52 protein-coding genes (2 of these 52 cut by a window edge) are annotated in these 57,671 nt (G+C 59.5%); 11 read left to right on the top strand and 41 right to left on the bottom strand.

Annotation, left to right across the window (positions count from 1 at the left end):
• From clpB to rluD, 3 genes are all read right to left on the bottom strand, one after another.
• Positions 1–106, bottom strand: the beginning of a protein-coding gene (gene clpB / locus JL474_RS21210) for an ATP-dependent chaperone ClpB (protein WP_203143980.1). Its footprint begins 2,477 nt before the window's first position; only the first 106 of its 2,583 coding nucleotides appear in the window; the start codon lies at positions 104–106; its stop codon lies beyond the left edge, outside the window.
• A gap of 177 nt (positions 107–283) precedes the next feature.
• Positions 284–1,027, bottom strand: coding sequence for a peptidoglycan editing factor PgeF (gene pgeF, locus JL474_RS21205; protein ID WP_203143979.1), 744 nt, complete (start codon positions 1,025–1,027; stop codon positions 284–286).
• Positions 1,024–1,995 carry a 23S rRNA pseudouridine(1911/1915/1917) synthase RluD gene (rluD, locus tag JL474_RS21200; protein ID WP_203143977.1) on the bottom strand — a complete coding sequence of 324 codons (972 nt, stop codon included), beginning with the start codon at positions 1,993–1,995 and terminating at the stop codon, positions 1,024–1,026. The genes pgeF and rluD overlap by 4 nt, the downstream gene beginning before the upstream one ends.
• A 99-nt stretch (positions 1,996–2,094) precedes the next feature.
• On the opposite strand from rluD, the gene JL474_RS21195 reads away from it, so the two are divergent.
• Positions 2,095–2,925 carry an outer membrane protein assembly factor BamD gene (locus tag JL474_RS21195; RefSeq protein ID WP_123634218.1) on the top strand — a complete coding sequence of 277 codons (831 nt, stop codon included), beginning with the start codon at positions 2,095–2,097 and terminating at the stop codon, positions 2,923–2,925.
• A 25-nt stretch (positions 2,926–2,950) separates the two neighbouring features.
• On the opposite strand, the gene JL474_RS21190 is transcribed toward JL474_RS21195, so the two are convergent.
• Positions 2,951–4,606, bottom strand: coding sequence for an NAD+ synthase (locus tag JL474_RS21190; RefSeq protein ID WP_203143975.1), 1,656 nt, complete (start codon positions 4,604–4,606; stop codon positions 2,951–2,953).
• Between the two features lie 94 nt (positions 4,607–4,700).
• On the opposite strand from JL474_RS21190, the gene JL474_RS21185 reads away from it, so the two are divergent.
• The 3 genes from JL474_RS21185 (at position 4,701) to JL474_RS21175 (ending at position 8,464) form a co-directional block, all read left to right on the top strand.
• Positions 4,701–6,335 (top strand): sensor histidine kinase, encoded by a 1,635-nt coding sequence (locus JL474_RS21185; protein ID WP_203143973.1) that lies wholly within the window; start codon positions 4,701–4,703, stop codon positions 6,333–6,335.
• 58 nt (positions 6,336–6,393) lie between these two features.
• On the top strand, positions 6,394–7,773 hold the full coding sequence (locus JL474_RS21180; protein ID WP_203143971.1) for a sigma-54-dependent transcriptional regulator: 1,380 nt from the start codon (positions 6,394–6,396) through the stop codon (positions 7,771–7,773).
• A gap of 133 nt (positions 7,774–7,906) precedes the next feature.
• A complete protein-coding gene (locus JL474_RS21175; RefSeq protein WP_203143998.1) occupies positions 7,907–8,464 on the top strand; it encodes a GspH/FimT family pseudopilin in 558 nt (185 codons plus the stop codon).
• Between the two features lie 143 nt (positions 8,465–8,607).
• Here the strand turns inward: JL474_RS21175 and JL474_RS21170 are convergent, their stop codons facing one another.
• The 12 genes from JL474_RS21170 to murJ all read right to left on the bottom strand — a co-directional run bounded on the left by JL474_RS21170 (position 8,608) and on the right by murJ (position 22,785).
• Positions 8,608–9,021 carry a type IV pilin protein gene (locus JL474_RS21170; protein ID WP_203143969.1) on the bottom strand — a complete coding sequence of 138 codons (414 nt, stop codon included), beginning with the start codon at positions 9,019–9,021 and terminating at the stop codon, positions 8,608–8,610.
• A gap of 114 nt (positions 9,022–9,135) precedes the next feature.
• Positions 9,136–12,585 carry a pilus assembly protein gene (locus tag JL474_RS21165; protein ID WP_203143967.1) on the bottom strand — a complete coding sequence of 1,150 codons (3,450 nt, stop codon included), beginning with the start codon at positions 12,583–12,585 and terminating at the stop codon, positions 9,136–9,138.
• Complete coding sequence (locus JL474_RS21160; RefSeq protein WP_203143965.1) at positions 12,585–13,127, bottom strand: pilus assembly PilX family protein; 543 nt, start codon at positions 13,125–13,127, stop codon at positions 12,585–12,587. The genes JL474_RS21165 and JL474_RS21160 overlap by 1 nt, the downstream gene beginning before the upstream one ends.
• A 1-nt stretch (position 13,128) precedes the next feature.
• Positions 13,129–14,193, bottom strand: a complete 1,065-nt coding sequence (locus JL474_RS21155) for a PilW family protein (protein ID WP_203143963.1) — start codon at positions 14,191–14,193, stop codon at positions 13,129–13,131.
• A gap of 8 nt (positions 14,194–14,201) precedes the next feature.
• A complete protein-coding gene (pilV, locus tag JL474_RS21150; RefSeq protein ID WP_203143961.1) occupies positions 14,202–14,615 on the bottom strand; it encodes a type IV pilus modification protein PilV in 414 nt (137 codons plus the stop codon).
• Between the two features lie 9 nt (positions 14,616–14,624).
• Positions 14,625–15,095 carry a GspH/FimT family pseudopilin gene (locus JL474_RS21145; protein WP_203143959.1) on the bottom strand — a complete coding sequence of 157 codons (471 nt, stop codon included), beginning with the start codon at positions 15,093–15,095 and terminating at the stop codon, positions 14,625–14,627.
• Positions 15,096–15,331: 236 nt separating this feature from the next.
• Positions 15,332–16,285: a 4-hydroxy-3-methylbut-2-enyl diphosphate reductase gene (gene ispH, locus JL474_RS21140; RefSeq protein ID WP_203143958.1), complete on the bottom strand. Its 954-nt coding sequence runs from the start codon at positions 16,283–16,285 to the stop codon at positions 15,332–15,334.
• A gap of 20 nt (positions 16,286–16,305) precedes the next feature.
• Positions 16,306–16,758, bottom strand: coding sequence for an FKBP-type peptidyl-prolyl cis-trans isomerase (fkpB, locus tag JL474_RS21135; RefSeq protein ID WP_203143956.1), 453 nt, complete (start codon positions 16,756–16,758; stop codon positions 16,306–16,308).
• A gap of 2 nt (positions 16,759–16,760) precedes the next feature.
• The gene (gene lspA / locus JL474_RS21130) at positions 16,761–17,279 is read right to left on the bottom strand and encodes a signal peptidase II (protein ID WP_203143996.1); all 519 of its coding nucleotides are present in this window, start codon (positions 17,277–17,279) and stop codon (positions 16,761–16,763) included.
• A 2-nt stretch (positions 17,280–17,281) separates the two neighbouring features.
• Positions 17,282–20,101 carry an isoleucine--tRNA ligase gene (ileS, locus tag JL474_RS21125; RefSeq protein ID WP_203143954.1) on the bottom strand — a complete coding sequence of 940 codons (2,820 nt, stop codon included), beginning with the start codon at positions 20,099–20,101 and terminating at the stop codon, positions 17,282–17,284.
• Between the two features lie 54 nt (positions 20,102–20,155).
• The gene (gene ribF, locus JL474_RS21120; protein ID WP_203143951.1) at positions 20,156–21,106 is read right to left on the bottom strand and encodes a bifunctional riboflavin kinase/FAD synthetase; all 951 of its coding nucleotides are present in this window, start codon (positions 21,104–21,106) and stop codon (positions 20,156–20,158) included.
• Positions 21,107–21,204: 98 nt separating this feature from the next.
• Entirely contained in the window at positions 21,205–22,785 is a 1,581-nt protein-coding gene (gene murJ, locus JL474_RS21115; protein WP_203143949.1) for a murein biosynthesis integral membrane protein MurJ, read from the bottom strand.
• Between the two features lie 240 nt (positions 22,786–23,025).
• Here murJ and rpsT point away from each other — a divergent pair, with 240 nt between their 5' ends.
• The gene (rpsT, locus tag JL474_RS21110) at positions 23,026–23,295 is read left to right on the top strand and encodes a 30S ribosomal protein S20 (RefSeq protein ID WP_123634204.1); all 270 of its coding nucleotides are present in this window, start codon (positions 23,026–23,028) and stop codon (positions 23,293–23,295) included.
• A 76-nt stretch (positions 23,296–23,371) separates the two neighbouring features.
• On the opposite strand, the gene proB is transcribed toward rpsT, so the two are convergent.
• From proB to rplU, 4 genes are all read right to left on the bottom strand, one after another.
• A complete protein-coding gene (gene proB / locus JL474_RS21105; protein WP_203143947.1) occupies positions 23,372–24,496 on the bottom strand; it encodes a glutamate 5-kinase in 1,125 nt (374 codons plus the stop codon).
• An 80-nt stretch (positions 24,497–24,576) separates the two neighbouring features.
• Positions 24,577–25,767, bottom strand: coding sequence for an Obg family GTPase CgtA (gene cgtA / locus JL474_RS21100; protein ID WP_203143944.1), 1,191 nt, complete (start codon positions 25,765–25,767; stop codon positions 24,577–24,579).
• A 138-nt stretch (positions 25,768–25,905) separates the two neighbouring features.
• Positions 25,906–26,166 carry a 50S ribosomal protein L27 gene (rpmA, locus tag JL474_RS21095; RefSeq protein ID WP_123634201.1) on the bottom strand — a complete coding sequence of 87 codons (261 nt, stop codon included), beginning with the start codon at positions 26,164–26,166 and terminating at the stop codon, positions 25,906–25,908.
• A gap of 31 nt (positions 26,167–26,197) precedes the next feature.
• Positions 26,198–26,509: a 50S ribosomal protein L21 gene (gene rplU / locus JL474_RS21090; RefSeq protein ID WP_123634200.1), complete on the bottom strand. Its 312-nt coding sequence runs from the start codon at positions 26,507–26,509 to the stop codon at positions 26,198–26,200.
• Positions 26,510–26,828: 319 nt separating this feature from the next.
• On the opposite strand from rplU, the gene ispB reads away from it, so the two are divergent.
• The gene (gene ispB / locus JL474_RS21085; RefSeq protein WP_203143942.1) at positions 26,829–27,797 is read left to right on the top strand and encodes an octaprenyl diphosphate synthase; all 969 of its coding nucleotides are present in this window, start codon (positions 26,829–26,831) and stop codon (positions 27,795–27,797) included.
• Here the strand turns inward: ispB and JL474_RS21080 are convergent, their stop codons facing one another.
• Complete coding sequence (locus tag JL474_RS21080; protein WP_203143940.1) at positions 27,798–28,799, bottom strand: glutathione S-transferase family protein; 1,002 nt, start codon at positions 28,797–28,799, stop codon at positions 27,798–27,800. It lies immediately after the preceding gene.
• A 136-nt stretch (positions 28,800–28,935) separates the two neighbouring features.
• On the opposite strand from JL474_RS21080, the gene JL474_RS21075 reads away from it, so the two are divergent.
• Positions 28,936–29,877, top strand: coding sequence for a LysR family transcriptional regulator (locus JL474_RS21075; protein WP_203143938.1), 942 nt, complete (start codon positions 28,936–28,938; stop codon positions 29,875–29,877).
• 127 nt (positions 29,878–30,004) lie between these two features.
• The gene (locus JL474_RS21070; protein ID WP_203143937.1) at positions 30,005–31,543 is read left to right on the top strand and encodes a WS/DGAT/MGAT family O-acyltransferase; all 1,539 of its coding nucleotides are present in this window, start codon (positions 30,005–30,007) and stop codon (positions 31,541–31,543) included.
• Positions 31,544–31,628: 85 nt separating this feature from the next.
• On the opposite strand, the gene JL474_RS21065 is transcribed toward JL474_RS21070, so the two are convergent.
• Positions 31,629–32,309 carry a DUF2057 family protein gene (locus tag JL474_RS21065; protein WP_203143935.1) on the bottom strand — a complete coding sequence of 227 codons (681 nt, stop codon included), beginning with the start codon at positions 32,307–32,309 and terminating at the stop codon, positions 31,629–31,631.
• A 290-nt stretch (positions 32,310–32,599) separates the two neighbouring features.
• On the opposite strand from JL474_RS21065, the gene JL474_RS21060 reads away from it, so the two are divergent.
• Positions 32,600–32,797, top strand: a complete 198-nt coding sequence (locus tag JL474_RS21060; RefSeq protein ID WP_123634194.1) for a DUF6316 family protein — start codon at positions 32,600–32,602, stop codon at positions 32,795–32,797.
• Between the two features lie 15 nt (positions 32,798–32,812).
• Here JL474_RS21060 and JL474_RS21055 read toward each other — a convergent pair whose 3' ends face one another.
• From JL474_RS21055 to glyA, 8 genes are all read right to left on the bottom strand, one after another.
• Positions 32,813–33,340 carry a phosphatidylglycerophosphatase A family protein gene (locus tag JL474_RS21055; RefSeq protein WP_123634193.1) on the bottom strand — a complete coding sequence of 176 codons (528 nt, stop codon included), beginning with the start codon at positions 33,338–33,340 and terminating at the stop codon, positions 32,813–32,815.
• Positions 33,333–34,292, bottom strand: a complete 960-nt coding sequence (gene thiL, locus JL474_RS21050) for a thiamine-phosphate kinase (protein WP_203143933.1) — start codon at positions 34,290–34,292, stop codon at positions 33,333–33,335. The genes JL474_RS21055 and thiL overlap by 8 nt, the downstream gene beginning before the upstream one ends.
• Before the next feature lie 25 nt (positions 34,293–34,317).
• The gene (gene nusB, locus JL474_RS21045) at positions 34,318–34,794 is read right to left on the bottom strand and encodes a transcription antitermination factor NusB (protein WP_203143931.1); all 477 of its coding nucleotides are present in this window, start codon (positions 34,792–34,794) and stop codon (positions 34,318–34,320) included.
• The gene (gene ribH, locus JL474_RS21040) at positions 34,794–35,270 is read right to left on the bottom strand and encodes a 6,7-dimethyl-8-ribityllumazine synthase (protein ID WP_123634191.1); all 477 of its coding nucleotides are present in this window, start codon (positions 35,268–35,270) and stop codon (positions 34,794–34,796) included. Before ribH ends, nusB begins: the two co-directional genes overlap by 1 nt.
• Before the next feature lie 45 nt (positions 35,271–35,315).
• Entirely contained in the window at positions 35,316–36,428 is a 1,113-nt protein-coding gene (gene ribBA, locus JL474_RS21035) for a bifunctional 3,4-dihydroxy-2-butanone-4-phosphate synthase/GTP cyclohydrolase II (protein ID WP_123634190.1), read from the bottom strand.
• A gap of 64 nt (positions 36,429–36,492) precedes the next feature.
• Complete coding sequence (ribD, locus tag JL474_RS21030) at positions 36,493–37,596, bottom strand: bifunctional diaminohydroxyphosphoribosylaminopyrimidine deaminase/5-amino-6-(5-phosphoribosylamino)uracil reductase RibD (RefSeq protein ID WP_203143994.1); 1,104 nt, start codon at positions 37,594–37,596, stop codon at positions 36,493–36,495.
• 51 nt (positions 37,597–37,647) lie between these two features.
• Complete coding sequence (nrdR, locus tag JL474_RS21025) at positions 37,648–38,166, bottom strand: transcriptional regulator NrdR (RefSeq protein WP_123634189.1); 519 nt, start codon at positions 38,164–38,166, stop codon at positions 37,648–37,650.
• 57 nt (positions 38,167–38,223) lie between these two features.
• Entirely contained in the window at positions 38,224–39,480 is a 1,257-nt protein-coding gene (gene glyA, locus JL474_RS21020) for a serine hydroxymethyltransferase (RefSeq protein ID WP_203143929.1), read from the bottom strand.
• 253 nt (positions 39,481–39,733) lie between these two features.
• Between glyA and ettA the strand changes: the two genes are divergently transcribed.
• Together ettA and radA are read left to right on the top strand one after the other, a co-directional pair.
• Positions 39,734–41,395, top strand: a complete 1,662-nt coding sequence (gene ettA / locus JL474_RS21015) for an energy-dependent translational throttle protein EttA (RefSeq protein WP_123634187.1) — start codon at positions 39,734–39,736, stop codon at positions 41,393–41,395.
• 64 nt (positions 41,396–41,459) lie between these two features.
• Positions 41,460–42,845 (top strand): DNA repair protein RadA, encoded by a 1,386-nt coding sequence (gene radA, locus JL474_RS21010; RefSeq protein ID WP_203143927.1) that lies wholly within the window; start codon positions 41,460–41,462, stop codon positions 42,843–42,845.
• 13 nt (positions 42,846–42,858) lie between these two features.
• Here the strand turns inward: radA and JL474_RS21005 are convergent, their stop codons facing one another.
• From JL474_RS21005 to JL474_RS20955, 11 genes are all read right to left on the bottom strand, one after another.
• Entirely contained in the window at positions 42,859–43,230 is a 372-nt protein-coding gene (locus JL474_RS21005; protein WP_203143925.1) for a PilZ domain-containing protein, read from the bottom strand.
• A gap of 131 nt (positions 43,231–43,361) precedes the next feature.
• Complete coding sequence (gene hemE, locus JL474_RS21000; RefSeq protein ID WP_203143922.1) at positions 43,362–44,432, bottom strand: uroporphyrinogen decarboxylase; 1,071 nt, start codon at positions 44,430–44,432, stop codon at positions 43,362–43,364.
• Positions 44,433–44,481: 49 nt separating this feature from the next.
• Entirely contained in the window at positions 44,482–45,900 is a 1,419-nt protein-coding gene (locus JL474_RS20995; RefSeq protein WP_123634183.1) for an FAD-dependent oxidoreductase, read from the bottom strand.
• Positions 45,901–45,970: 70 nt separating this feature from the next.
• The gene (gene gltB, locus JL474_RS20990; RefSeq protein ID WP_203143920.1) at positions 45,971–50,419 is read right to left on the bottom strand and encodes a glutamate synthase large subunit; all 4,449 of its coding nucleotides are present in this window, start codon (positions 50,417–50,419) and stop codon (positions 45,971–45,973) included.
• A 277-nt stretch (positions 50,420–50,696) separates the two neighbouring features.
• Positions 50,697–52,385 (bottom strand): AAA family ATPase, encoded by a 1,689-nt coding sequence (locus JL474_RS20985; protein WP_203143916.1) that lies wholly within the window; start codon positions 52,383–52,385, stop codon positions 50,697–50,699.
• Between the two features lie 30 nt (positions 52,386–52,415).
• Positions 52,416–53,504 carry a 3-dehydroquinate synthase gene (aroB, locus tag JL474_RS20980; RefSeq protein ID WP_203143913.1) on the bottom strand — a complete coding sequence of 363 codons (1,089 nt, stop codon included), beginning with the start codon at positions 53,502–53,504 and terminating at the stop codon, positions 52,416–52,418.
• The gene (gene aroK / locus JL474_RS20975) at positions 53,497–54,063 is read right to left on the bottom strand and encodes a shikimate kinase AroK (RefSeq protein WP_203143910.1); all 567 of its coding nucleotides are present in this window, start codon (positions 54,061–54,063) and stop codon (positions 53,497–53,499) included. The genes aroB and aroK overlap by 8 nt, the downstream gene beginning before the upstream one ends.
• A 129-nt stretch (positions 54,064–54,192) precedes the next feature.
• Positions 54,193–56,250, bottom strand: a complete 2,058-nt coding sequence (gene pilQ, locus JL474_RS20970; RefSeq protein ID WP_236012421.1) for a type IV pilus secretin PilQ — start codon at positions 56,248–56,250, stop codon at positions 54,193–54,195.
• 65 nt (positions 56,251–56,315) lie between these two features.
• Positions 56,316–56,864, bottom strand: a complete 549-nt coding sequence (locus JL474_RS20965) for a pilus assembly protein PilP (protein ID WP_203143904.1) — start codon at positions 56,862–56,864, stop codon at positions 56,316–56,318.
• Positions 56,865–56,866: 2 nt separating this feature from the next.
• Entirely contained in the window at positions 56,867–57,481 is a 615-nt protein-coding gene (locus JL474_RS20960) for a type IV pilus inner membrane component PilO (RefSeq protein WP_203143902.1), read from the bottom strand.
• A protein-coding gene (locus JL474_RS20955) for a PilN domain-containing protein (protein WP_203143900.1) crosses the window boundary here: on the bottom strand, positions 57,478–57,671 show its 3' end. 376 nt of this gene lie beyond the right edge of the window; the window shows 194 of its 570 coding nt (coding positions 377–570); the start codon falls outside the window, past its right edge; its stop codon occupies positions 57,478–57,480. The genes JL474_RS20960 and JL474_RS20955 overlap by 4 nt, the downstream gene beginning before the upstream one ends.

The following is a 57,671-nucleotide window of genomic DNA, read 5'->3' as shown; positions in this document are numbered from 1 at the left end:
GCATCAGATGGAGTGGCTCGATAAAGTTGTTGTCCTTACCCACCGCAATGGACTGCGCTTCGGCCAGTGCGGTCTGGAGTCGACTGGTCAGTTTGTCGATTCGCATGTTGTTTCCTCGATTCCGGATAGAAAACGCCGCTGTGGGAGACGTTCAATCCGTCTCTGGCGTTGTGATCTGTTTTAAATGTAGGGGCGTCGGAGGGGACTTCAAGCGGTCGTGAGGGAAATCAAGTAGACGATTGCGCTGGATCAAATTTACCGCAGGTGCCTGACCACTCTGGCGTCATACACGCCAGATCAAGCTGGCCATTCGACCGGTCTGGCCATCGCGCCGGTAGGAGTAAAAGCGTTCACGATCACGGAACGTGCAGAAGCCGCCGCCATGGATTCGTGCAGCCTGGATGCCGGCCTGACACAGCCGGAGGCGAGCCAGCGTGTAGAGATCGGCGAGGTAATGACCGGGCCGATCGGGAGAGTTGCGAAAGGCAGACGCCGCGTTGGCATCGTGCTCCACGAAAGCCTGAAAAACCTCGCCACCCACTTCAAAAGCATCCGGACCGATGGCCGGGCCAAGCCAGACACTCACTTCATCGACGCTCCGGAACGTGGACAGCGTCGTCTCCAGCACACCCGAGGCCAGGCCACGCCAACCGGCATGAGCCGCCGCGACCTGAGAGCCGTCGTCGGCGCAGAACAGGACCGGCAGGCAGTCCGCCGTCAAAATGGCACTGGCCACGCCTGGGTCGCGCGTCCAGGAGGCGTCGGCTTCGCCACCTGCCTCACCAGGCAAGGCTGCCACGTCCGTGCCATGGACCTGCCGAACCCAGCCGATCGACTCCGGTCGGAGCCCCAGATAATCCGCCACCCGGGATCGGTTGGCGGTGACCGCCGCAGCAGCGTCACCAACGTGATCGCCCAGGTTCAAGGTGTCATAAGGCGGCTCGCTGATACCGCCGACGCGTGTCGTCACCGCCGCCCGGACATTGTCCGGTAACGGCCACGCCGGCACGATCAGCGGCACTGTCATCGTTGCTCCTGCGCGTTGGCGTGGGCGCGCAAGGCGTCCAGAAGCTCAGCCATGTCGGCGGGCAACGGCGCTTCCCAGCTCATTTCCTCATCCGTGGCGGGATGGACCAGGGTCAGCTTTCGGGCATGCAGCGCCTGACGCTGGAACAGGCGCAGCACCTCCTTGAGTTCCGGCGTACAACCCTTCGGCAATTGCATCCGACCGCCGTAGACCGGATCGCCGACCAGGGCGTGACGGATATGAGCCATGTGCACCCGGATCTGGTGCGTCCGCCCGCTTTCCAGCTTGCAGCGCACGTGTGTGTGGGCGGGGAATCGCTCGACGAGCCGGTAATGGGTCACCGCCGGTTTGCCGTCGGAGACGACCGCCATCTTCTTGCGCTGGGTGGGGTGCCGGCCGATGGGGGCATCCACCGCACCGCCGCCGGTAATCGTGCCCACCATGACGGCATCGTATTCCCGTCCCATGGTGCGAGTCTGCAGCTGATCCACCAGCGAAGTGTGGGCAATCAAGCTGCGGGCAACCACCATCAGGCCACTGGTGTCCTTGTCCAGCCGATGGACAATGCCGGCCCGGGGCAGCTTGTCGACTTCCGGCGCATGGTGCAGGAGCGCGTTGACGAGCGTGCCGGCAGCGTGACCCGCGGCGGGATGGACCACCAGTCCGGCCGGTTTGTTGATCACGAGGATATGCTCGTCTTCGTAGATGATGTCCAGGTCGATGGATTCCGCTTCCCAGGTCACCTGGACTTCCGGCTCCGCATTGACGGCGATGACGTCGCCCAGCATGACCTTGTCACGCGGCTTGCGGGCCTGCCCATTGACGGTCAGGTCGCCGGCTTTGATCCAGCCCTGGATACGGGACCGGGAATGCTCGGGCATCAATTCCGCCACCGCCTGATCCAGGCGACGGTCACTCAGCTCGGCCGGCACTTCAAATTCACCGCTTATACGGTCTTCCGCGGACATTCAATCCCCTAAATTTTTTGTAAAGCATGTCAGGCCCCTGCACAAGGTGGTATAGGGCCGTTACAATGTCGAACGCTTTTCATTATACGGGAATCAGGCATGAGATCAGGTGTTCGCTTGCTGCTGTTGTCGGCCATCCTCGCGATGATCGCCGGCTGTGCATCCAAACCGGAAGAAGTCCTGCCGGAAAAGACCTACTACGAGCAGGCCCGCTCGGCCATGAACGGGGGCAATTTCAACGAGGCCGAACGCAATCTCGAGTCCCTGGAAACCTACTACCCCTTCGGCCGCTACGCCGAACAGGCGCAACTGGACCTGATCTACGCCCGCTACCAGAATCTCGACCTGGAAGGTGCACGCTCCGCCGCGGATCGGTTCCTGCGGCTCAACCCGCAGAGCGAACACGCAGACTACGCCCTCTATATGCGTGGCCTGGCGTCCTACAACCTGGATATCAGCCTCGCCGGCAAGTTCTTCCCGATCGACATTTCCGAGCGAGATCCCGGGGAACAACGCCAGGCTTTCCGTGACTTCTCCGAACTGCTGAGCCGCTACCCCAACAGCGACTATGCCGCCGACGCCCGCCAGCGCATGGTGGCGATCCGCAACCGCCTGGCCAAACTGGAACTGCACGCCGCGCGCTACTACATCAAGCGCCAGGCCTACATTGCGGCCAACAACCGGGCCCGCTACGTTCTGGAGAATTTCCCCAACACGCCGGCGGTCGAGGATTCCCTGAAGATCCTGATTGACACCTACCGCTTCCTCGACCTGAAGAAAGCGGCCGACGACGCGACGGCCCTGCTGGCGATCAACTACCCCAACAGCGATGCGTTCGACAAGAACATGAAATATCAGCCCAGCACCATCAAGACAGAAGATCGCTCGCTGAGCAGTGTCGTCACCTTTGGCCTGATGGGCGACGAGTAACCCGTCGCCCTGCCCCCCCCCGGCGCTATTTGCCCAGCTTCCACCCGTTGGTGATGGGATAGCGCCGGTCCTTCCCGAAGCCCCGCTCCGTAATCCGCACTCCGATGGGCGCCTGGCGCCGCTTGTACTCGTTGATGTCCACCAACCGGACCACCCGCTCCACATCCGCGCGCTCATAGCCCTGGGCAATGATCGCCTCGGCGCTCATATCCCGCTCGATGTACTGGTGCAGAATCTGGTCGAGGGTATCGTAGCCCGGCAGGTTGTCCTCGTCTTTCTGGTCTGGCGCCAGTTCCGCTGACGGCGGCCGGGTGATCACCCGCTCGGGGATAACGGCGCCCAACGTGTTGCGGTAATTGGCGATGCGGTACACCAGCGTTTTCGGCACGTCCTTGAGGACATCAAAGCCGCCGGCCATATCGCCATACAAGGTGGAATACCCCACGGCCATTTCACTCTTGTTGCCAGTGGTCAGCACCAGCGAGCGGAACTTGTTGGACAGGGACATCAGCAGTACACCACGCAACCGGGCCTGGAGGTTTTCCTCGGTGGTATCCGGCTTCGTGCCTTCGAACGGCGTCGCCAACGCGGCCATGAAAGCATCGTACATCGGCTCGATGGAGAAGACGTCGTACTGCACACCCAGCGCAGTGGCTTCGGCCTCGGCATCCTCCAGGCTGATACCGGAGGTATAGCGGAACGGCATCATCACGGCCCGCACCCGCTCCGGGCCCAGGGCATCGACGGCAACCGCCAGCGTCACCGCCGAATCAATACCGCCGGAAAGCCCCAGCACAACGGACGCAAAACCGTTCTTGTTGACGTAATCGCGGACACCCAGCACCAGGGCGTTGTAGACATTCTGCTCCAGCGACGGCTCGGGAATCGGTGCCTGCGAGACAGGCTGGCAGTGTCGATCCACGATGAACTCGACGGGAAACAGGCCCTCGGCAAACTGCGGTACCTCAACGGCCAGCTCACCGGAGTGATCGACGACCATGGAGCCACCATCAAAAACCAGCTCATCCTGGCCGCCTACCAGATTGACGTACACCACGGACACGCCGTTTTCCCGGGCGCGCCGCTCCAGCAACGCCTTGCGGCGCGCCTGTTTGTCCAGGTCATAAGGGGAAGCGTTCAGGTTGAGGATCAGCTTGGCACCGGCTGCCGCCGCCTGCTCGACGGGGCCATCCATCCAGATGTCCTCACAGACGGTGATTCCGACAGGCACCCCCTGAATCAGGGTGACACAGGGCTCCGTGCCGGCCGCAAAATACCGCTTTTCATCAAACACCTGATAATTCGGCAGCTGTTGCTTGAGGTAAGCGGCCCGATGCTCGCCCTGTTCAATGACCACCGCGGCATTGTAAAGCAGGCCAGCACGGCGCACCGGCGTGCCCACCACCAGGGCGGCGGGTAATTTCTCGGCCGCCAGTCGATCCAGCGCCTCTTCGACGCGACCATCGAGACTGGGGCGCAGCAGCAGGTCTTCCGGTGGATAGCCGGTCAGCGCCAGCTCCGGAAAAACGACGATATCAGCCCCCTGCTCGTCCACCGCCTTTCGGGCCGACGCCAGAATCTTATCGGCGTTTCCGGGGATGTCGCCAACCAGGCAATCCACCTGGGCCATGGTTACTGTCAGTCGTTGGCCGGGGGATGCCTCTGTCTGGCCGGAAATCATGCCTTTCTCCTGTCCACAAGCGGGTTTAAACCGCTATTATACCTGCCAACGTTTTATCCCTTCGACAGGAAACAGGATTTTTCGATCGCCTGCCATGACTCCGGACAGCGTTACATTAGCCCGCGACACCTTGCCGTTCCAGGAAAGCCAGCGCCCACGCCTGCTCCGCATCTATAACCACTATCGACTGGTCATCAGTCTGATCCTGGCCGGCCTGCTGTTTGTCGATCCAGGCACCCTGGACACCAAATTCCGGGCGCCGGAGTTCTACCAGATCTGCGTGCTGGCCTACCTGGCGCTGAACGTCTTCACGGCAATCATGCTCTTTGCCGGTGCCAAACCCAATCAACGCCACATTACCCTGTCGATCCTGATCGACATCGTTGCCCTGCATGCACTGCTGCTGTTCAGCGCCGGCATGACCAGCGGCCTGGCCAACCTGATCATCGTCACCGTCGCCGCCGGCAACATTCTGACCCCGAGCCGTGTCGGCCTTTTCTATGCGGCCCTCGCCACTATCGGCTCGCTGGGCGTTGCCACCTGGTCCTCCCTGACCTTTGAGACCAATGCCGACGAAATCGTCCGGGCGGGCTCACTGGGCATTCTCTATTTCGCAGCGGCCTTCCTGCTCCAGAGCATCACCCGGCGCATGATCCGCAGCGAACAGCTCGCCAGCTCCCGCGCCCAGAGCCTGCATGAACTGGAGCAGATCAACCAGCAGATCATCCAGCGAATGCGGACCGGCATTATCGTTACCGACCGTTTCGGGCTGGTTCGTCTGGCTAACGCCGCTGCCCATGAACTGCTGTTTGGCGACCGCCCCGGGAACGACGATATGGGATTGCTGCCGCCGCCTCTGAGACAACGATTGAACCAGTGGGTGAACTCACCCGGAACCCGAACCGAGCCATTCCAGGCAACGCCCATTACCCCCATGCTGCAGGCCAACTTTACCCGGCTTCATCAGGAACGGGGCGATCACATCCTGATATTCATCGAGGACATGAGTAAAGTGACGCTCCAGGCGCAGCAAATGAAGCTGGCGTCACTCGGGCGGCTGACGGCCGGTATCGCCCATGAGATCCGCAACCCGCTCGGCGCCATCAGTCACGCGGCACAATTGCTGAATGAATCACCCAACTGCGATGCCGCTGATCGTAAAATGGTCGACATCATTCAGCGGCATTCCAAACGGGTCAACGGTATTATCGAGAACGTACTGGACCTGTCCCGACGCCGCCAGGCGGACATCGAACTGGTCCAGATCGACAGTTGGCTGCAGGAATTTGTCGAGGACTACCAACACGGCGCAAGCAATGGGATGGACGGCAACACGCCGACCATCACGCTCGACCTTCCCGACCAGGCGCCACCGGCCCGCTTCGACAAAAGCCAGATGGCCCAGGTGCTGGTCAACCTGTGCGATAACGGCTTGCGCTACAGCAAGGCCCAAACCGGCAAGGCAACACTGAACATCTGTGTGGGCGTCACCGGGGATGGCGAACGTAGCTATATCGACATTCAGGATCAGGGAGCCGGAATCAGCAGCGAGCAACGCGAACACATTTTTGAGCCGTTCTACACCACCGATCAGAGCGGCACCGGCCTGGGACTTTATCTGGCGCGGGAGCTGTGCGAAGCCAACCAGGCCCACCTGGCCTTACTCGACAACGGCCGGCCGGGGAGCTGCTTCCGGATCACCTTTGCCCATCACGGGCGGCTGATCTAGAACGATCTCCGAAACGGCCAACAACGACGAACCACTAACAACAGGACGAGACGGTGCAATGACCACACCGACAGCGCTGATCATCGACGACGAACCGGACATCCGGGAGCTGCTGGAAATCACGCTCATGCGCATGGACATCCAGGTCCGGACGGCCGCCGATGTCACCACGGCCAAGGCGATACTGGAATCCGATCCACCGCAATTGTGCCTGACGGACATGAACCTGCCGGACGGCAACGGGATTGAGCTGGTCCAGTGGATTCAGCAGGTTTGCCCGCAAACGCCGGTGGCCGTGATCACCGCCTACGGCAGCATGGACACCGCCATCGAAGCCCTCAAGGCCGGCGCCTTCGATTTCGTCTCCAAGCCCGTCGAACTGCCCCGCTTGCGCGAACTGGTGAACAGCGCCCTGAAGCTCTCCAAACCCGAAGCCGAACGCACGGGAGAGGACGATCCCGGCCTGCTACTGGGCCAGTCCGAAGGCATCCGCCGTCTGCGCAACCAGACCCGTAAGCTGGCTCGCAGTCAGGCTCCGGTCTTCATCAGTGGCGAATCCGGTAGCGGTAAGGAACTGGTCGCGCGGATGATTCACATGCAGGGTCCGAGGCAGGAAGGCCCGTTTATCGCGGTGAACTGTGGCGCCATTCCCTCCGAACTGATGGAAAGCGAGTTTTTCGGTCACAAGAAAGGCAGCTTCACCGGCGCGACCGACAACAAGGCCGGCCTGTTCCGTTCCGCCGACGGCGGCACCCTGTTCCTCGATGAAGTAGCGGACCTACCGCTGAACATGCAGGTCAAGCTGCTGCGGGCGATTCAGGAAAAAGCCGTGCGGCCTGTCGGAGAGTCCCGCGAATTCCCGGTCGATATCCGCATCCTCAGCGCGACTCATCGGGATCTGCCCACCCTCGTGCAGGAAGGCGACTTCCGCCAGGACCTGTTCTACCGCATCAACGTGATCGAGCTGAAAGTCCCGCCGTTACGCGAGCGCCCGGACGACATCGAACTGCTGGCCCAGCACATACTGACCCGCCTGGCCCGGGACTACGAGTGCGATCCGGCCTCGCTGACACCGGCCGCCCTACAGAAACTCAAACAGTACGACTTCCCGGGTAATGTGCGCGAACTGGAAAATGTCCTGGAACGCGCATTCACCCTGTGCGACCTGGACCAGATCGATGCCGACGACCTGCACATGGGCCACGGCCCGGTGACCACCAGTCGTATCGAGGCGGATCCCGACGCCGCACCCGGCGCTGCGGTGGAACTGCCGGATGATGGCGAACTGGATCTGGAAAATTATCTTGAGTCGATCGAGCGCAAAGCGATTGAAAAGGCGCTGGAGGCGACCCGGTGGAACAAGACGGCGGCTGCGAAGAAGCTGGGGATCAGTTTTCGGGCGTTGCGGTATAAGTTGAAGAAGTTGGGGATGGAGTGAGTAAACTCGCACAGAAACGTCCGTTATTGTCACTTGATGACAATAATCTAAAATAGATAGGGTTTCGTCTTCATTAAAGTGCAGGATGCGCTATCAGTAATGATAGCGAAATTGGATTAGTGGATTTCAAGGAATGAAGCCAACGAATGCTCAAGGATTCACCCTTATTGAATTACTGATTACTGTAACCATCGCTTCCATACTTCTAGCAGTTGCAGCTCCATCAATGAATGACTTGATAGAAGATGGGCAGCGACGAAGTACCATTCACGACTTGCTTTCTTTTATGGCATTTGCCAGACGAAATGCCATTATGACTGGAAGTATCGTTACAGTTTGCCCTCTCAACAGTAACGGCGCATGCGGCTCTAATTGGAACAACAAGCTCTCATTGTTCGTAGATCCATACAATCAGCGAAAACTTAGCGACTCAACACGTCTACTTCGCCAACTGCCAGCACCCGATAACGGCACACTCAAGGCTCGATCATTGCACAGCAGTTACTTTCAATATCGCCCGAATGGATTGATCTACAGCGATCTAGGAAATATCACTTGGTGTCCGGCAGATGGCAACCCTCGCCAAGCAGCACACCTCATCATCAATCGTGGTGGACGAATCAGGTTAAGCAACGACACAGATGGCGATGGTGTTCCAGAAAAGTCGGATGGCAATCCAGTTCGTTGTTAGCTATGTCGAAATTTGCGAATCAGTGTAGTGCCAGTGGCCGGCAAGCGCCAAGTTAATCATCCAACTAAGATTCAAAAAGCGCCACGCTGCAGCGCGTCAAACATCGATGATAATGATATCGGAGCAGTTAAGCCAACCGGCCTCTACCAGCAATTCGCCCCACTTGAATGCCCACGACTGCCGGCTTGATTTAATGTAAGCGTTCCACAGTCGTCATTCACTTGGTCACCTGTGGGCGCCGCTTGCAACGTATAGCTATTTTTCCCCATATCACCATCAAGCAAGCTCAGATTGTAATAGCTCGTTCCGCTTTGAGGAGATGCTGTATATGGCAGCACGGGCTTCTTACCTCCCTCATAATAGCTGTAATCTGTAGAGTACTGTCTCTCCATCCATTGCGCCAAGTCCATCAAGTCGGCTTGCGCGGTGGTCCGACGGGTTTCTCGAATATTATCTATATAAGAAGGATAGGCTATCGCAGTAATGATGCCTATGATGACAACGACTATCATCAACTCGATCAAGGAGAAACCATAACTTCCTGACTCGATTTTCATTTCAGAATCCTTAATAGCTCGCCGGCTTCAACCGACATCACGTACATGCGACTGCAATTCTATGCTTGATGGGCTAACCGAACAGCATCGAGCTGTTCGGTGCCTCACTCAGCTTTATTCTTCGATCAATTCTTGCCAACCACGTCGACCTGCACCAGGAACGCTATGACTCGGTGGCGGGATTTTCTTAACATCGACGTTTCCTTCAGTCGTCGGTGTAAATCGATAGGGGCCCAAAATAGTTGACTGATTTGGGAGGCCATCAACCTGGTAACCCACAACACTCTGCGGCAAATCCACGAACGCATTCGTCGTAGGCGTACGACCATCCAGACCAAAAGCCATCAACCAGCCGCTTCCTCCTGACTTACAGGGATCGACGTCTGGAACCATTGAGTTAAGGTAGAGAAACTGTCCAGTGGACTGAGGGCTAACAATAACTCGCTCCCCAACATCCGTCAGATCAGCATACCAGCCTCGCTCATTCGCTGAATACTTAATATCGTCACCTTCAGATTCGCGAATAGTCAGGCTTTCACCGTCGACCGTCAAACTTCCTTTTACCAGACTTCTTGATGCGAGATTATCACGCGTCAAACCGGCCTCGCCTCGATCCCAAACGCCATAGACACTTTGGGAATCAGTATTTGAAATATCCGAGGATTCCAGGTATTTGCCGGTGCCAAAATAGACCATCAGATTTGGTATATTACCTGCCCGGGGTTGGTCGGGATGCGCTAGAACCTTCGGCGCCGCCGTAATTGGCTGTGATGCCTTTCCAGTGAATAAAGGCACTGGCGTCGAGCCTCCACCGGAGACAACATAGTCTGAAGCCCAGTCCCCTCCCGCATCAACACTCGCAACCCACAAGTTTCCATCTAGATCCCCTGCATAGACGCGATCAGACAGGTAATCCCCTGTCGTATCCAACACACTCAAAGGAGAAAGACCATCGCCACCATTCTGGAACTGGATGTAACGGTAATCACCAGTATCCCACGAGCCGTCCATACCTGCTTCGATATCAAGCATGAAGAACCCTGTCGTCGCAGTGGGGCTGTCATAACCATTGGCCACAAAGGCCGTCCAGCGAATATCGTTGTCGCCCCATTTTGCCATGCTGATAATCGGCGCTTGAGTCACATACCCTAACCGGGCGTCATCTTCAGCGGTGAATTCCCATAGCAAGACCTTCGATGCATTGGCTTCTGTGTAGCCTGAAGGATCTGACACATCAATCGCATAAATACCTTTTGCACCGGCGCGACCACCACCAACTAATATGCTTCGCCAAGCTCTTCCCGCCGTCACGCTACCACTAGAAGTCCTACCTTTTGTATAGACATCCTGCTGGCGCGTTGAAAGATCCACATAGTAGCGATGCTGATAATCCGGATCAGCTAGGTAATGCAACCCCTCATCATCAGCAGCACTGGAGTATACAAAATTCGGGATGTATCCAAGAACTTCGTTACCGCCTTCAGCAGTCGCATTGAAACCATGCAACATGCCATCGTTTGAGCCAACGTAAGCGACCGGCGTGCGATTCTCCTTCGCGGTGACATAGGTCTCATAACGATGTCCATCGACGCCGAATGGGTCCTCTTGAGGCCATCCAGCACGCGGTTTACCCACATACTCCGGAGAGGAGTTGACGATAGAACCCAAACGACTACTGCGTTTGCGAATATCTACGCCATCTTCATTTGAGCGGTCACCTCGAATGAAATTCAGTACCTGCTGAGCAAACGTTGCGGTTACACCGCCATAGCTGAGGTCATCAACCTGATCCTGATCCAGGTTTGCCCAGCGAAACGGCACACCTTTGTCGCTGGCATCCGAGTAGGTAATAATAACGCGATCATCCGTCGACAGGTCTCGATTATCCAAAATAGCTTTAGCAGACCAACCCTTCCCTTCCGAAATGGCAGTCTCAGCGTCAGGTACAATCGGAGCATCTGCACCTTCAAGCTTCAAAGCTTGGAGATCGCCCGACCAGCCATTGGGATCAAATTGGGCCGAAAAAATCAAAGCTCCTTCTTGAAAGGAAGATACATCAAATTCCACAGCAGTAGCAGAACCTGCATCAGCGGTAATATCGCCAATTGTTGATTTTAGTTTCGATGCAAAGGTTGTGGGGTCGTCAGCACTGAAGAATCCTCCTCGACCATTAACGCTCGCGTGAACTAGGTCGTTAATTTTATCCTCGTTGTTATTACCGCCCCACCAATCCACCATCGAACTACTGCTGATTGCATCAAAGGCACTACCAGGATCAACAGATCCCGTTACACCTAACCCCACACCGTAGGTAGACATATGCTGCCAAAACGCTGGATCTGTTGAGTTAGTTGGCACGAAATTATCCAAATCGCTACGAAGATCTCTCTTCCAGTAGTACATGGCAATATCAGCTAACGAGGTTCCATCGACACCATCATTAAAGGGTGCTTTTGGACTGTACTGATAATTTGTCCCTTTAGGGTTGTTTATTGAATTCCCCTTGATATCGTCAGCTTTTTCCAAAGAATCCTTCAGCTGTTCACTGCCGTAATATCCATCTGTCATCAAAATTGTATAGGCTTGCCGGCATTCACGCGCCGGATTCCCCGAAGTGTTACCATTTTCAGGTTTATCACGCCAAGCATTTAGGCTCGTCTCGTAGTATTCACCGGCTCCATCAAGGGCACTTCTCAAGGGAGTACCACCATTTGCATCTTTATTATAAAGCCAGCTATAAAATTCTTTTCTATGACCGCTGGAATATTCACGAACTCCTTGCTCTACCGCAGCGACCTTGTCACTGTCGTCAACATTGCGACTATAATTATTGATCGCGCCCCACCCCAACCTAAAATAATCGGGCAACGAATTAAATGCCTCCCCGATGCCCGCCTTACTCATCATCATTCGGGTTCGATAGAAAGAATACCAGTTCGCAAAATTTTTCTTTTGGGCATCACTTTGGCTATTCATATCTACATAATCGTAGCAATCACTATCGTAATCGTCAGATGCATTACAATTTATATTCGAAGAATCATATTTATAATAAAACCCATTATTAAAAGTAGCCCCATCTAGAACAAACTGACGATTACTCAGATCGTAGCTATCAGAGTCACTGTCATACCCATTAGATGAAGCATCTGTATAGATTGAATCTGGCATACGCCCCGAACCATCTACCTTAAACGGGGCTACATAATCGGCACCGGGATCGTAATAAACCTTGTTGACTCGCGAGGAAAAATAATAACGATTATAAACTTCTTCACCAGAATAACTTCTGTAGCCACACCTTCTCTTACCGCCATAATAATAATAGTATAGGCACACACTATTATCAGACCCTACATTCCCAAAGTTCAATCCGTCGGGCATATACTCCCAAGCCATTGATCCCGAATCATCAATAATAAATAGCAAATTTGGGGAAACGGGTGTTCCAACAAACAGCGGCTCTTGAGCTAAATCCGGCGCTGCAGAGTAACCCGATGCAGGAAACACCAGTAGAAGGCCAATTAACAAAGCCCTGAACTTTCCCTTGAAAACAATCATCATTAACCCCCTTCCCCGACACCTTCCAGCCCCGAAGGCTTGAAGACATAATAGCTTTCAATTAACCGGCGGCTTTGCCCGGATGGCCCCGCAGCCATAACAACTATGCGCACATAATCCATTTTAACTTGATCGTTCTCACCATATTGCCCCTGATCACGTGGCAATTGTCCTTCCTCATCGAGGACTACGGTCCCCATATGCTCGACAAAGTATCGCGGCGTTATACCATCCACGCTCGTGGCAGCTGCGGAAGCATCCGTTTCCCAGGTAGTATTATCATATGGATCGGGCCCCGAATCCGACTCGTAAAGCCCAGCACTGGATCCAAACCCATCTAGATCCGACATACCATCAAGTTTGTCTTCAACCTCTCCCAGAGCCGTCTCAGCAACTTCCAGTGCCATAAAACCATCTAGCTGGGCCGATGCCATTCGCTCCTGCATGATGCTGCCTTGCATGCCTGAAATCGCCAACAGCGACAGAACCAGCAAAATGACCAGCGACATCAGCAAAGCCACCCCTTGTTGACGCTTCATCCGCATCTCAATCTATCCTGTTCCGCAATGATGTAGTCTGGGTATAAACACGATAAAGCCGGCGATCAGCCGCCTTTGTTTGATTGCTGTCATCGCTGCAGTCAAGCCACCCCGGAAAACAGTAACTCATGGGTTGGAGCGTAGTGTTTGTGTCTCCAGCCCTAACCAAAAAACTGGCTTGAACCGCGATCACCTTGCCCCAATCAGACACGTCGGCTGGGTTTTCACGCCAATTTTGAACACCGGTGTTCACTGATCCTTCGCCAAACCGAATATCCATATCGATGACGTTGTCGACGAGTTCAACAGCGTTTCCTGCAGCGTTTCTAAAGAACAAAGCGTTGCCTGAAGGCCCCGAACCGATATAGTAGGTTTCATTGAACGGCTGGCGAATTCGTACTCCCTTTGAGTAACTTGCACTTAGGCAGTCAGAAACGGTGCATGCAGCTGGAGCGTTTGCTGAAAAGTCGTTACCGGGCTGGCCTTCGGTGTTGTCCTGATTTTCAGCAACAAGAGTAATCTTAGCCCCGTCATCCTCAACTTTGATGCTTGATATCTCGAAAATGTCACCATGCTCACAGTCACTGATCATCACGATGCTGCCAGCTTTAAGCCCACCTTTACTCGAGACCTCCATAGACGCGGATACAACATCTTTCGTCGCTGCGATGCCGCTGTTTGCCCGTACGCCCGAAATCGAAAAAAACTTGGTCCCGTCAACTGCATCAGTGGGACGGTCCGCGTTTTCAGCTGCAATGCCCTGGAAGGAAAAATCGTACATTCCAGGGTCATAGTCTTCGTCACTCGAATCAAGGTTGTTGGTAATCGGATTGATAGGATAACAGCCGAAGTAGCCGGCATTACGTAGCGCGTGGGAGACCAGTTGAACAGCCATGCGCCCTGACTCCTGCGCACGAGCATCAGCTTCATTCAGGCGAAAGGTCTGACTGTTCGAGGTAAAAATCTGTACAAGCCCCATGGTCAGCAAAGTTCCCAAGACCAAAGCGACCATCAACTCAACGATCGACAAACCGGACTGTAAAACCAGCCCCCTTTCCACGTGTTTTTCCATTTTATAGTTCACAACCTGGCCCGTAACGTGAATGATTGACTGGACTCCCCACCGCTACCGCTTAGCGGATCACGCTCTTTCCACTGAACCTGGATCACAGCGAAGTCGCCGTTCATATTGATACTCAAATCGCCATCAGGACCAAGAGTCGCCTGCATGTTCTTTTCGATTGCCGTAATGTCATCACTGCCCAAATTAGCCCCACCATTTGCCCTGACTCGTTCTGCCACATCTTGCGCATACATCGTAGCAACAGAACGCATATTCGCGTTGGAGGTTTGCTGCATCGAAAGCAACTGAACGCCAGCAACCCCCAAAAGGCCGATGGCCAGTATTAAAACCGCCACCAAGACTTCGATCATGGTGAACCCCCGCTGCCGCCGACTGTGGCTCCCTTTCCCTGAAATCAAGTTCTCTTTCATAGCACTACCCTAGGGACAAACAATTTGAGCGGAGCGGACTATTCCACCGGGCGAGACAGTCACTTCCGTGCCGTTCTCTCCACCGCCACCGCAAACCCGATACTGCACGCTATTTGCCTGGCCGGTCATCCCGTTCGCCCTAAAAGTCATTGCCGCACCACTGGACATAACCAAAGTAACACCGCCGCCCGGACCTTCCGCCTGGCGTAACGTTTCAACCGGGGCCGAATTGGTTTGAACGGTTACGCCATCCGCATAACTCCCTCCAGTAGGTACCACAGCAATAGTTGCCCCTCTACGGATAGCCTCGCTGCGAGCATAGTTCAACGTGCCGATCAAACTATTAGATAGGGAGCTGATACGGTGCCCTTCGACAAGACTTCGAAACCCCGGCACAGCTATTACGGCGACTATTCCAATTAATAGCAGCAAAATCATTAATTCGATCAACGTAAAACCACGATTACGGTTAGCGCGCATATCTTCCAGTCCTATTCCCATGCCTGAAAGTATAGGGCCAAAGCCACCTATAAAAAGTGGGTGCCGATAAACGGCTGGTATCGATGGATGACTGGTAACAAGGCGAGTGAAAATGCGGAGAAAGTCTCGCTACAAGACAAGGCTACAAGCAGCCCGCGAATCCCAACCTAAAGATGTAAAGCGCCAACCGGAAAACTAATTAAGCAGGGTTGCCCCAACCAAGCTTTGAGGCCACCTCAACTTAATTCAACCACATCAATCCGCAATTCCTTAGGCATGGAGAACACAATATTCTCCTCACGCCCAGGCACTTCCTCGGGCGCGTCACAGCCAAGGTCCTGGAGCTTGCGGATGACGTCGTGCACCAGCACTTCCGGTGCGGAGGCGCCGGCGGTGACGCCGACAGCGTTGCGGCCTTTGAGCCAGTCGGGGTCGATCTGGGCCGCGTCGTCGATGAGGTAGGCAGGGGTGCCCATGCGTTCGGCGAGTTCGCGCAGGCGGTTGGAGTTGGAGCTGTTGGGGGAGCCGACGACCAGCATCAGGTCGCAATCGCCGGCGAGTTGCTTGACTGCGTCCTGGCGGTTCTGAGTGGCGTAGCAGATGTCGTCCTTGCGTGGTCCTTGGATCTCGGGGAAACGGGAGCGAAGCGCGTCGATGACCCGGGCAGTATCGTCCATGGACAAGGTGGTCTGGGTGACGTAGGCCAATCGACTGGGATCGCGGACAGCCAGCTTTTCGACATCCGCCTCGTCTTCCACAAGGTAGATGTCGCCGCCGTTGCTGCGGTCGTACTGGCCCATGGTGCCTTCGACCTCCGGGTGGCCCTCGTGGCCGATCAGGACACACTCGTGACCCTCTCGACTGTAGCGCATCACTTCCATATGCACTTTGGTGACCAGCGGACAGGTGGCGTCGAAGACTTTCAGGCCACGACGGGCGGCTTCGTTCTGCACCGCCTGGGACACGCCGTGGGCGCTGAAGATCACCAGGTGATCGTCGGGCACTTCATCGAGCTCATCGACAAAGATGGCCCCGCGATCGCGCAGATTGCTGACCACGAACTTGTTGTGGACGACTTCGTGACGGACGTAGATCGGCGCGCCGAACACGTCCAGTGCCCGGTTGACGATCTCGATTGCCCGGTCGACGCCGGCACAGAAGCCACGGGGATTGGCCAGTCGAATCTGCATAGTTGCCCTGTCTTGCTGAATCAGTGTGCCGTCTGCGCGGGTTCCACGCTGACGATTTCCACGTCAAAGGTCAGTGTACGCCCGGCCAGGGGGTGATTGAAATCCACCTCCACCTGATCGCCTTCCACGTGATGAACCACGCCCGGCAGTTCGCCCTGGCGCGCATCGGCAAAGGAAATCACGGCGCCACGCTCCAGAACCATATCCGGCCCGAAATCGGACCGTTTGAAGGTCTGGATGTTCGACGGATTATGCTGGCCGAACGCCTGCTCCGGCGGCACCTCGAAGGTCTTCCGCTCGCCCGGCTTCATACCCACGAGGAGTGCCTCGAAGTTCTCCGGCAGATTGCCGTCGCCCAGCTCCAGCGACGCCGGCGCCTTGCCAAACGTGGAATCAATCTCGCTGCCATCCGGCAGCCGTAACGCAAAGTTCAGGGTGATACGGGTCCCCTTGTCCACAGGCAGCGCTGTCATGCTTATTCTCCCTGATCGGCCGGCTGTTCCGGCGATTTGCGAAACAGGTCCACTACCATCATCAATGCGCCAATCGTAATGGCCGTATCAGCCAGATTAAAGGCGGGGAAATGGTACTGGTTCCAGTAAAAATGTAGAAAGTCGACGACATAACCGTGCACGACACGATCGTAGACGTTGCCGATCGCGCCGCCCAGGATCAGGACGATGGCCACCGCCATCCACCGCTCCCCGGCGCCCAGGCGGGAAAGCCAGCGGATCAGTACCACGCTGACCACCGCCGCAAGCGCGACGAAGAACCAGCGCTGCCAGCCATCGGCCCCAGCCAGAAAACTGAAGGCGGCGCCGGTGTTATGCAGCAACGTCAAGCTGAAGAATGGCAGTACATGGACCGACTCGCCGTAGCTCAGCGACGCCGACGCAACAGCCTTGGTGCCCAAGTCGACGGCAATGACCAGTGCTGCCAACCAGAGCCAGTGCAACGGAGAGCGGGTCACGGCCATCTCCTCTGTCTGCGCCATCATCAGGCAAATGCCCTCTTCTCACCGTCGCCTTCAATGTTCTCGATGCAGCGACCGCACAGCTTGGGATGATCGGCATGCTGCCCGACATCTTCGCGGTGATGCCAGCAACGGTCACACTTGGCGTGAGCCGTCGGCACGACGCGGACCCGCAGCCCTTCCAGGCCGGTCTGTTCGGCATCGCCGGCTTCCGCAATCGGTGCCACGGTCGCTTCAGAGGTGATCAGCACGAAGCGGAGTTCGTCGCCCAGCGCTTCCAGATCGGCCTTGAGATCCCCCTCGCAATACAGGGTCACTTCGGCACTCAGGGAGCCCTTGATGTCGCCCCGGTTACGGGCATCTTCCAGGCACTTGTTCACAGCTTCTTTCACGCCCTGGATTTCAATCCAGTATTCGCGACCCATCGACAGGTCCGCCGGCAACGCGACCAGGCCGCTGTACCAGTCTTCCAGGAACACGCTCTCGCCACGCTCGCCCGGCAGGTGCTGCCAGATCTCGTCGGCGGTGAAGCTCAGGATCGGCGCGATCCAGCGCACCAGCGCCTCCGCCACATGGAACAGCGCGGTCTGGCAGGATCGACGGGCCAGGCTGTCCGCCTGGGTGGTGTACTGACGATCCTTGATGATATCGAGATAGAACCCGCCCAGCGTCGCTTCACAGAAGTTATAGATCTTCTGGTAAACCTTGAGGAAGGCGTAGTTCTGGTAATCCTCATTCAGGGACTGCTGCATCGTCAGCGCCCGATCCACCATCCAGCGGTCCAGAGCCAGCATGTCTTCCGGCGCAACGGCGTGCTTGTCCGGCTCGAACCCGGTGAGGTTGCTGAGCAGGAAGCGTGCGGTGTTGCGGATCCGGCGGTAGCCATCTGCAGTCTGCTTGAGGATGTCGTTGGACACCGTCATCTCGCCGCTGTAATCCGTTGCCGCCACCCACAGGCGCAGGATATCGGCACCCAACTGGTTCATGACTTCCTGCGGCGCGATGACGTTACCCAGAGACTTGGACATCTTGCGGCCCTTGCCGTCCACGGTGAAGCCATGGGTCAGCACCTGCTTGTACGGCGCGACACCGTTGATGGCGATGGACGTCTTGAGCGAGGACTGGAACCAGCCGCGATGCTGATCCGAGCCTTCCAGGTACATATCTGCCGGGAACTGCCCCAGATCTTCGCGCTTCTGCAGGACGGAGGCGTGCGTGACGCCGGAATCGAACCACACGTCCAGGGTATCGGTGACCTTGTCGTACTGATCCGCGTCCGCGCCCAGCAGACTGGACGTGTCCAGCTCGTACCAGGCGTCAATGCCGCCCTCTTCGACCTGCTTGGCGACCGCCTCGATCAGCTCCGGCGTGTTCGGATGCAGCTCCTGGGTTTCCTTGTGGATAAAGAGCGCAATCGGCACGCCCCAGGTACGCTGGCGGGAGATACACCAGTCGGGCGACTGCTCGACCATCGCCTCGATGCGATTCTGGCCCCAGGCCGGCACCCAGCGTACGCCCTTGATGGCTTCCAGCGCTTTATCCTTGAGGCCTTTCACGTCCATGCTGATGAACCACTGCGGCGTCGCTCGGTAGATCAGCGGTGTCTTGGTCCGCCAGCAATGCGGGTAGCTGTGCTGGAATTTTTCCTTGCGCACCAGCTTGCCTTCACGCTCCAGTGCCTCGCAGATGGGATCGTCCGCTTTGTAGACGTGAACGCCCGCAAATTCACCGGCGGCACTGGTGTAAGTGCCATCGGCCTGGACCAGGTTCAGCGTGTCGATGCCGTAAACCTTGCCGACTTCAAAGTCTTCCATGCCGTGATCCGGCGCCGTATGCACCGCACCGGTACCGGCGTCCGTCGTGACGTGATCACCGAGGACCACCGGCACCTGCTTGTCATAGAACGGATGCTGGAGTTTCTGGCGCTCCAGCGCCGCGCCGCTGCAGGTGGCGAGGACCTTGTATTCCTCGATGCCCCAGCGGGTCATGATGTCTTCCAGCATGTCGGAGGCCAGCACCATCCGCTCGGCCCCGTTACCGGCATCAAGCTGCACCAGCGCGTATTCCAGCTCGGCGTTCAGCGATACCGCCTGGTTGGCCGGGATGGTCCAGGGCGTGGTGGTCCAGATCACGACCGAGACCGGACCGTCGCCACCGGGCTGACCGAAGGCGCTCAGTACCGCCTCCTGATCGGCCGCGGTAAAGCGCACGTCGATCTGGGTCGACGTTTTGTCCTGATACTCGACTTCGGCTTCCGCCAGTGCAGATTGACCGACGACACTCCAGTACACCGGCTTATAGCCGCGAACCAGGTGGCCATTTTCAACAATCCGGCCCAGGGCGCGGATGATGTCGGCTTCCACCTTCGGGTCCATGGTCAGGTACGGTTTATCCCAGGTACCAAACACGCCCAGCCGGATGAAGTCGGCCTTCTGACCTTCGATCTGCTTGGCGGCATAGTCGCGACAGGCCTGGCGGAAGGTCTTGTAATCCACCTTCACCCCGGCTTTGCCGATTTCCTGCTCCACCTTGTGCTCGATCGGCAAACCGTGGCAGTCCCAGCCCGGCACGTAGGGCGCGTCGTAGCCCATGAAGCTGCGGGACTTGACGATCATGTCCTTCAGAATCTTGTTCACCGCATGACCGATATGAATGCTGCCGTTCGCGTACGGAGGACCATCGTGGAGAATCCAGCGCTCGCGGCCCAGGCGGGCTTCGCGGAGCTTTCCGTAGATATCGGCATCCTGCCAGCGCTGGAGCATCTCGGGCTCGCGCTTGGCCAGGTTGCCACGCATCGGAAACCCGGTTTCCGGCAGGTTCAGGGTATGCTTGTAATCGCTCATAGTGCTCTGTCGGTCAATGGTGAATCGTGCTGTTGAAAGGGTCTCAACAAGGCGTCAATGTGCCGCAATCCAGGCCCGGGCATCGTCAATATCCTGATCGATCTGGGCTTTCAGCGCGTCCACAGAGTCAAACTTGATTTCATCCCGCAGCGGGTGGCGGAATTCTACGCGTATACGCTGGCCGTACAGTGTGCCAGCAAAGTCAAAAAGGTGCACTTCCAGTGAGGGCCGGCGCCCGTCAACCGTGGGCCTGAGGCCGATATTGGCGACGCCGTCACAGTCGGTGCCATCCGGCAATTGCGTGCGCACCACGTAGACGCCCCGCAGGGCCGGCATCCGTTTCAGCAGGATATTGGCCGTCGGCGCGTTCAGCTGGCGCCCCAGCTGCCTGCCGTACACCACGCGCCCGCTGATAGCATAGGGCCGCCCGAGCAGACGTTCAGCGGTTGCCAACTCGTTGTCCTGAAGGCACTTCCGGACTCTCGTGCTGCTGACGCGCTCATTATCGACTTCCACCGTAACGGTGCGCTCAACGCCATAGCCTCGTTCGCGCCCCACCTGCTCCAGCAGGGCGAAGTCTCCGGCCCGGTCACAGCCAAAGCGGAAATCATCACCGATCACCAGATGACGCACCGCCAAACCGTCAATCAGGATGTCCTCAATAAAGCCCATGCCGGAATACTGGCGGAAATGCTCGTCGAAACGGACGCACAGCACCAGGTCCACACCTTCGTCGCGCAAGGCCTCGACCTTCTGGCGAAAGCCGGTCAGTCGCGGCGGCGCATCACTGCCCTGAAAAAACTCGCGGGGCTGGGGCTCGAAAATCATCACCAGGCTTGGCACGCCCAGGTCGGCTGCCTTGGCTTTGACCTGCTCGATAATGGTCTGGTGCCCAACGTGCACGCCATCGAAATTGCCGATGGTGGCAACGCAGCCTTGGCTAAGCGGCGAGTCAGGCCGTTCAGCCAGCGATCGCAGATTGGTGAGGCCTCTGATGAGCCGCATGAACTACACACCTTTGGCGGGTCGTGGTGAGAAAACACGCGATTATAAACGATCTGCCGCAGCGGGATAAGGTGCTGAAAGCCGAAGCCCCCACCGGATCAACGCAGCCGGAAGTGCCGGACCCGAACGCCGACCAGCGCCAGCACCGCAAAATAGGCCACCACGCCACTGCCAACCAGCACCGCCATGGACTGCGCCCGCTCCATCCCGGTCATAGCCAGCCATTGGGATACCGGCACCCCAAGCGAGAGGATCACCGCGGCCAGCGCGGCGTTGGCCGCCGCCAGCTGGGCCAGGAAGCGAAGCCACCCCGCCTGCCGCCGCCAAGCCCCTTCCCGGCGCAGGTTACGCCAGAGCAGCGTGGCGTTGAGCCAGGCCGACAGCGAGGTCGCCAACGCCAGACCGGCGTGAGCCAGAGGCACGATCAGCGCCAGATTGAACACCATGTTGGACACCATGGCGACCACACCGATCCGCACCGGCGTCCGCGTGTCCTGGCGGGCAAAGAACCCCGGCGCCAGCACCTTGATCAACATAAAAGCCAACAACCCCAGCGAGTAGGCGCGCAGACTCTGGGCCGACATCACCACATCCCGATCAGTCACTTCGCCGTAGTGGAACAGGGTTGCCAGCAGCGGCTCAGCCAGCAGGCAGAGCGCCAGTGCCGCCGGCACACCAATCAGCAGCACCGCGCGAATCGCCCAGTCCACCGTCGCCGCAAACTGCTCCGGCGCCTCGGCCGCGTGCTTGCGTGAAAGATTGGGCAGAATCACGGTGCCGATCGCCACACCGAACACACCCAGCGGTAGCTCTGACAGACGATCCGAATAATAAAGCCAGGACACACTGCCGGTTTGCAGGAACGACGCCAGGACGGTGTCCAGCAACAGATTGATCTGACTGACCGAAACCCCGAACAAGGCCGGTGCCATCAGCCGCAACACCCGGCGAACGCCCTCGTGACGGTAATCGACTTTGGGCCGCGGCATCAGCCCGAGTCGCATCAGGAACGGCAACTGGAAAAACAGCTGCAGGGCTCCGGCGAGGAAGACCCCCCAGGCCAGGGCCATCACCGGCGTTTCCATCAACGGCGACAGGAAGATCGCCGCCCCGATCATGACCAGGTTCAGCAAGACCGGAGTAAACGCCGGCACCGCGAATCGGTCATAACTGTTCAGGATCGCGCCAGCAAAGGCGGTCAACGAGATCAGCAGCAGGTAGGGAAAGGTGATCCGCAGCATATCGGCGGCCAGCGCAAACTTCTCCGGCTCGTCCGAAAAGCCCGGCGCAAACACCCAGGTCAGCAGCGGTGAGCCGATCATCGCTACGATCGTGACGCCCAGCAACACCAGCCCCAGGGTGCCGGCCACCGCATTCACCAGCCGCCGGACCTCCGACATCGACTGCGCCTCGCGATACGAGGACAGCACCGGTACAAACGCCTGTGAGAAGGCGCCTTCGGCAAACAGGCGGCGCAGGAAGTTGGGAATCTTGAACGCAACAAAGAAGGCGTCCGCCCCAGTCCCGGCGCCAAAATAGCGGGCAATGACCATATCCCGGACCAGCCCGAGCACGCGGGACAGCATCGTCATAACGCCGACCACCCCGGATGAGCGCAACAGGCCCGGGGCTTTCGGCGGGGTTTTCTGGGAATCGTTCGGAGCGGGCTCGGAGGCCATCAAGCGAGATCCTTGTCACAGCCAAAGGAAAAGCAGTACGGAAACACCGAAATGACCGCCGCAACAGCAGTCAGAGCGCGTGCCGACGGGGAGTCTACCACACCCGGCACAGCGGGGATTTGAGCCGTCTTTCACTTGACATCAAGCCCCCGAAACGGCATAGTTCCGCGTCATTTATTTCGAGGCGCTGATTGTCGGCGCGCCCGCTATTTTTCAGAAACGAATTTCAGGAGTTATACGGTGGCAAACTCTCCCCAAGCCCGTAAGCGCGCTCGTCAGAACGAGAACAACCGCAAGCACAACGCCAGCCTGCGTTCCATGTCGCGCACCTACGTCAAGAAAGTTCAAAGCAAGATCGAAGCTGGCAACTACGATGAAGCGCAAGCCGCTTTCACCACAGCCCAGCCGATCCTGGACAGCATGGTCAACAAAGGCATCTACACCAAGAACAAGGTGGCCCGCCTGAAGAGCCGTATGTCCGCCAAGATCAAGGCCCTGAAAAGCGCCTGATTGGTAGACCGATCATAAAAAAACCGGCCTGATGGCCGGTTTTTTTTATGCCTGGATATAATCCCAACACAAAAGGTCACACGATGACGAGATTGTCCCGGTGCACCATCTCCTCATCGGAGACGTATCCCAGCACCTCGGTAATCCGGTCACTGGAACGCCCGGCAATGGCCCGCGCCTCGTCCGCATCGTAGTTGACCAGCCCACGCGCCACCTCGCGCCCGTACTCATCGACACAGGACACCATCTCTCCCCGACGGAATTGCCCGGACACCGAGCGCACTCCAACCGGCAACAGACTGCGACCACCCTGGCACAACACCTTCACCGCACCTGCGTCCAGAACCAGTTGCCCGCGGGTTTTCAGATGACTCGCCAGCCACTGCTTGCGCGCCGCGATTCGCCCCTGCTCAGGCAATAACAGCGTACCCAACACGTCGCCATTCCGAACACGGGACACCACCTGCGGCAGGCGCCCACCAACGATTACCGTAAAAGCACCGGAACGCGCCGCCAGACGCGCCGCCCGCACCTTGGTCTGCATACCGCCCCGACCAAGCATACCGGCACCGCCAGCCGCCATGACATCCAACTCCGGATCACTGGCAAGGCGCTCGTCGACCAGGCGGGCGTCGGCGTGCTTGCGGGGATCGCTATCGAACAGACCATCCTGATCGGTGAGAATGATCAGACCATCCGCTTCCACCAGGTTCGCCACCAGAGCGCCGAGGGTATCGTTATCGCCGAAGCGGATTTCGTCGGTGACCACCGTGTCGTTCTCGTTGACGATCGGCACCACACCCAGATCCAGCAGGGTCCGCAGCGTGCTGCGGGCGTTCAGGTAGCGCTTGCGGTCGGACAGGTCATCGTGGGTCAACAGCACCTGCGCGGAATGCAGGCCGTGACGCTTGAACTGCGCCTCCCAGGTCTGCACCAACCCCATCTGCCCCACGGCAGCCGCCGCCTGGAGCTCATGCAGATGCTGCGGACGCTCTGACCAGCCCAAACGACTCATGCCCTCGGCCACGGAGCCGGAAGACACCAGAACCACTTCAACACCGGAATCGATCAAAGCCGCCAACTGGTCCACCCAATCGGCCAGCACCGGCACATCCAGACCCTTGCCATCGTTCGTCAGCAGGGCACTCCCGATTTTCACGACCAGGCGCCGGGCCCGCTCCATCCGTCGACGTTCTGACATGCTCTTCCGCTTACTCCCTATCCCCGACTGAACGCCCCACTCACCCTTGACCGTGGCGACGAAACGCAATAAAGCCCCGGTTATTCAGGCGCGTAGACGACTTCGACGCCGTCATCATCATCGTCGTCATCAAAATCATCGTTGTCACGCTCGGCACGACGCGCGGCCTTGATCGCATCGATCTGCTGCCGCGCCTCCTCATCCATTTGCCGGCGAATGGCGGATTCCCGCTCCGCCAGATCCGGATTCTCCGCCTCCTCTTCGGCGCGGGTCTCGATCCAGCGCATCACCGCCTGACACAGCGGTTTGGTGCCCTCACCACTGAGTGCAGAGATACGGAAAACCGGGCCATCCCAGCCCAGCTCGTCGACGATCGCTTGACAGACCGACTCGCGCTCGTGTTCCGGCAACATGTCGACCTTGTTGAACACCAGCCAGCGCTCGCGACCGGCCAGCGTTTCACTGAACTTGCGCAGCTCGCCGACGATCGCTCGCACACTGTCCACCGGCGAAGAACCGTCGTAAGGCGCCACATCCACCAGATGCAGCAGCAGGCGAGTGCGCACCAGGTGCTTGAGGAAGCGAATCCCCAGACCGGCGCCTTCCGCGGCCCCTTCAATCAGCCCGGGAATATCCGCCACAACAAAGCTTTGGTGCGCCTGCACACTGACCACGCCCAGATTCGGCACCAGCGTGGTAAACGGATAATTGGCCACTTTCGGTCGCGCCGCGGACACCGAACGGATAAACGTGGACTTGCCGGCATTGGGCAGCCCCAGCAACCCCACATCGGCCAGCACCTTGAGCTCCAGGCGCAGGTTACGCACTTCACCCGGCGTCCCGTTCGTGGTCTGACGGGGCGCCCGGTTTATCGACGACTTGAAGCGGGTGTTGCCCAGGCCGTGAAATCCGCCCTGAGCCACTTTCAGCCGCTCACCGGGCCGAGTCAGGTCACCCAATACTTCATTGGTGTCCATATCGACAACGGTGGTTCCCACCGGCACCTGGAGCACCAGATCTTCACCCTTGCTGCCGGAGCAGTTACGCCCCGAGCCGCCCTCACCGGTCTGCGCCTTGTAGGAACGCTGAAAACGGTAATCCACCAGCGTGTTCAGCGCCGCGTCCGCTTCCAGGTAGACCGAACCGCCATCACCGCCATCGCCGCCGTCCGGACCGCCTTTGGGCACATATTTTTCGCGACGAAAACTCAGGCAGCCGTGCCCGCCATTACCCGCCTGAACCCGAATTGTCGCTTCATCTACGAATTTCATGCTCTTTGCCTGTCCGGATGACTTTGTATGGCCATTTTAATGCACCGTTATCGGCAGGCCATACGAAAAAGCCCCGCACGCTTCGTTCAAAGCTGCGGGGCTTTTTGTGAACAGCAATGGCTGTATACGTTCGGCCCCTTACTGGGCTGGAACGATACTCACAACCTTGCGGCTCTCGGGGCCTTTGACCTCGAATTTTACAACACCGTCCGACTTGGCGAACAGCGTGTGATCACGACCCAGACCAACGTTGGTGCCGGCGTGGAAACGGGTGCCGCGCTGACGAACGATGATGCTGCCGGCGCTAACGACCTGACCACCGAAGCGCTTCACACCAAGTCGTTTCGACTCGGAATCGCGACCGTTACGGGTACTACCTGCTGCCTTTTTATGAGCCATGACTAGCCTCCTCTAATGGGGTTTCAGAGCCTCAGCCCTTGATACCCGTGATCTTGACTTCAGTGAACCACTGGCGGTGGCCCTGACGCTTCATGCTGTGCTTACGACGACGGAACTTGATGATCTGAACCTTGTCACCGCGACCGTGACGAACCACTTCCGCAGTCACGGAAGCACCGTCGACAACCGGCGCGCCGACTTTCACGTCGTCGCCATTGGCAACCAGCAGGACTTTGTCGAACTCGACGGTGCCACCGGTTTCAACTTCAATCTTTTCCAGCTTCAGGACTTCGCCTTCCGCTACGCGGTGCTGCTTACCACCGCTGACAATCACTGCGTACATGACCTTCTCCGCTGTAAAACGGGCCTGCGTCCAACCGTCTGCAGACCGGCAATTGACCCATCCCTGCTCTTTAATCCACCTGGTTCTAAGGGAAGCGCTCTGGCAACCCTATAGCAGGGAGCGCAGGTTGGGATGAGTTAGGGCGCGCAATTGTACGAAAAGCGGGCGTCCTTTACAAGCGTCGACTGACGCCATTTCCAGCCTCTGACAATACTGCCATAGTGGATCCGGCGGCGACGGACCCGACGCCCAAGTTGACAGTCCCGGGAGCAATACCTAGCATTGCCGCGTCCTACCCGTTAATGACCGGATCATCCGCATGACAGCGCAGCGTATCTATGAAACCGTCGCGGACGATTTTGCCCGCGTCAACGACCTGATCACACACCGGCTCTCCTCCGATGTCCCCCTGGTCGAGAAGATCGCGCAGTATATTGTCGAAAGTGGCGGCAAGCGCCTGCGGCCCCTGCTGGTGCTGCTGACGGCCCGCGCCCTGGGCTACGAGCGGGACGACCACCTCAAGCTGGCCGCGGTGATCGAGTTCCTGCATACCGCCACACTGCTGCACGACGATGTGGTAGACACGTCCGACCTGCGTCGCGGCAAGGCGACGGCCAATGCCCGCTGGGGCAACGCACCGAGCGTTCTGGTCGGGGACTTCCTCTACTCCCGCGCGTTCCAGATGATGGTTGAGCTGGGCAGCATGCCGATCATGGACGTTCTGTCCAACGCCACGGCCGTGATCGCCGAAGGCGAAGTCCTGCAATTGATGAACACGCGAAACCCGGATATCTCGGAAAGTCAGTACATGACGGTCATCCACAACAAGACCGCCATGCTGTTCGAGGCCGCCTCCCACAGCGGCGCCCTTCTGGCTGGCGCGGACGCCGAAGACGAGAATCGCCTGAAAGCCTACGGCAAGCACCTGGGCATGGCCTTCCAGCTGGTTGACGACGTGCTGGACTACCGCGGCAAGGCCGATGAAATGGGCAAGAACGTGGGTGACGATCTCGCCGAGGGCAAACCCACGCTACCGCTGATCCACGCCATGGCTCATGCCAACGATGTGGACAGCCAACTGATCCGCTCGGCGATCCGCAAGGGCGGCCTGGACGAACTGTCCCGCATCCTGGAAATCGTCGAGACCTCCGGAGCGCTGGACTACACCGTCAGCCGCGCACAGGAAGAAGCGGACCTGGCTCGCGCCTGCGTGGCTGATCTGCCCGCCTCCCCCCAAAAAGACGCCCTGGTGCTGCTGACCGAAGTTGCGGTTGCCCGCACGGCCTGATCAGCCCGGGAAACCGGGCCCCAGCGTCTCCCGACCATGCGGCGCATCCAACGTGACCGCTGGACCGACCGGCACGATCTGGGTCGGGTTCACGGTCCGCTGACTCACGTAGTAGTGCTGCTTGATCTGCTCCAGATCCACCGTCTCCGCGACGCCTGGCACCTGATACAGGTCTCGCAGATAGCCGGCAAGATTCGGGAAGCTGGCAAGCAGTTGGCGATTGCACTTGAAGTGCGAGTAATAGACCGCGTCGAAACGTACCAGCGTCGTGAACAGGCGCCAGTCCGCTTCCGTTGGCACATTCCCCACCAGGTACCGCTGGGTCGCCAGCCGGTCATCCAGCCAGTCCAGGCTGTCAAACAATGCGGTGTAGGCTTTTTCATAGGCCTCTTGCGCCGTTGCAAAACCCGCCTTGTAGACGCCATTGTTGACCGTGTCGTAAACCCGCTCGTTGACGGCGTCGATATCGGGGCGCAGTGCTTCCGGATACAGATCCAGATCAGACCGCACGCCGTCGATGCCATCAAAGGCCTGGTTGAACATACGGATGATCTCAGCGGACTCGTTGCTGACCATTTTCCCTTGCGTCTTGTCCCAGAGTACCGGCACCGTGACGCGACCGGTGTAATCCGGCGCGACCGACGTGTAGACCTCGTGCAGAAAGCGCTTGCCGTTCACGTCATCGCGGTGGGCAGGGTCGTCCGGCCGGAACTCCCAGCCGTTCTCCAGCATATGCGGGTGGACCACCGACACCGTGATGTGCGGCGCCAACCCCTTCAGTTCCCGGAACACCAGGGTCCGGTGCGCCCACGGGCAGGCCATGGACACGTACAGGTGATAGCGTCCAGACTCGGCCGCAAAGCCGCCCTCACCGGTCGGCCCCGGCGAACCGTCTGCCGTGACCCAATTCCGGAAGCGGGCGCTTTCACGCTCAAACTTGCCTCCGGACTTTTTGGTGTCGTACCACTGATCCTGCCATTGACCGTTTACCAGCAGTCCCATATGACCTCCCATCAAACGTGCTGTCGATTCGTTGTCGGCTCGCAAGCCTTAACGCTGGCTCTACCCCAAAGACTACGGCTACACTAACCGCCACTCAAACGATGATTTCTGGCCAACTCCATCAGAATGACTGAACATGCATAACGCCATTACGATCGACGCTCTCAAGGTCCTCGACGCCATCGACCGCCGGGGCAGTTTTGCCGGCGCGGCGACGGAGCTGTTCCGGGTGCCCTCGGCCATCAGCTACACCGTTCAGAAGCTGGAAGACGACCTGGACATCGAGATTTTCGACCGCTCCGGACACCGGGCCAAACTGACGCCGGCCGGGCACTACCTGCTCGAGGAAGGCCGGGCCCTGCTGGACGCCGCCGATACGCTGGCGCACGCGACCAAGCAGATCGCCCAGGGCTGGGAAACCCGGATCAAGATTGCGGTGAACTCGCTACTGCCTGTCGAGGCCCTGTTCCCGGTCGTCCAGGATTTTCAGGCGCTGGGCGTGCCGGTGGAGATCCAGTTGGTGGAAGAGGTGTTTGCCGGCGCCTGGGACGCATTGCAATGCCGGCGCGTCGACCTGGTCTTTGGCGCCGACTCGGTCAGTCGTCCGGCCGGCCCCTTCACCACGCGCATTCTGGGCCAGGTGCCGTTTACCTATGCCGTGTCTCCGGATCACCCGCTGACCCGCGAGTCCGGGCCCATCGGCGAGGACACCATCGCCCGCTTCCCCGCCATAGTGGCCGCCGACACCGCGCGTCACATGCAACCGGCCACCGCCGGCATTTTCTCCCGCCAGCGTACGATCACCGTCAGCAACATCGAGCAGAAAATACAGGCCCAGGCTGCCGGGCTGGGCGTCGGCTGGCTCCCCGAACCCAGGGTGCGTGACCTGCTGGCCAGCGGCGAACTGGTCGCCATTGACGTGGAAGCCGTAAGACAACCCGTCGTCCTCCACCTGGTCCGACATCAGGAAAGCCAGACCGGAGAACGGGTCTGCCAGGGCAACGCGCTCAAGTGGTTCTGGGACCGGCTGTCCCAACCCAACCAGTTCAGCCGATGGATCGACCCCCACACCCAGTAGAATGAGCGGAAAGGCCTCACAGGCCCATAAAAAAGCCCGCAATGACACTCGACGCCATCAGGCGGGCAGCGCAAAATGGCCTCGCGTCGATTTTTTCTTGTCAGGCCGTTAACGCAGGGAGTTTTTCATGCGGCAGTTGTCCGAACTGGATGCCTCTTTCCTTTACCTGGAGTCCGACACCGCACCGATGCACATCGGCGGCATTTACATCTTCGATGGCCAGGATTGCCAGAAACCTCTCTCGTTCAGCACTTTCGTGTCCTATCTGCGCAGCCGGCTCCATGTGGTGCCCTTTTTCCGGGAAAAGCTGCAGCCCATTCCGTTTCGCCTGGGCCACCCCTACTGGGTCGACGATGCCAATTTCTCGATCGAACGCCACCTGGCGTACGTGAAGATGGGGGCCCGCAACGACCAGGACAGCCTGATGGCCCTCGCTTCGCGCATTCTGCAGGAGCCCCTGAAACGGGATCGCCCACTCTGGCACATCACGTTCGTGGATGGCCTGCGCACACCCGGCGCGCCGGAAGAAGGCGCGGAGGCCCGCGGCTTCGCCCTGATCGTCCGGCTGCACCATGCGGCCATCGACGCCTTCAGCGGTGAGGAAATCATGGGCAAACTGCTGGAATACAGCCCCACGCCCGACCCGATTCGCCCGCCACAACCCTGGCACCCGCGCCCCGCACCCAGTGAGCAGCGCGCACTGTTCCAGGTCGGTACCAATCTCCTGCGCAAGCCGTTCCGCATCGCGTCGCTGGCGGCCAACGCCGTCGAGGCAACCACCCGCGGCATGATCCAGAAACAGCTGCGCAAGTTGCCCTTGCCACTGCCGCTATTCTCGGCGCCCCACAGTCCGTTCAACCGGCAGATCACGGGTAACCGGCAGATCCTCGGCAAAAGCCTGCCCCTGTCGCGCCTGAAGAGCATCAAGGCGTCCATCGGGGACGTGACCCTCAACGATGTCGTCCTGGGCTTGTGCGCCGAAGTGCTGCGTCGCTACATGGAAGAACATGGCGCCGACCTGACCCGCTCGCTGGTGGCCATGACGCCGGTGTCGGTGCGCTCCAAAAGCCTGCGCCGCCCAACGGGGAACCAGATGTCGGCCATGCTGCTCGACCTGGCCACTGACCAGCCCTGCCCGGCCTCTCGAATCCGGCGCATCCACTGGAATGCCGTTGCCTCCGAACCTTACCAGGAAGCCATCGCCGCGGACCGCCTGACCGAACTGGTGCCGTCAACCATGCTTGCGCTTTCCGCGCGGCTCTACAGCGAATTGCAACTGGCCCAGCGTTATCAGCCGGTATTTAACGTCCCCATCACCAACGTGCCGGGGCCGCAGGTGCCGCTGTACCTGCAGGGCGCCCGACTCAGCCACCAATACAACTCCGCGCCGCTGTTCGACAGCATGGGCCTGGTCATCGTGGCCGTCAGCTATGAAGGTCAACTGACTCTCAACTTCACGCTGTGCCCGGATGTGGTGCCGGACGGTCATCGTTTGGTGGACCTGGTGGAGGACAGCCTGCAGGCGATCGAAACGGCGGCGGAGACTCTGCCGTCCGAAATGCCGCCTGAGCTGGAACGTTCGGGTCACGGCTCGACCCTGCTGGACGACACCCTGCACCTGATTGAAGGGGCCATCCAGAAATCCATTCGCAAGCTCCGCGATTGACTCCCCCGCAATCAGCGGGGCCCGATCCAGGCTCACCGGCATAAAAAAACCGGGCCAAGGCCCGGTTTTTCGCTTCCTGAAACCCTTACTGGAACGCCCAGCGCAGGAAGTCTTTCTTTTCGTCAGTGGAGGCACGCTCCCAGAGAACCTTGAGACCCTCGAGTGTCGGCAGGTTATTCGCCGCCGATGGCACCGCCGGCGTCGCCGAAGGTGATGCCGTTGCGGCACCGGCAGCCGCTCCAGCGGTTGCAGAAGCCGCTGTCTGCGGAGCACCCGGCAACGTCGGCAATTGCGGTGTTTGCTTCACCACCTCAGAGGACACCGCCACCTGACGATCCTGCTCATTCACCACCTTGGCCTGGAAGTTCTGGCGGATACGCTCCGCTTCGCTGCGGGTTTCAGCCTTGGGCAGAACAAAATGGTAGGACTCACCAGCGCGGGCATTGATCACGACCTGCTGCGGATCCGTCTCAACCACGTGCACCTTGGACTCGCCATTATCCACGACACCCTGCTTGGCCCAGATCGTCTTGTAGGTGAACACCACCGTGTTCTGGCCCGGCAGCAGCTGGTAGGTCAGTTCCAGGTCATCCGTCAGGTAGTTGGCCATATCCTGGCCATTTACGGACACGATCTGCACAGAACCGGGCTTGTGCAACAAGGCAACCTGACCCGGCTGCGCTTCAGGACCTTCCCAGGTTTGCACCTGCTTGAAAGAGCTCGTACTGCAGCCCGCCATGGCGACAACGGCGAACAGTGCGGCCATTAGCTTCAAACACGTGAAAAATCCCTGTCCGTTCTGACCAGATGCCATGAAAACCTCGCGATAGTAATTCAGTGAAGGAAGGCCGGGGCCCGCCAGAGGCGCGGCGGCCGAAGGGGCATTTTGACGATTGCCTCTGCCGAGCGCAAGACGACAACCTGTCCCCGGCAACCCCCTGTCGTCCCGGGCGCAAACTTTTGATTGAAATCGGACCCATTTGCATTAAATTGAATGAATCGGCATCCATTACACAATAACGAGAAGACGCAACCGGAGGGTTAGGGAGACGCCAGATGGACACCAACAATCGCACGGGTGAAGCCGGCCCGGTGCCCTTTCGCAGCAGTCGCTTCTTCTGCGTCGGCGGCCAATGGTACTTCACCACCAGGGAAGGTTTTGACAGCGGTCCTTTCGCCTCCCGCGACCGGGCGGAAACCGGTTTGCGGCGCTTCCTGCATGTGGTCAGCCTGCTGCCCGAAGACATGCACTGACCCGTCAACACCGCTTTAAAGGGCAAACGGTATCAGCGTCTGATCGACCACATAGACCAGCGCCATCGCCATAAATCCGGCGATCACGTCGTCGATCATGATGCCAAGCCCGCCGGGCGTATGCCGGTCGATCCAACTGATCGGCCAGGGCTTGAGCACGTCGAAGAAACGGAACGCGACGAAAGCGATCAGGACTCCTTCCAGTGTCTGTGGATGCAGCCCGAGAACGATCCACATGCCCACAAATTCATCCCAGACGATCCCACCGTGGTCATGGACCTTGAGATCCTCGGCCGTTTTGCCGCAAAGCCAGATGCCGAGCAGGAAAAACCCGGCAACAGCAACCCAGTACATCGGGCCCGGCAGCCAGAACAGCAGCCAGTAGAGCGGAATGGCGGCCAGACTGCCCCAGGTTCCCGGCGCCCGGTTGATGGCGCCACTCCCAAAACCAAACGCGAGCAGATGCACCGGATCTCGCAGGAAATGCGGTGGCAGTAAGGGCTCGATCTGTTCTGGCTCCTCGGGCAACGAGGGATCAGTCATTGGCGACTCCGAAATGCTCATAACCGGACCGCAGCGGAGACGCGTCCTGGTCGGCGTTCGTCAGTGTCAGGCCCGGCTCGGCAACGATTTCCCCGATCACCTGAACGGGAACGGGACTTTTCTGTTTCACTGCATCCCAGTGTCGGGCAGGCAGCGTAAAGCATAGTTCATAGTCGTCACCGCCCCGCAACGCATGGCTGATCGCCCGCTCGCCGGCTAATGCGTTCAAGGCGGGAGACAACGGAATTCGGGCGGCATCGATGACGGCGCCACAACCGGAGGCCTGCAGAATGTGCCCCAAATCGGCCATCAGGCCGTCGGAGATATCGATCGCCGCACTGGCACGACCACGCAGGGCCCACCCCAAATCCAGGCGGGGCTCTGGCTGATGATATTTTTGCAGAAGTGCTTGCTGCTGTTCGCCGGGAGCGGACTCATTCAAATAGCCGAGGGCTGCGGCGGCATCCCCCAGGGTGCCGGAGACCGCCACCAGGTCGCCAGGCCGGGCGCCGCTGCGCAACAACGCCTGGCCATCCGGCACGGAGCCATGCACCTGGAGTGTCAAGGTCAGGGGTCCGCGGGTAGTATCGCCGCCGGCCAGCGACAGACCGAAATCCTCAGCGGCTTGCGCCAGCGCTGCGGCAAACGGATCCAGCCAGTCGGGATTCGCCTCTGGCAACGTGAGTCCCAGTGTGAAGCACACCGGCTCAGCACCCATCGCGGCAAGATCACTGGCCGCCACGGCCAGGGCGCGCCGGGCAAGCCGGTCCGGGGCATACCCACTGGGAAAGTGGATGCCGTCCACCAGCGTGTCCATCGAAAACACCAGAACCTGACCCGGCTCGATGCGCTGAATCGCGCAGTCATCGCCGATTCCAAGCTCCACATCCGGATGCAATGTGCGCTGGGCTACCGGCTGGAAATACTGCCGGATCAGCTCGAACTCGCCCATCATCAACTCCAGTGACCCGGCCGGATCAGCGTGGCCGGGTCTCTGCCAGTCGCAGGCGCCGACTCAGCTTGTCGAGCACGCTGTTGACGAACTTGTGGCCTTCGGTGCCGCCAAAGCGCTTGGCCAGCTCGATGCCTTCGTTGATCACCACTCGGTAGGGAACGTCGATGCGATGCTTGAGCTCGTAGGTACCCAGGCGCAGGATCGCCAGCTCGATCGGATCCACCTCACCCAGCGGCCGGTCGAGGAACGGTTCGAAGGTGCGGTCCAGATCGCCCTGTTCGCGGTGGATGCCGCGCAGCAGATCCCGGAAATAGGCGGAGTCCACCTTGGACATGTCGTTGTCCACCATGAATTCCGCCTCGATGTCACTGATCGAGCTCTTCGAATAATGGCGATGGTAGAGCGCCTGCATCACGAGGGCACGGGCACGGCGGCGCTCACCGGCTTTCGGGGCGCTGCTGCCGGGGCTTTCCGGCGCGGTTGGTTCCTGGTCGCTCATCACTCACCTATCTTCTTGAACAGGCTGACCATTTCCAGCGCGGTCACGGCGGCTTCAGCGCCCTTGTTACCGGCCTTGGTGCCGGAACGCTCAATCGCCTGTTCGATGGAATCGACGGTTAATACGCCAAAGGCCACCGGCACGTTGGTGTCCAGACTGACCGCACCCAGACCGCTGGAGGCCTCACCGGCCACATAATCGAAATGCGGCGTACCGCCACGAATCACGGCACCCAGGGCGATGATCGCATCGTACTCGCCGGTTTCAGCCACCCGCTTGACCGCCAGCGGCATTTCATAGGCGCCGGGCACCCGGACGACCGTGATATCGCTCTCCGCGATGCCATAGCGGCGCAGCGTGTCGATCGCGCCGTCGACCAGACTTTCTACGACGAACGCATTGAAGCGGCCAACGACGAGCGCATAACGCCCGCTGCACTGGGTGAAATCACCTTCCAGCGTCTTGATTCCAGACATGTCTAACTCCTGTTTCCCGGACCCGTCACCACGGACGCCGGCGGTTTATGGGTTGAAGGGCAGGTATTCCACTACTTCCAGGTCGAAGCCGGAAATCGCGGAGAACTTGATCGGCGCACTCAGCAGGCGCATTTTACCAACGCCCAGATCACGCAGGATCTGGGAGCCTGTGCCGACGGTAAAGTAGACACCGGAACTGCCCTTGGCGGCCGATCGGGGCCCTTCGTCAAAAAATTCGTGAATGCGGTCGTCCAGATTGTAGCTGTCTTCGCCGCTGTTCAGGATGACCACGACACCGCGGCCTTCCGCGCCCACTTTCTCAAGCGCCCGGTGCAGGGGCCAGCTGTGGGAACCGGTGCGCCGTGCGCCCAGCAGATCGCGCAGGGTGTCGGTGATATGGACTCGCACCAGGACCGGCTCACCTTCCTGCACGTTACCCATGGTCAGCGCCAGGTGGGTGCCGCCCTGAATGGTGTCACGATAGGTGTGCAGCTGGAATACGCCGTACTCCGTATCCAGCTCGTGCTCCTCGATGCACTCGATGGTGCGCTCGTGCAGGGTACGGTAGTGGATCAGGTCGGCGATGGTGCCGATTTTCAGGCCATGCTCCTGGGCAAAGGTTTCCAGATCCTCGCGGCGGGCCATGGAACCGTCGTCGTTCATGATTTCACAGATCACGCCAGTCGGTTCAGCACCCGCCAGGGCCGCCAGATCACAGGACGCCTCGGTATGCCCGGCCCGGCTCAGTACGCCGCCGGGATCGCTCATCAGCGGAAAGATATGGCCCGGCTGCACGATGTCAGAGGGCTTTGCATCTTTCGCCGCAGCCGCGAGCACGGTGCGCGCACGATCGGCCGCAGAAATACCGGTACTGACGCCTTCCGCCGCCTCGATCGACAGCGTGAATTTCGTGCCGAAGCCGGACGCGTTCTTCTGCACCATCAGCGGCAGGTCCAGCTGTTCGCAACGCTGGCGCGTCATGGGCATGCAGATCAGGCCGCGACCGTGGCGGGCCATGAAGTTGATGGCCTCCGGCGTGCAGAATTCCGCCGCCATCACCAGATCGCCTTCGTTTTCCCGGTCCTCGTCGTCCATCAGGATGACCATCTTGCCCTGACGAATGTCCTCAATAATCTCTTCGATCGTGTTCAGTGCCATAACAGATTGCACCCTTTGCTCAGAAAACAGGTCACGGTCACCCGACGCCGGCCACTGCGCGGCCTCAGGCAACCACAGTGGCCGGCGTCAGGATCAAGCGTAGATCATCACCGATCTGGCGACGGTCACGGACCTTCCAGAATTTGCGGTCGGCCATCCGGGCCAGTGGCAAGTCCACGGTCGGTCGACCGTCACTGCCCAGGAACACCGGCGCCTGGTACAGCCAGAATTCATCCGCCAGTTGCGCCGCCACCACGGCGCCGGCCAGCGTCGGTCCGGCTTCCACCAGAACCTCATTGATGCCGGCCTCGGCAACAGCCCGGGCGACATCCAACAGATTCAGTCGACCAGAACCGTCCGGCAGCGGTTGTATACGCGCACCACGGGCGGTCAGTTCGCGAGCTGCCTCGCTATCGGCCACCGCCTCGCCGCAGAAAATCCAGACCGGACCGGTGGTCAGCACCCGTGCGGTCGGCGGCGTTCGCAGCTGGCTGTCGAGGATAATCCGCTGTGGCTGCGGCCCCGGAGGCACGGCGTCGTGCAGATCGCCCATTTCATCGGGACGCACCGTCAGCGATGGGTCATCGGCGAGGATCGTCCCCACGCCGGTCAGTATGGCATCGCTCATGGCACGCAGGCGCTGGACGTCACGGCGGGCAGCGGGCCCGGTGATCCATTGGCTTTCACCCGAAGCCATGGCGGTCCGCCCATCCAGACTGGCCGCCACTTTCACCCGGAAAAGCGGCCGGCCGCTGCGCATCCGGTACAGGTAGCCCGGGTTGAGCGATTCGGCTTCGGCAGACAGGACGCCTTCCACCACCTCGATACCGGCGTCGCGCAACCGCTTGAGGCCGCGCCCGGCCACCGCGGGATTGGGGTCCGTCATGGCCACCACGACCCGGCTCAAACCGGCTTTCACCAATGCATCGGCACAGGGCGGCGTGCGCCCGTAATGACTGCAGGGCTCAAGTGTGACATAGGCCGTGGCCCCGCGGGCCCGCTCGCCGGCAGCGCGCAGGGCATGTACTTCGGCGTGGGGTTCGCCGGCCCGCTCATGCCATCCCTCACCGACGACGTCGTCGCCTACGCAGATGACACAGCCCACACGAGGATTGGGATGGGTGGAGAAACGCCCACGCCAGGCCAGCTGAATGGCACGGGCCATCATGGCGGCGTCGGTCCGGGCCTGCTCATCATGGGAGTTCAATGCAGCGGCCCTTCAGTCTTTGGATTTGTCGGGCGCCGTCAGCGCTTTGGCGACATCGACCGCGTCCGCCTTGTCGCCCATGTGGACGGTCAGACGTTCAATCTCTTCCTTGAATTCGTTGATATCCTGGAAACTGCGATAGACGGAGGCAAAGCGGACGTAAGCGACCTGATCCAGTTGGCGCAGTTCGGTCATCACCTCCTCACCCAACTCCATGGATTTGATCTCTCGCTCGCCCCGGGCACGCAGCCGGAACTTGATGCGGTTCAGCGACGCTTCAATTTCCTCGATACTGACCGGCCGCTTCTCCAGCGCTTTCATGATGCCGGAGCGCAGCTTGTCCTCATCGAAAGGCTGGCGCGTGCCGTCCTGCTTGACCACGCGGGGCATGACCAGTTCCGCCGACTCGAACGTCGTGAACCGCTCCTTGCAGGACAGGCACTCACGGCGACGCCGCACCTGGTCGCCCTCGGCAACCAGTCGCGAATCGATAACCTTGGTGTCTGCTTCGCCGCAAAACGGACAATGCATGGTGGCTACTCCCAGCCCATCAGGGCGCCAACGGGCGCCCGCTCAGTGTGTCGACGCTCAGCCGGCGTACACCGGGAAACGCTTGCACAGATCTTCGACCTGTTCGCGTACGCGGTTGATGGTCGACTCGTTGTCCAGGTCGTCCAGAATGTCACAGATCCAGCCGGCCAGGTCACGGCACTCACCTTCACCGAAACCACGGGTAGTGACTGCCGGAGTCCCGATGCGCAGACCGGACGTGACAAACGGCGAACGCGGGTCGTTGGGCACCGCGTTCTTGTTGACGGTGATGTGCGCCTTGCCCAGCGCGGCATCCGCGTCCTTACCGGTGATATCCTGCTTGATCAGGCTCAGCAGGAACAGGTGGTTCTCGGTGCCGCCGGAGACCACATCGAAACCGCGCTCGACGAAGACGCTCGCCATCGCCTGGGCGTTCTTGATGACCTGCTTCTGGTAGTCCCGGAACTCATCGCCCATGGCTTCCTTGAAGCACACGGCCTTGGCGGCGATGACGTGCATCAGCGGACCACCCTGGCCACCCGGGAAGACGGCAGAGTTCAGCTTCTTCTGGATGTCTTCGTCGGCACAAGCCAGGATCAGACCACCACGAGGACCGCGCAGGGTTTTGTGGGTGGTGGTGGCGACCACGTGGGCGTGCGGCATCGGGTCCGGATAGACGCCGGCGGCGACCAGGCCGGCTACGTGGGCCATATCCACGAACAGGTAGGCGCCGACCTTGTCCGCAATCGCACGGAAGCGGGCAAAATCCAGGTGCTGCGAGTACGCGGAGAAGCCGGCCACGATCATCTTCGGTTTGTGCTCGTCAGCCAGACGCTCGACTTCGTCGTAGTCGATCAGACCGGTTTCCGGGTTCAGGCCATACTGGACAGCCTTGTAGATCTTGCCGGAGAAGTTGACGGAAGCCCCGTGGGTCAGGTGGCCGCCGTGGGCCAGGCTCATACCCAGCACGGTGTCGCCCGGCTTGACCAGCGCCATGTACACGGCGCTGTTCGCCTGGGAGCCAGAGTGCGGCTGGACGTTGGCGTACGCGGCGCCGAACAGCTTCTTGGCGCGTTCGATGGCCAGTTCCTCGACCACATCGACGTGCTCACAGCCGCCGTAGTAACGCTTGCCGGGATAGCCTTCAGCGTATTTGTTGGTCAGGACGCTGCCCTGCGCTTCCATGACTCGCGGGCTGGTGTAGTTCTCGGACGCAATCAGCTCGATGTGAGCTTCCTGCCGTTCGGTCTCCGCCTGGATGGCGTTCCAGACATCATCATCGAAGCCGGCGATTTTCATATCACGGTTAAACATGGATGCGCTGCCCCTGTATGGCTGATCAGAAATTTGGAGGGCCCGTATTCTAGCCCAAAAGCCCGCCTTAAATCATCTTTTAACCCGCATGATACGGGTTTTTCGCGGGCGACGTTACAGGCCTTGCCGAATTGCCAAAACCACCCCGTTTCGCTACCGTAGTACGCCTTCTAGAACTGATCTTTTCCGGGGTCCCGACGCGGTTATCCACACCCCGGCCGTCCCCAATTCAACCAGAGGACACTGCCTAAAAATGGCTCAATACGTCTACACCATGAATCGCGTGGGCAAAGTCGTCCCGCCCAAGCGCGAAATCCTCAAGGATATTTCCCTGAGCTTCTTCCCCGGCGCCAAGATCGGCGTGCTGGGTCTGAACGGCGCCGGTAAGTCGACGCTGCTGCGCATCATGGCTGGCATCGACCAGGACTACATCGGCGAAGCCCGTCCGCAGCCCGGCATCAACGTCGGTTACCTGCCGCAGGAGCCGGAACTGGACGACAGCAAGACCGTGAAGGAAATCGTCGACGAAGCGGTTTCCGGTGTTCACGACGCCCTGGCGGAACTGGACCAGGTCTATGCCGCCTATGCCGAGCCGGATGCGGACTTCGATGCCCTGGCCAAGAAGCAGGGTGAGCTGGAAAGCTTCATCCAGGCCGCCGACGGCCACGACATCGAACGCAAGCTGGAAGTCGCCGCCGATGCCCTGCGCCTGCCGGCCTGGGACGCCAAGGTCGCCAACCTGTCCGGTGGTGAGCGCCGCCGTGTCGCCCTGTGCCGCCTGCTGCTGTCCAGCCCGGACATGCTGCTGCTGGACGAGCCCACCAACCACCTGGATGCCGAATCCGTGGCGTGGCTGGAGCGCTTCCTGCACGACTTCAGCGGTACCGTAGTGGCAATCACTCACGATCGTTACTTCCTCGACAACGTCGCCGGCTGGATCCTGGAACTGGACCGCGGCCAGGGCATTCCCTTCGAAGGCAACTACAGCCAATGGCTGGAAGCCAAGGAGAAGCGGCTGGAAATCGAAGCCAAGCAGGAAGTGGCCCGCCAGAAGACCATCAAGCACGAGCTGGAGTGGGTGCGCAGCAACGCCAAGGGCCGCCAGTCCAAGAGCAAGGCCCGTCTGGCCCGCTTCGAGGAAATGAGCTCCCAGGATTTCCAGAAGCGCAACGAGACCAACGAACTGTACATTCCGCCCGGACCGCGCCTGGGCGACAAGGTGATCGAGGTCGACGGCGTGAGCAAGGCCTTTGAAGGTCGCCTGCTCTATGAAAACCTGGACTTCCGGGTACCGCCGGGCGCCATTGTCGGCATCATCGGGGGTAACGGTGCGGGTAAATCCACCCTGTTCCGCATGATCGCCGGCGTGGACCAGCCGGATGCCGGCACCATCACCGTTGGTGAAACCGTCAAGTTGGCCTACGTCGATCAGATGCGCGACCTGGACGGCGACAAGACCGTCTGGGAAGAGCTGAGCGACGGCCAGGACATCATCCAGGTGGGCAACTACCAGACGCCGTCCCGCGCCTACGTGGGCCGTTTCAACTTCAAGGGCAGCGACCAGCAGAAGCGGGTCGGCGACCTGTCCGGCGGCGAGCGGAACCGACTGCACCTGGCCAAGCTGCTGAAGGAAGGCGGCAACGTCCTCCTGCTGGACGAACCGACCAACGACCTGGACGTGGAAACCCTGCGGGCACTGGAAGAGGCGCTGCTCAATTTCCCAGGCGCCGCGCTGGTGATCTCGCACGACCGCTGGTTCCTGGACCGTGTGGCCACCCACATTCTCGCCTTTGAGGGCGACAGTGAAGCCGTATTCTTCGAAGGCAACTTCACCGAATACGACGAAGACCACAAGCAGCGCAAGGGCGACTCCGCGATGGTGCCCCAGCGCATGAAGTACAAGAAGCTGGCCTGATCCCAGCGCCGGCAGCCGGTCGCCCGACCGGCTGCCCTCCCCTTTCCCCGACGATCGAGCAACCATGGCCAAGACCAAGACCGCCTACGTGTGCACCGAATGCGGTGCGGATTACTCCAAGTGGCAGGGCCAGTGTTCCGCCTGCTCCGCCTGGAACACCATCAGCGAAGTCCGCGGCGTCAGCAGCTCGAGCGGCGGCGGCAATCGGGGATCACGCTTCGAGGGCTTTGCCGGCAGCCTGTCCGGCGTCCAGTCGCTGGATTCGGTCAGCCTGACCGAACAATCCCGCATCAGCTCCGGCATGAAAGAGCTGGACCGGGTGCTGGGCGGCGGTCTCGTGGAAGGCTCGGCGATTCTGATGGGCGGCCATCCCGGGGCAGGCAAAAGTACCCTGTTGCTGCAGACGGTGTGCAACCTGGCCGGCCAGTACCCGGCGCTCTACGTCACCGGTGAGGAATCCATGCAGCAGGTGGCCCTGCGGGCCAAGCGCCTGGGCGTCCCGACCAGTGACCTCAAGATGCTGTCCGAAACGAGTGTCGAGCGCATCATCCAGGTGGCCGAAACGGAAAAGCCCCGCATCCTGGTGGTGGACTCGATCCAGGTGATGCACGTCAGCGACGTTGAATCCGCGCCGGGCAGCGTGTCCCAGGTTCGGGAAAGCGCCGCCTACCTGACCCGCTTTGCCAAGCAGACCGGCACCATCCTGTTTTTGGTGGGCCACGTCACCAAGGACGGCAGCCTCGCCGGCCCGAAAGTGCTGGAACACATGATCGACTGTTCGATCCTGCTGGAAGGCTCCAGCGACAGCCGTTTCCGCACCCTGCGCGGCATCAAGAACCGCTTCGGGGCGGTCAACGAGCTGGGGGTATTCGCCATGCTGGAACAGGGCCTGAAAGAGGTGAAAAACCCCAGTGCCATTTTCCTTAATCGCGGGGAGGATGCCGCGCCCGGCAGCGTGGTCATGGTGGTCTGGGAAGGTACCCGCCCGATGCTGGTGGAGGTCCAGGCGCTGGTGGACTTGTCGCAAGGCAGCTACCCAAGACGGGTTGCCGTCGGCACCGACCAGAACCGACTGGCCATGTTGCTGGCCGTGCTGCATCGCCATGGCGGCATGCACGTGGCCGATCAGGACGTGTTCGTCAACGTGGTGGGCGGCGTCAAAGTCAGCGAAACCAGCGCCGACCTGGCCATCCTGGCGGCGATCGTGTCCTCATTCCGGGACAAGGCATTACCACAGGATCTGGTGATTTTCGGCGAGGTGGGTCTGTCCGGCGAAATCCGCCCGGTGCCCAGCGGCCAGGAACGCATCTACGAAGCCGCCAAGCACGGCTTCACTCGCGCCGTGGTGCCCAAGACGAACGTGCCGCGCAAGCCGATGGAAAACATGCGGGTCATCGCGGTGACCAAGCTGAGCGAAGCCCTGGACGCCCTGCTCGAGCTCGCCAACTGACTACAGCGAGTGCTCAGTCCCTCTCGATCAGGTGACGCAGTTCTCGATCCAGCAACGACGGGTCGCCCAGATTGAGCTCGACCAGACGCTTGAGATGAGAGGCACTGTCCAGGTCGATGTACTGGCATTGGAAGCCCAGATGGTCACCTTCCACATGGCGTAACGCCACGGCCATGACAATACCGCTGTCCAGATCGTTCAGATGGATGGTGATTTCGAACGGATGCTTCAGCTTGGCCGTCCAGTTTTCGGGACGGCGCACCAGCACGCCTTTCATGGAGATATCCAGCACTTCACTGTGCCAGACGTCCTCTCCGGCGTGGATATCGCAGGGTGCATCGAACAGGATGCGTTCAAAGCGGCGACGTTCAGTCGATTGGCTCACCGTGACAGTCTCTTGTTATTGCAAGCAATGGCATGGGCCGCTGAAGCACTTCAACGTTCGCTTCATCGACGCCCACCTATCACTATAGCCCCGCATACGGGGGCAACCAACCCGATCGTATTAATCGCGAGCTACTTGCCGCCATGGTAAGGCGGACTCAGCTCGCAGACCGCGCGAATGAAGGCATCCGCGTGGCTCGGATCGACATCCGGCGTGATGCCATGCCCCAGGTTGAAGATATGGCCGGATCCCTCGCCGAAACGCGCCAGGATGTGCGCCACTTCTTCGCGAATCCGCTCAGGCGGTGCATACAGCATGGTCGGGTCCATATTGCCCTGCAGCGCAACACGGTCGCCGACCCGGGCACGGGCCTCGCGAATGTCCGTGGTCCAGTCCAGACCCAGGGCGTCAGCACCGGACTCCGCCATCGATTCCAGCCACTGCCCACCGTTCTTGGTGAACAGGATGACCGGCACGTGGCGGCCTTCGTGCTCGCGGATCAGGCCGTCCACGATCTGTTTCATGTAGGCCAGTGAGAACTCGGTGTAGGCCCAACTCGGTAGCACGCCACCCCAGGTGTCAAAAATCTGCACGGCCTGGGCGCCGGCACGAATCTGGGCATTGAGGTAGTCGGTCACCGCATCCGCCAACTTGCCGAGCAGCGCATGCATCACCGCCGGTTCGCTGTAGAGCAACCGTTTGGCTTCGCGGAAGTCCTTGGAGGAGCCGCCTTCGACCATATAGGTGGCCAGCGTCCACGGACTGCCGGAGAACCCGATCAACGGCACGCTGCCGTTCAGGGCCTTGCGAATGGTGGCCACCGCAGAGACCACGTAGTCCAGATCGGTGTCCGCCGTCAGGGTAGGCAACGCTTCGACGTCGGCTGCAGAACGCACCGTATGACGGAACTTGGGACCTTCGCCCGTCTCGAAATACAGGCCCAGCCCCATCGCGTCCGGAATGGTCAGGATGTCGGAAAACAGGATGGCGGCATCCAATGGATACCGCTCGAGGGGCTGCAGCGTCACCTCACAGGCGAGTTCGGCATTCCGACACAGACTCATGAAATCGCCGGCCTTGGCGCGAGTCGCCCGGTACTCCGGCAGGTAACGCCCTGCCTGGCGCATCATCCAGACCGGTGTGCGATCCACCGGCTGGCGCTGGAGTGCGCGCAGGAACCGGTCATTCATGAGTGCTGACATAATGCCCCTTATTCAATCTGCCTGTGCCGTCGTATTGCGGCTGCTCTCGTTAGACATCCAGGTAATCGAGGATACCTTCGGCCGCCTGGCGCCCTTCCCAGATAGCCGTTACGACCAGATCCGAACCGCGGACCATGTCGCCGCCGGCGAAGATCTTCGCATTGGACGTCTGGAACGGGTACTCCGCCTCTTCCGGTGCCGCCACACGGCCGGAATCGTCGATGTTCACATCCAGCTTGTTGAACCATTCCGCCGGACTCGGACGGAAACCGAAAGCCACCAGGACGGCGTCGGCCGGGATCACCTCTTCACTGCCCGGCACCACTTCCGGACGACGGCGACCGTTTTCGTCCGGCTCGCCCAGGCGAGTCTGGATGACCTTGATGCCTTCGACCCGGTCCTCGCCAATGATGGCGATCGGCTGACGGTTGAACATGAACTTGACGCCTTCTTCCTTGGCGTTGGCCACCTCGCGACGGGAGCCTGGCATATTCGCCTCGTCCCGACGATAGGCACATGTCACGCTGGCTGCCTGCTGGCGAATCGCGGTGCGGTTGCAGTCCATCGCCGTGTCACCACCGCCGAGGACCACCACGCGCTGGCCTTTCATGTCGATGAACTCGCTGTCCGTCGCGGAAAAGCCCAGACGGCGGTCGACGTTGGACACCAGGTACGGCAGCGCGTCGTAGACACCCGGCAGGTCTTCGCCCGGGAAGCCGCCTTTCATATAGGTGTAGGTGCCCATGCCCATGAAGACGGCATCGTATTCGTCGATGATGTCTTCCAGCAGCACATCTGTGCCCACGTCCGTGGACAGGCGGAATTCGACGCCCATGGATTCGAAAATCTCACGGCGGCGCGCCATGACGCTCTTTTCCAGTTTGAACTCGGGGATACCGAAGGTCAGCAGACCACCGATTTCCGGATAGCGGTCAAAAACCACCGGCTTGACGCCGTTGCGGGCCAGGATGTCCGCACAGCCGAGGCCGGCCGGACCGGCGCCAATCACCGCAACTTTCTTGTCCGTCCACTTGACGTGAGACAGGTCCGGACGCCAGCCCAGGGCAAAGGCGGTGTCGGTAATGTACTTCTCCACCGAGCCGATGGTGACCGCGCCATAACCGTCGTTCAGGGTACAGGCCCCTTCACACAGACGATCCTGCGGGCAAACCCGGCCGCAGACTTCCGGCAGGGAGTTGGTCTGGTGGCACAGCTCGGCCGCCTCCAGGATGTTGCCCTCGGACACCAGCTTCAGCCAGTTCGGGATGTAATTGTGTACCGGGCACTTCCACTCGCAGTACGGATTGCCACAGTGCAGGCAGCGATGCGCCTGACTGGCAGCGTCTTCCTGCTTGAACGGGTGGTAGATTTCCTGGAATTCCTTTTTCCGCTTGCTGGCCGGAACCTTCTTCGGATCGACCCGGCCAACCTCGATAAACTGGAAATCGTTATTCAGTCTCTCTTTCATCACGCGACTCTCAAGTATTCAATTTCGATGCGGGGTTCAGGTGGCGCCGCCGAAGCGGCGCGTGCGGCCGTTATTCCGGTCGCGCCCGAGTGCTGGCCAGCAGGGTGCGCAGGCTCGCCGCCTTGGGCTTAACCAGCCAGAACCGGCCAATATAGTCATCGAAATTGTCGAGGATGTGCTCCGCCCATTCGCTCTGGGTCTCCGTCACATGCTCACGGATTACGCTGCGAAGATGGTTGCGGTACGGCTCCATGTCTTCGCTGGAAATACGCTGGATTTCCACCAGCTCGTGGTTGTACTTGTCCACGAAGGTGTTCTGCTGGTCCAGGACGTAGGCGAAACCGCCGGTCATACCCGCCCCGAAGTTGTGGCCGGTATTGCCCAGTACGGTCACCAGACCGCCGGTCATGTACTCACAACAGTGGTCACCCACGCCTTCAACGACGGCGTGCGCCCCGGAATTCCGGACACCGAAACGCTCACCCGTGGTGCCTGCAGCGTAGAGTTTGCCGCCGGTCGCCCCGTAGAGACAGGTGTTACCGATGATCGACGTGTCCTGGGTCTTGAAGCTGCTTTCCCGCGGCGGACGGATAACCAGTTTGCCGCCGGTCATGCCTTTACCGACGTAGTCGTTGGCATCGCCTTCGAGGATCAGGTTCAGGCCACCGACGTTCCAGACGCCGAAGCTCTGCCCAGCCGTGCCGGTCAGCTCCAGCGTGATCGGCGCGCCGACCATACCCTGGTTGCCGTGCAACTGGGCGATTTCACCCGAGATCCGGGCGCCAATGGAGCGATCGCAGTTGGTGACGCGGTACTGCCAGGTACCACCGGCCTTATTGGTGATCGCCTCGCTCACGTCACTGACCATCTGCTCGGCCAGCGTACCTTTATCGAAAGGCGTGTTGCGCTCCACCTGACAGGTGTGTGGCTTGTCAGCCGGAATGTGATCGTTCTGCAGCAGCGGGTTCAGGTTCAACTTCTGCTGACGCGGCGTGTCACCCGGCAGTACTTCCAGCAGATCGGTCCGGCCCACCAGCTCTTCCAGACTGGTGACGCCCAGCTTGGCCATCCACTCCCGGGTTTCCGCCGCCACGAAGCGGAAGAAGTTCATCGCCATTTCGACGGTGCCCTTGAAGTGATCTTCACGCAGCTGGTCGTTCTGGGTGGCGACACCGGTCGCGCAGTTGTTCAGGTGACAGATCCGCAGGTATTTACAACCCAGCGCCACCATCGGGGTGGTGCCAAAGCCGAAACTTTCAGCACCCAGGATGGCCGCCTTGACCACGTCCAGACCGGTCTTCAGACCGCCGTCCGTCTGCAGGCGGATCTTACCGCGCAGGTCATTACCCCGCAGCGCCTGATGCGCCTCGCTCAGACCCAGCTCCCACGGGGAACCGGCGTAGCGGATCGAGGTCAGCGGGCTGGCTGCGGTACCGCCGTCGTAACCGGAGACGGTAATCAGGTCGGCGTAGGCCTTGGCGACACCGGCCGCGATGGTCCCCACGCCCGGCTCGGACACCAGCTTCACCGATACCAGCGCTTTCGGGTTGACCTGCTTGAGGTCAAAGATCAGCTGCGCCAGATCCTCGATGGAGTAGATATCGTGGTGCGGCGGCGGTGAAATCAGGGTCACACCCGGTACGGAATAGCGCAGACGGGCGATCAGTTCGTTGACCTTGCCTCCCGGCAGCTGGCCACCCTCACCGGGCTTGGCGCCCTGAGCGACCTTGATCTGCATGACGTCTGCGCTGCGCAGGTATTCCGCGGTCACACCAAAACGGCCGGAAGCCACCTGTTTGATCTTGGAGCGTTTCTCGGTGCCGTAACGGGCGGGATCTTCACCGCCCTCACCGGAATTCGAGCGACCGCCCAGGGTGTTCATCGCCACCGCCAGCGCCTCGTGGGCTTCCGGCGACAGCGCCCCCAGGGACATGGCCGCAGAATCGAAGCGCGGGAAAATGGCTTCCACCGGCTCGACGCTGTCCAGATCCACCGCCTTGATGTCCTTGCGGAAGGTCAGCAGGTCGCGCAGGGTCGCCACCGGACGCTCGTTCACCAGGCCGGCGTATTCGCGGTAGGTGCCGTAATTGCCGTCGATGACCGCGCGTTGCAGGGTATTGACCACATCAGGGTTGAACGCGTGGTATTCCTGCCCGTGGACGTATTTCAGCACGCCGCCCTGGGCGATCGGCTTACGCTGTTTCCAGGCATTGCTGGCCAGCAGTTCCTGATCCTGCTGGAAATCGTAGAAACCGGCACCCTGGATGCGGCTCGGCACTTCACAGAAGCACAGGTCGACCACTTCGTCGGCCAGACCGATGGCTTCAAACAGCTGGGCGCCACGGTAAGACGTGATGGTCGAGATCCCCATCTTGGACAGGATCTTGAGCAGGCCCTTGTTGATGCCCTTGCGGTAGTTATTCTTGGCCTCGATCGGATCCATCATGACTTCACCGGTGCGGATCAGGTCGTTGAGGATCTGGTACGACAGGTACGGGTAAACCGCCGTCGCGCCGAAACCGAACAGCACGGCAAAATGGTGCGGATCCCGCGCCCAGCCGGTTTCAATGATCAGGTTGGAGTCCGAGCGCAGGCCTTTGCGGACCAGATGGTGGTGCACGGCGCCGGTGGCCATCATGGCATTGACCGGCAGTTCACCTTCCTTGAGGTCCTTGTCGCTCAGGATCAACAACACCTTGCCGTTGCGCACGGCCTGCTCGGCCTCGTCACAGACGGCTTCAATGGCCTGCTTGAGCCCCAGCTCAGGACGGTAGCTCAGGCGGATCCGCTCGACTTCAAAACCCGGCCGGTCGTTGCTCTCGATGCGCAGGAACTTGGCCGGCGACAGCACCGGTGTGGACAGGATAATCCGGTTGGCGTGATCCGGCGTTTCCTCGAACACATTGCGCTCAGCCCCCAGACAGGTCTCCAGCGACATGACGATGGATTCCCGCAACGGGTCGATCGCCGGGTTGGTCACCTGGGCGAACTTCTGACGGAAAAAGTCAGCTGCGTGGCGAACCTTGCTGGACAGCACAGCCATCGGCGTATCGTCACCCATGGAGCCCACCGCTTCCTGACCGCTTTCGGCCAGCGGACGCAGCACCTGGTCCCGCTCTTCGAAAGACACGTGGAACATCTTCTGATGGATTTTCAGCTCGTCGCTTTCCATCAGCTTGAATTCCGGGGTGTCCTGATTCAGCGTCGCCTCGACACGCAGCGCGTTCTCACGCAGCCAGCGCTTGTAGGGCTGGGCGCTCTTGAGGCGCTGGTCGATGTCCTTGGTATGCAGGACTTCGCCGGATTCGGTGTCGATCGCCAGCATCTGGCCCGGTCCGACACGGCCCTTGGCCACAACGTCTTCCGGCTTGTAGCTGTAGGTACCGATTTCGGAGGCCAGCGTGATGAAGTCATCCTTGGTGATAACCCAGCGCGCCGGCCGCAGACCGTTCCGGTCCAGCATGCAGACGGCATGACGACCGTCGGACAGCACCAGGCCAGCCGGACCATCCCATGGTTCCATGTGCATGGAGTTGTATTCGTAGAAGGCCCGCAGATCGGAATCCATGGTGTCGACGTTCTGCCAAGCGGGCGGAATCATCATCCGCACCGCACGGAACAGGTCGACACCTCCGGCCAACAGAATTTCCAGCATGTTGTCCATGCTGGAAGAGTCGGAGCCGGTCCGGTTAACCAGCGGCTGCAGGGTTTGCAGATCCGGCAGATCCGGCGACTTGAACTTGGAGGCCCGGGCAATTGCCCAGTTCCGATTGCCTTCGACCGTGTTGATCTCGCCGTTGTGCGCCAGGAAGCGGAACGGCTGAGCCAGCGGCCAGCGCGGCATGGTGTTGGTGGAGAAGCGCTGGTGGAAGACACAGATGGCCGTATGCAGGTCCGGATCGCCCAGGTCCTGATAGAAGGTGGGCAGATCCACCGGCATCATCAGGCCTTTGTAGGAGATCGTCTTGTGCGACAGGCTGCAGATGTAGAATTCGGGATCATCCGCCATCTCGCGCTCGGCGTGGCGACGCCCCAGGAACAGACTGATGCCGAATGCCGGCTCATCCTTGCCCGCCGGCTCCACGAACACCTGTTCTATACGCGGCAGACAGTCCATCGCCATGGGGCCGAGGCAACTGCTGTCCGTCGGCACTTCACGCCACCCGACGATCTCCAGCCCCTGGTCGACAAGATGCTTTTCGAGAGTCTTACGACCCCGTTCGGCTTTCTTCTCGTCCTGATCGAGGAAAATCATGCCAACGCCGTACAGGTCGCCCAGCGTCTTGCCCAGACTTGCCTTGGCGGCCTTGCGCAGGAATGCGTCAGGTTTCTGCAGCAACAAGCCACAGCCGTCACCGGTCTTGCCGTCCGCCGCAATCCCACCACGGTGGGTCATGCAGGTCAGCGACTCGATGGCAGTTTGCAGCAACTTGTGGCTGGCATCGCCCTTCATGTGGGCAATCAGGCCGAATCCACAGTTGTCCCTGAACTCACCGGGATGATACAAACCTGTCATCATAAGCGTTCTCTCACTAAAATATTCTTTTCAATCAACGGGATAGGTGCCGAGCCCAGGCACATTACCCACTGACACTGAAAATGGGGGCTGGCTATTTTACATGCGCAGTAATACGTACTCAAATTGTTGAGCGATTTTTAACGCACTGACGGAATATAAAATTGATGAGATTGGAACAAAAAAGAATAAAAACCGCGCCGTATGAACCCGGGCGGCTTACTTCCTGGCGACGACGCTGCGCCAGTTGCGAATCAGGCCTGACGGCCCTGGCACATCATCAAAGGCCGGACCGCGAGCGAATCCAGACGTCGTGCTCGGCCAACCCCTGTGGCAGATCGCTCACGGCCTGACGGGCCTCGTTACGACTGGAGAATTGCCCGTACACCACAACATACCACGGTTTGCCCTTTCTTGTAGAGCGTGTGTAAACCATGCCCTCAATGTCCGGGTGCTCGCTCAGGAAGTCGAGAGCCGTCTTTTCCTCATAGCCTGCGATAAACTGCGCTGTCAGGCCCGCGCCGGCCCGAAGCGCTTCGACAGGCGTGAAACGATCAGGGGCCTGCGGCTTGAAAGCCCGCTCGGGAGTCTCATCGGCGGCTTGGTCGGCGGAGACCGCTGTCTCTGCGTCAGCCTGACCTGTCGATGCATTCGGTTGTGGTTGATTGTTCTCGCTGGATGTCTCCGCCGGTGCTGCCTCCGGCTCAGCCACCACATTGGCCTGATCAGCGGGGGTCGGCTGCGGCACTTCCGTTGACTCAGCCTCGGACGGTTGCGCTATCGCCGCGACAGAGTCCGCTGCAGTCACCTCGTCCGCCTTTGGCTCGTCAGCCGCAAGCGCATCGTTCCCGGCGACTGGCGATTGATCGGGCGCCCCATCGCCGGCTGGCGCATCTGGAGGAACCTCATTGGCCTTGGCCTCGGAAGCCGATATCGGATCGTTCAGCGACACATCGGGAGCCGATCGTTGTGGAGAAGACGTCGTTTCAGCCTCGGGGTGCCAGGACTCTTCATCGGGCCCCAACCTTATGGTTTTGCGCTCAACGGGCGCCGGCTGGTCGTTCTGGTGCGCGACCACGTCATCGTACTGCCAGGAAACCATGAGCCATGAGCCGCCCAGCAAGAGCAACACCGCTAGCGGAATGACCAGTTTTCGCGGGCTCATGCGGTTTCGTCTCGCCGCCGGCTGATGGCCAGCCATGTCCAGCCAGACGGCGGGCGCGGTTCGCTTGAGACGACCGAAACTGCCCTGCCCCAACTCATGCAGTTTTTTCAGGTGACTCGCCGCTAACAGCACATCCGGATCACCCCCGGCCTTGGCGATTCTTGGCCGAAGGTAATCGGCAATTTCATCGCGATTCAGAGGTCGCAGATGAATCTGGTGAGCCTGATGCTGCAGACCGCCCCCTTCGCTGTCCAGCATATCGAGCAAGGTATCCGAGCCGGAGAGCACGGGGACGGCCGCCTGCCCCCGATCCGCGTGCGTAAACGCCGCCACCAGCATCCGCAACAACGGCGCCGCCATATGATCCGCGTCATCGACCAGCAGGACGATACGACGGCCCCGGAGAGTCGCCCTCTCACTCCACTTGAAGAAGTTGTAAATGGCGTCGCGAACCGTCCGCCCGGTAGCCAGTCCCTGATGGGCAATCGCGAGCAGACGATCAGCCAGAGCCTGTTCGCTGGCCAGGTCGGTGGTGCTCAGACGCTGAAAATCGAGGCGATCGGACTCGTGACGGACCAGTTCGGCCAGCACCCGGGTTTTGCCGGCACCCCGGGCACCGGTGACCAGGATGGCCATATCCCCGAACGCCGTCAGGTGACGCAGGGTTTCCAGCGAATACTCGCGCTGCCCCCCGGGGTAGAAAGGCACGTCCATGGCAAGCGGATCCTGGCCCAATCCATAGCGGGACTGGAGTCGTTGAAACAGACCACCGGGGTCGCTGGTCAACTGTTCGTCAACTGCCATGGCATCTTCCGTGTCCGTAATTCGCGATACTCAGTTGCAAAACCGGGCGAGCGTTTCGCCCAGCTTTTGTGCGGGGAAGTCCGAGGTCACGACCGCCTTGCCCAACGATTCCAGCAGGACCAGCCGCAGCGCTCCATCGACATTCTTCTTGTCGACCGCCATCAATCCCAGAAAATCGTCCGGCGTCATTCCAGCGGGCGGCTCAAGCGGCAGATCGGCACGTTGCAGGATGCGGGCAACACGTTCCAAATCGTCAGCGCTGAGATAACCGAGACGGCAGGACAGATCAGCCGCCATCAACATGCCGGCTCCGACGGCTTCACCGTGCAACCAGGTGCCATACCCGGTAAAGGTTTCGATCGCATGGCCAAACGTGTGGCCGAGATTGAGAATGGCACGTAACCCGCCCTCCTTCTCATCCACTGCGACCACCTCCGCCTTGCAGGCACAGGACCGGTAAATCGCCTCAACCATCGCGGTGGCATCCAGTGACCGGAGGGCGGCCATATTGTTTTCCAGCCATTCCAGAAAGGCCGGCTCACGAATCAGGCCATATTTGATGACCTCCGCCAGCCCTGCAGGCAACTCCCGCGGCGGCAGGGTGCCCAGCGTATCGGTATCGATCAGCACGACTTCCGGCTGATGAAACGCGCCGATCATGTTCTTGCCCAGCGGATGGTTGATGCCCGTCTTACCACCAACCGAGGAATCCACCTGCGACAACAAGGTTGTCGGAATCTGTATGAAGTGCACGCCACGTTGATAGCAGGCCGCCGCAAAGCCGGTCATATCACCAATCACGCCACCACCCAGCGCAACCAGCGTCGTTTTCCGGGTATGCCGATTCTCCAGCAGGGCGTCGAAAATAAGGTTCAGCGTTTCCCAGTTCTTATACCGCTCGCCATCCGGAAGAACGACACTGTCGACCGCCTTACCGGGGAACGATCCGGTCGCGCGCTCCAGATAAAGTGGCGCCACGGTCGCATTCGTCACGATCAGGACACGATCACCCCGGACGTGAGAAGACAGGTCCACGGATCCAAGCAGCCCCTGGCCAATCAGGATCGGGTAGCTGCGCTCACCAAGATCGACCGTTAGCGTGCGTGCGACGTCAGGCATGTTTGTGTCCTTCCTTCCTCAGGTGCCGTTTCTTGCGGGACGTCCGTGGCTTGATGCGATTAATGAGTTGGCGCACGACGAGTCTCGGGCTCTTTTTATCCGTCATCATCACGATATCGGCAAGCTGGCTGTAAATCGGATTCCGTCGATCAAACAGATCCTGCAACACGGCGCGGGGATCGTCATGCTGGAGCAGCGGGCGGTTGCGATCACGCCGGGTGCGCTCAAACTGCTGGTCCACAGAGGTCTTGAGGTAAACGATCAACGCAGCCCGACGCAAGCTGGCGTGGTTTTCTTCGCGCATGACCGCACCGCCGCCGGTTGCAATCACAGCACCGGTTTCATGGGACAGCTCTTCCAGGATGTTGCTCTCGCGGGTTCGAAAGCCGCTCTCGCCCTCGACGTCGAAGATCCACGGAATATTGGCTCCACAACGCTCTTCGATCAGGCGGTCGGAATCGATAAAGCGATAGCCCAGTTCTCTGGCCAACAGGCGTCCAATCGTGCTTTTCCCGGCTCCCATAGGGCCCACGAGCACAATACGTTCCGGCAACGGCATAGTTCTGCTCAATCCAATACAGGGCGCTGAGCATAGCACAGGCGCCAATCCCGCGATAAGCGCCTGTTCGCCTCGGTACAAACAAAAAAGCCGCCTCTTCCGAGGCGGCTTTTGGGATCCTGGCAGTGATCAGTCGATCAGGTCGCCTTTCAGGATCTTCGGCGTAATGAAGACCAGCAGCTCGCTGCGCTCATCAACCACCGACTTGTTGCGGAACAGCGCTCCCAGGTACGGAATGTCGCCCAGGAACGGCGTCTTGGTAATGGTGGTGGATTTTTGAGACTGGAATATACCACCAAGCACGACCGTTTCACCGTTACGGACCAGCACCTGGGTTGTAACCTCATTGGTATCTATGCTTGGTACCCCATCAGTCTCCTCACCTCGAGAATCCTGATTCACGGCAAGATCCATAATAATTTTGTCGTCAGGAGTTATTTGGGGCGTCACTTCCAGAGACAGTACCGCTTCCTTAAAGGACACAGAAGTAGCACCACTCGAAGAAGCCTCCTGATAGGGTATTTCTTCACCCGACTTTATTCGGGCTGTCTGGCGATCAGCTGTCACGACCTTTGGTTGTGCCACAATTTCAGCTTGTCCATCGCTCGCATACGCCGATAACTCGAGATCCACCAGGAAATCGGTACCGATGTAACCGAAGGCAATAGAAGAAGCATTCGACTGGGCGGCACCAAGATTGACGTTTAAGCTATCAGCAGGCAGCGTCAGTGAACCTGAGGAGATATTGCTGATACCACTTTGCGTGCCTCCAACAACCACGTTGTTATTACCGCCATTAGCATTACCGCGACCTTCAACTCCCCACTGCACACCCAGCTCCTCAGCCAGATCAGTGGACGCGCGAACGATACGGGCCTCGATCAGAACCTGACGCACAGGCACATCCCAAGTGGAAACCAATCTTCTTATCTGCTCAAGCTTGTCGGCCGTTTCACGCACACTGATTGTGTTGGTGCGCGGATCAGAAGATACGAAGCCACGATCTGAAATCAGCTCTTCATCTGCCTTTATCAGAGTGACAATGTCGGCAGCCTTTGCGTAGTTGACCTGGATAATATCCAGACGGACCGGAGCCAATTCAGCAATCTGCTTGGATGTTTCCAGCTCCATACGCTCTCGGGCAGCAATTTCGTCAGCCGGTGCAACCAGCAAGACGTTACCAATCTGACGCTTGTCCAGCCCCTTGGTCTTCAGAATCAGATCCAGAGCCTGGTCCCAGGGCACGTTTTGCAGACGCAGCGTAATGCTGCCGCTGACCGTATCACTGGCCACCAGGTTCAGACCCGTGAAATCGGCGATCAACTGCAGGACCGAGCGAACTTCGATGTCCTGGAAGTTCAGGGACAGCTTCTCGCCGGTGTACGGGAACTTCTCCTCGCGACGATTCTCCGCCTCTTCATCAGACAACGGTTCAACGCTCACCGTAAACTCGTTGCCGGCCTGGTAGGCCAGATAGTCGTAGTTGCCTTTCGGGCGAATTTCCACAACCGCATCATCGCCCTGCACAAAGGTATCCACACGCGTGACCGGTGTTGCGAAATCGGTGACATCCAGGCGACGACGAAGGGATTCAGGGACCCGGGCACCATCCATCACCAAACGGATCCGACCGCCGGTTTCGGACAGGTCCACAGACATTTTCGGGCTGGACAGGCTGACGACGATCTGGCCTTCGCCATCCGCCCCCCGATGGAAATCGACGTTGGAAATGGCGTCCTGAGACGACGCTGACGAAACGGCGGACTGCACCGGTGTACTGGAGGTCGTCTGGGCGGCTGCCCGTCCTTCAACACCGCCGATCTTCATGGTGATAGTATTGCCGGTCACGTCCGTGGTGTAGGGAACCAAATCCACCAGATTGAAGATCAGGCGGGTCCGGTCCTTGGTATCGACAACCGTCATGCTCTGGGCATTACCACTGCCCAAAGAGATGCTGCGGCTCTGCAGGGCACTGGCCACCCCCTTGAGATCCACCGCGATTCGGGCCGGACGCTCGATCGTATAGCCGGTCGGCTGCGGCGGGGTTCCATCGAACTTGAGAACGACCTCAGTCCCGTCGCCCGGGAGTGCCGTGAATTCGACATCATTCAGGCTGACCGCGTTCGCCAAGCCGGACATCATGCCGAGAGCAGCCATGCCGATTATCAATACAGTTTTTCTGAACATCGTTAGCCTCGACCCCAACCTATTTTGTACACACAGATTTCTTGAATTATTCATGTCGCCGCTCCTTAGCCCTCACTCAGTTCAAGGGTTCGCGGCCGCTTGACCCAACCACCGCTGCCATTGGGCACGATTTCGATGAGTTCAATACGGGTCTCGCTCACTCCAACGACACGCCCGTAGTTTTCGCCCATATAGCTGCCTTTGCGGACTCGGTGAATGCCGCCAGTATTATCTTTCACCAAGGCGAAAAGCGCACCGCTACTATCAGCCCGTTTAAGAGTGCCTACCATACTCAGATTCGTCAGTTGGAAGTTTTCCAGAACTTCCTTGGGACGATCGAAATCCGGTTCGATATCGCTTTCCGGCTTTTCATCTACCATGGTGAGCTGGACTTCCACCGGCACCTCAAACGGTGAACGACGATCGGCAGCCGAATAAGTGAAAGCCTCATAGGCTTTAAACTCCGGCAGCGGTTCGACGTGACCGCGCGGCTTTGACCTTGCTTCCGACATAAACTGATCCAGATCGGAAAAGCCATTGCCCTGGGAACAGGCCGTCAACAGTGTCGCCAAACAAACCATAGTCCAGGCTTTACAGGCATGCTTGCTCATCATGCTTACTCCCCAGCCCGGTAACGATAAGTCCTCGCCTGAACCTGCATTTCAAGCTCCCGGCTTTCGGCCTTATCCGTTGGTTTGATATTAAAGTCGTGCAAAGTCACGATACGTGGCAACCCAGCAATACTGCTTACAAAGGAAGCCAACTCGTGATACGTGCCGCGTACCTTGAGGTTGATCGGCAACTCCACATAGAAATCCTTCTTTTGTTCTGGCTGCAGCTTGATCTCATCAAGCTCAAGACCATTGCCCACGGCAGTATTGGTGATGTCTTCCAGAAGACCGGGCACTTCGGTATCACTGGGCAACTGTTTGACCAGCGCACCGAACGTTTCTTCCATTTCAACCATCTGCTTCTTGAAGACCGCCAGGTTGGCCACCTTGTAGGCCTTCTGCTCGTATTGGTCCTTGAGCTCCACCTCCTTTTTCTCTACACGGCTGAGCTGGCTATACTCGTCTTTGACGAAAAACCAATAGCCGCCACCCAGGATCAGGCCAAAGACAAACAGCATGACGATGACCTTGACCGGCATCGGCCAGATGCCAGCGTTGTTCAGATCGAGGTCATTGACATCAAATTCGTTCAGGCTTTTAAGAGAGTCCGCGAGGCTCATTTCTTACCCCCCTCCTCTTCGGGCTCCGGAGTTTTCTGGTCCACCGAAAGATTGAATTGACTGTAGCCGGCACGATCACTGTCAGCGGACGACACATTCGTAAGATTGGGATTTGCAAACCATTCGGAGTCTTCGAAGTGACGCATCAGACTGGAAATACGGTTGTTAGACTCGGCCATTCCAGTAATCT

The sequence above is a fragment of the Marinobacter mangrovi genome (genome assembly GCF_016798325.1).
GTDB classification, from domain to species: Bacteria; Pseudomonadota; Gammaproteobacteria; order Pseudomonadales; family Oleiphilaceae; genus Marinobacter_A; species Marinobacter_A mangrovi.
The sequence above is the reverse complement of the archived record's forward strand: the minus strand, read 5'-3'. Positions and strand labels throughout refer to the sequence as shown.

Coding starts and splice junctions, on each gene's coding strand:
- pgeF (WP_203143979.1), bottom strand. CDS start 1,027: ATGACAGTGCCGCTGATCGTGCCGGCGTGGCCGTTACCGGACAATGTC.
- rluD (WP_203143977.1), bottom strand. CDS start 1,995: ATGTCCGCGGAAGACCGTATAAGCGGTGAATTTGAAGTGCCGGCCGAG.
- JL474_RS21195 (WP_123634218.1), top strand. CDS start 2,095: ATGAGATCAGGTGTTCGCTTGCTGCTGTTGTCGGCCATCCTCGCGATG.
- JL474_RS21190 (WP_203143975.1), bottom strand. CDS start 4,606: ATGATTTCCGGCCAGACAGAGGCATCCCCCGGCCAACGACTGACAGTA.
- JL474_RS21185 (WP_203143973.1), top strand. CDS start 4,701: ATGACTCCGGACAGCGTTACATTAGCCCGCGACACCTTGCCGTTCCAG.
- JL474_RS21180 (WP_203143971.1), top strand. CDS start 6,394: ATGACCACACCGACAGCGCTGATCATCGACGACGAACCGGACATCCGG.
- JL474_RS21175 (WP_203143998.1), top strand. CDS start 7,907: ATGAAGCCAACGAATGCTCAAGGATTCACCCTTATTGAATTACTGATT.
- JL474_RS21170 (WP_203143969.1), bottom strand. CDS start 9,021: ATGAAAATCGAGTCAGGAAGTTATGGTTTCTCCTTGATCGAGTTGATG.
- JL474_RS21165 (WP_203143967.1), bottom strand. CDS start 12,585: ATGATGATTGTTTTCAAGGGAAAGTTCAGGGCTTTGTTAATTGGCCTT.
- JL474_RS21160 (WP_203143965.1), bottom strand. CDS start 13,127: ATGCGGATGAAGCGTCAACAAGGGGTGGCTTTGCTGATGTCGCTGGTC.
- JL474_RS21155 (WP_203143963.1), bottom strand. CDS start 14,193: ATGGAAAAACACGTGGAAAGGGGGCTGGTTTTACAGTCCGGTTTGTCG.
- pilV (WP_203143961.1), bottom strand. CDS start 14,615: ATGAAAGAGAACTTGATTTCAGGGAAAGGGAGCCACAGTCGGCGGCAG.
- JL474_RS21145 (WP_203143959.1), bottom strand. CDS start 15,095: ATGCGCGCTAACCGTAATCGTGGTTTTACGTTGATCGAATTAATGATT.
- ispH (WP_203143958.1), bottom strand. CDS start 16,285: ATGCAGATTCGACTGGCCAATCCCCGTGGCTTCTGTGCCGGCGTCGAC.
- fkpB (WP_203143956.1), bottom strand. CDS start 16,758: ATGACAGCGCTGCCTGTGGACAAGGGGACCCGTATCACCCTGAACTTT.
- lspA (WP_203143996.1), bottom strand. CDS start 17,279: ATGGCGCAGACAGAGGAGATGGCCGTGACCCGCTCTCCGTTGCACTGG.
- ileS (WP_203143954.1), bottom strand. CDS start 20,101: ATGAGCGATTACAAGCATACCCTGAACCTGCCGGAAACCGGGTTTCCG.
- ribF (WP_203143951.1), bottom strand. CDS start 21,106: ATGCGGCTCATCAGAGGCCTCACCAATCTGCGATCGCTGGCTGAACGG.
- murJ (WP_203143949.1), bottom strand. CDS start 22,785: ATGGCCTCCGAGCCCGCTCCGAACGATTCCCAGAAAACCCCGCCGAAA.
- proB (WP_203143947.1), bottom strand. CDS start 24,496: ATGTCAGAACGTCGACGGATGGAGCGGGCCCGGCGCCTGGTCGTGAAA.
- cgtA (WP_203143944.1), bottom strand. CDS start 25,767: ATGAAATTCGTAGATGAAGCGACAATTCGGGTTCAGGCGGGTAATGGC.
- rpmA (WP_123634201.1), bottom strand. CDS start 26,166: ATGGCTCATAAAAAGGCAGCAGGTAGTACCCGTAACGGTCGCGATTCC.
- rplU (WP_123634200.1), bottom strand. CDS start 26,509: ATGTACGCAGTGATTGTCAGCGGTGGTAAGCAGCACCGCGTAGCGGAA.
- ispB (WP_203143942.1), top strand. CDS start 26,829: ATGACAGCGCAGCGTATCTATGAAACCGTCGCGGACGATTTTGCCCGC.
- JL474_RS21080 (WP_203143940.1), bottom strand. CDS start 28,799: ATGGGACTGCTGGTAAACGGTCAATGGCAGGATCAGTGGTACGACACC.
- JL474_RS21075 (WP_203143938.1), top strand. CDS start 28,936: ATGCATAACGCCATTACGATCGACGCTCTCAAGGTCCTCGACGCCATC.
- JL474_RS21070 (WP_203143937.1), top strand. CDS start 30,005: ATGCGGCAGTTGTCCGAACTGGATGCCTCTTTCCTTTACCTGGAGTCC.
- JL474_RS21065 (WP_203143935.1), bottom strand. CDS start 32,309: ATGGCCGCACTGTTCGCCGTTGTCGCCATGGCGGGCTGCAGTACGAGC.
- JL474_RS21060 (WP_123634194.1), top strand. CDS start 32,600: ATGGACACCAACAATCGCACGGGTGAAGCCGGCCCGGTGCCCTTTCGC.
- JL474_RS21055 (WP_123634193.1), bottom strand. CDS start 33,340: ATGACTGATCCCTCGTTGCCCGAGGAGCCAGAACAGATCGAGCCCTTA.
- thiL (WP_203143933.1), bottom strand. CDS start 34,292: ATGGGCGAGTTCGAGCTGATCCGGCAGTATTTCCAGCCGGTAGCCCAG.
- nusB (WP_203143931.1), bottom strand. CDS start 34,794: ATGAGCGACCAGGAACCAACCGCGCCGGAAAGCCCCGGCAGCAGCGCC.
- ribH (WP_123634191.1), bottom strand. CDS start 35,270: ATGTCTGGAATCAAGACGCTGGAAGGTGATTTCACCCAGTGCAGCGGG.
- ribBA (WP_123634190.1), bottom strand. CDS start 36,428: ATGGCACTGAACACGATCGAAGAGATTATTGAGGACATTCGTCAGGGC.
- ribD (WP_203143994.1), bottom strand. CDS start 37,596: ATGATGGCCCGTGCCATTCAGCTGGCCTGGCGTGGGCGTTTCTCCACC.
- nrdR (WP_123634189.1), bottom strand. CDS start 38,166: ATGCATTGTCCGTTTTGCGGCGAAGCAGACACCAAGGTTATCGATTCG.
- glyA (WP_203143929.1), bottom strand. CDS start 39,480: ATGTTTAACCGTGATATGAAAATCGCCGGCTTCGATGATGATGTCTGG.
- ettA (WP_123634187.1), top strand. CDS start 39,734: ATGGCTCAATACGTCTACACCATGAATCGCGTGGGCAAAGTCGTCCCG.
- radA (WP_203143927.1), top strand. CDS start 41,460: ATGGCCAAGACCAAGACCGCCTACGTGTGCACCGAATGCGGTGCGGAT.
- hemE (WP_203143922.1), bottom strand. CDS start 44,432: ATGTCAGCACTCATGAATGACCGGTTCCTGCGCGCACTCCAGCGCCAG.
- JL474_RS20995 (WP_123634183.1), bottom strand. CDS start 45,900: ATGAAAGAGAGACTGAATAACGATTTCCAGTTTATCGAGGTTGGCCGG.
- gltB (WP_203143920.1), bottom strand. CDS start 50,419: ATGATGACAGGTTTGTATCATCCCGGTGAGTTCAGGGACAACTGTGGA.
- JL474_RS20985 (WP_203143916.1), bottom strand. CDS start 52,385: ATGGCAGTTGACGAACAGTTGACCAGCGACCCCGGTGGTCTGTTTCAA.
- aroB (WP_203143913.1), bottom strand. CDS start 53,504: ATGCCTGACGTCGCACGCACGCTAACGGTCGATCTTGGTGAGCGCAGC.
- aroK (WP_203143910.1), bottom strand. CDS start 54,063: ATGCCGTTGCCGGAACGTATTGTGCTCGTGGGCCCTATGGGAGCCGGG.
- pilQ (WP_236012421.1), bottom strand. CDS start 56,250: ATGTTCAGAAAAACTGTATTGATAATCGGCATGGCTGCTCTCGGCATG.
- JL474_RS20965 (WP_203143904.1), bottom strand. CDS start 56,864: ATGATGAGCAAGCATGCCTGTAAAGCCTGGACTATGGTTTGTTTGGCG.
- JL474_RS20960 (WP_203143902.1), bottom strand. CDS start 57,481: ATGAGCCTCGCGGACTCTCTTAAAAGCCTGAACGAATTTGATGTCAAT.